48 protein-coding genes (1 of these 48 cut by a window edge) are annotated in these 56,959 nt (G+C 72.9%); 33 read left to right on the top strand and 15 right to left on the bottom strand.

Annotated features, from left to right (window positions below):
- The 3 genes in view from AB0A74_RS09435 to AB0A74_RS09425 are tightly spaced (at most 35 nt apart) and all read left to right on the top strand, a layout consistent with a single transcriptional unit that may run on beyond the window.
- On the top strand, positions 1-1,184 hold the 3' portion of the coding sequence (locus AB0A74_RS09435) for an APC family permease (protein WP_358248357.1). 238 nt of this gene lie to the left of the window's left edge; only the last 1,184 of its 1,422 coding nucleotides appear in the window; the start codon falls outside the window, past its left edge; it ends in the stop codon at positions 1,182-1,184.
- A 35-nt stretch (positions 1,185-1,219) separates the two neighbouring features.
- A complete protein-coding gene (locus AB0A74_RS09430) occupies positions 1,220-2,023 on the top strand; it encodes an SAM-dependent methyltransferase (protein WP_358248356.1) in 804 nt (267 codons plus the stop codon).
- Positions 2,020-3,411: a serine/threonine-protein kinase gene (locus AB0A74_RS09425; RefSeq protein WP_358248355.1), complete on the top strand. Its 1,392-nt coding sequence runs from the start codon at positions 2,020-2,022 to the stop codon at positions 3,409-3,411. Before AB0A74_RS09430 ends, AB0A74_RS09425 begins: the two co-directional genes overlap by 4 nt.
- Positions 3,412-3,414: 3 nt before the next feature.
- On the opposite strand, the gene AB0A74_RS09420 is transcribed toward AB0A74_RS09425, so the two are convergent.
- Positions 3,415-4,644, bottom strand: a complete 1,230-nt coding sequence (locus tag AB0A74_RS09420) for a cyclase family protein (RefSeq protein ID WP_358248354.1) — start codon at positions 4,642-4,644, stop codon at positions 3,415-3,417.
- Between the two features lie 42 nt (positions 4,645-4,686).
- Positions 4,687-5,535: a LysR family transcriptional regulator gene (locus AB0A74_RS09415; RefSeq protein WP_358248353.1), complete on the bottom strand. Its 849-nt coding sequence runs from the start codon at positions 5,533-5,535 to the stop codon at positions 4,687-4,689.
- Positions 5,536-5,604: 69 nt separating this feature from the next.
- On the opposite strand from AB0A74_RS09415, the gene AB0A74_RS09410 reads away from it, so the two are divergent.
- A complete protein-coding gene (locus AB0A74_RS09410) occupies positions 5,605-6,195 on the top strand; it encodes a short chain dehydrogenase (RefSeq protein ID WP_358248352.1) in 591 nt (196 codons plus the stop codon).
- On the opposite strand, the gene AB0A74_RS09405 is transcribed toward AB0A74_RS09410, so the two are convergent.
- On the bottom strand, positions 6,192-6,326 hold the full coding sequence (locus tag AB0A74_RS09405; protein ID WP_358248351.1) for a hypothetical protein: 135 nt from the start codon (positions 6,324-6,326) through the stop codon (positions 6,192-6,194). The genes AB0A74_RS09410 and AB0A74_RS09405 overlap by 4 nt on opposite strands.
- Before the next feature lie 124 nt (positions 6,327-6,450).
- On the opposite strand from AB0A74_RS09405, the gene AB0A74_RS09400 reads away from it, so the two are divergent.
- From AB0A74_RS09400 to AB0A74_RS09380, 5 genes are all read left to right on the top strand, one after another.
- Entirely contained in the window at positions 6,451-7,470 is a 1,020-nt protein-coding gene (locus AB0A74_RS09400) for an iron ABC transporter substrate-binding protein (protein ID WP_358248350.1), read from the top strand.
- Positions 7,471-7,595: 125 nt separating this feature from the next.
- Complete coding sequence (locus tag AB0A74_RS09395; RefSeq protein WP_358248349.1) at positions 7,596-8,972, top strand: iron ABC transporter permease; 1,377 nt, start codon at positions 7,596-7,598, stop codon at positions 8,970-8,972.
- The gene (locus tag AB0A74_RS09390) at positions 8,969-9,982 is read left to right on the top strand and encodes an ABC transporter ATP-binding protein (protein WP_358248348.1); all 1,014 of its coding nucleotides are present in this window, start codon (positions 8,969-8,971) and stop codon (positions 9,980-9,982) included. The genes AB0A74_RS09395 and AB0A74_RS09390 overlap by 4 nt, the downstream gene beginning before the upstream one ends.
- Positions 9,979-12,498, top strand: coding sequence for a non-ribosomal peptide synthetase (locus AB0A74_RS09385; protein WP_358248347.1), 2,520 nt, complete (start codon positions 9,979-9,981; stop codon positions 12,496-12,498). Before AB0A74_RS09390 ends, AB0A74_RS09385 begins: the two co-directional genes overlap by 4 nt.
- A gap of 14 nt (positions 12,499-12,512) precedes the next feature.
- Positions 12,513-12,824 (top strand): metalloregulator ArsR/SmtB family transcription factor, encoded by a 312-nt coding sequence (locus AB0A74_RS09380; RefSeq protein WP_358248346.1) that lies wholly within the window; start codon positions 12,513-12,515, stop codon positions 12,822-12,824.
- Positions 12,825-12,834: 10 nt separating this feature from the next.
- On the opposite strand, the gene AB0A74_RS09375 is transcribed toward AB0A74_RS09380, so the two are convergent.
- The 3 genes from AB0A74_RS09375 to AB0A74_RS09365 form a co-directional block, all read right to left on the bottom strand.
- Positions 12,835-13,926, bottom strand: a complete 1,092-nt coding sequence (locus AB0A74_RS09375; protein WP_358248345.1) for a substrate-binding domain-containing protein — start codon at positions 13,924-13,926, stop codon at positions 12,835-12,837.
- Between the two features lie 61 nt (positions 13,927-13,987).
- A complete protein-coding gene (locus tag AB0A74_RS09370; protein WP_358248344.1) occupies positions 13,988-16,813 on the bottom strand; it encodes a polysaccharide lyase family 8 super-sandwich domain-containing protein in 2,826 nt (941 codons plus the stop codon).
- Positions 16,810-18,573, bottom strand: a complete 1,764-nt coding sequence (locus tag AB0A74_RS09365; RefSeq protein ID WP_358248343.1) for a DUF2264 domain-containing protein — start codon at positions 18,571-18,573, stop codon at positions 16,810-16,812. Before AB0A74_RS09365 ends, AB0A74_RS09370 begins: the two co-directional genes overlap by 4 nt.
- 230 nt (positions 18,574-18,803) lie before the next feature.
- Between AB0A74_RS09365 and AB0A74_RS09360 the strand changes: the two genes are divergently transcribed.
- From AB0A74_RS09360 to AB0A74_RS09340, 5 genes are all read left to right on the top strand, one after another.
- Positions 18,804-20,111: a sugar ABC transporter substrate-binding protein gene (locus AB0A74_RS09360; protein WP_358248342.1), complete on the top strand. Its 1,308-nt coding sequence runs from the start codon at positions 18,804-18,806 to the stop codon at positions 20,109-20,111.
- A 61-nt stretch (positions 20,112-20,172) separates the two neighbouring features.
- Positions 20,173-21,063, top strand: a complete 891-nt coding sequence (locus AB0A74_RS09355; protein ID WP_343934696.1) for a sugar ABC transporter permease — start codon at positions 20,173-20,175, stop codon at positions 21,061-21,063.
- On the top strand, positions 21,060-21,962 hold the full coding sequence (locus AB0A74_RS09350; RefSeq protein ID WP_358248341.1) for a carbohydrate ABC transporter permease: 903 nt from the start codon (positions 21,060-21,062) through the stop codon (positions 21,960-21,962). The genes AB0A74_RS09355 and AB0A74_RS09350 overlap by 4 nt, the downstream gene beginning before the upstream one ends.
- Positions 21,963-21,970: 8 nt before the next feature.
- Positions 21,971-22,984, top strand: coding sequence for a hydroxyacid dehydrogenase (locus tag AB0A74_RS09345; protein ID WP_358248340.1), 1,014 nt, complete (start codon positions 21,971-21,973; stop codon positions 22,982-22,984).
- A gap of 58 nt (positions 22,985-23,042) precedes the next feature.
- A complete protein-coding gene (locus tag AB0A74_RS09340) occupies positions 23,043-25,145 on the top strand; it encodes a right-handed parallel beta-helix repeat-containing protein (RefSeq protein WP_358248339.1) in 2,103 nt (700 codons plus the stop codon).
- Positions 25,146-25,224: 79 nt separating this feature from the next.
- On the opposite strand, the gene AB0A74_RS09335 is transcribed toward AB0A74_RS09340, so the two are convergent.
- Positions 25,225-26,031, bottom strand: coding sequence for an SDR family oxidoreductase (locus tag AB0A74_RS09335; protein ID WP_358248338.1), 807 nt, complete (start codon positions 26,029-26,031; stop codon positions 25,225-25,227).
- A gap of 154 nt (positions 26,032-26,185) precedes the next feature.
- On the opposite strand from AB0A74_RS09335, the gene AB0A74_RS09330 reads away from it, so the two are divergent.
- From AB0A74_RS09330 to AB0A74_RS09320, 3 genes are read left to right on the top strand one after another with little or no spacing between them, the layout of a single operon-like run.
- Entirely contained in the window at positions 26,186-27,184 is a 999-nt protein-coding gene (locus AB0A74_RS09330; protein ID WP_358248337.1) for an ABC transporter permease, read from the top strand.
- A 19-nt stretch (positions 27,185-27,203) separates the two neighbouring features.
- On the top strand, positions 27,204-28,244 hold the full coding sequence (locus AB0A74_RS09325) for a sugar ABC transporter substrate-binding protein (RefSeq protein WP_358248336.1): 1,041 nt from the start codon (positions 27,204-27,206) through the stop codon (positions 28,242-28,244).
- The gene (locus AB0A74_RS09320; RefSeq protein WP_358248335.1) at positions 28,244-29,719 is read left to right on the top strand and encodes a sugar ABC transporter ATP-binding protein; all 1,476 of its coding nucleotides are present in this window, start codon (positions 28,244-28,246) and stop codon (positions 29,717-29,719) included. The genes AB0A74_RS09325 and AB0A74_RS09320 overlap by 1 nt, the downstream gene beginning before the upstream one ends.
- Here the strand turns inward: AB0A74_RS09320 and AB0A74_RS09315 are convergent.
- The 3 genes from AB0A74_RS09315 to AB0A74_RS09305 form a co-directional block, all read right to left on the bottom strand.
- On the bottom strand, positions 29,697-30,656 hold the full coding sequence (locus AB0A74_RS09315) for a hypothetical protein (RefSeq protein ID WP_358248334.1): 960 nt from the start codon (positions 30,654-30,656) through the stop codon (positions 29,697-29,699). The two genes, AB0A74_RS09320 and AB0A74_RS09315, sit on opposite strands and share 23 nt — an antisense overlap.
- Positions 30,653-31,216, bottom strand: a complete 564-nt coding sequence (locus AB0A74_RS09310) for a helix-turn-helix transcriptional regulator (RefSeq protein WP_358248333.1) — start codon at positions 31,214-31,216, stop codon at positions 30,653-30,655. Before AB0A74_RS09310 ends, AB0A74_RS09315 begins: the two co-directional genes overlap by 4 nt.
- Positions 31,217-31,387: 171 nt before the next feature.
- Positions 31,388-32,818 carry a GMC family oxidoreductase N-terminal domain-containing protein gene (locus AB0A74_RS09305; protein ID WP_358248332.1) on the bottom strand — a complete coding sequence of 477 codons (1,431 nt, stop codon included), beginning with the start codon at positions 32,816-32,818 and terminating at the stop codon, positions 31,388-31,390.
- Positions 32,819-33,035: 217 nt separating this feature from the next.
- On the opposite strand from AB0A74_RS09305, the gene AB0A74_RS09300 reads away from it, so the two are divergent.
- The 9 genes from AB0A74_RS09300 to AB0A74_RS09260 all read left to right on the top strand — a co-directional run bounded on the left by AB0A74_RS09300 (position 33,036) and on the right by AB0A74_RS09260 (position 42,853).
- Entirely contained in the window at positions 33,036-33,863 is an 828-nt protein-coding gene (locus tag AB0A74_RS09300; RefSeq protein ID WP_358248331.1) for a hypothetical protein, read from the top strand.
- A complete protein-coding gene (locus AB0A74_RS09295) occupies positions 33,860-34,804 on the top strand; it encodes a polysaccharide deacetylase family protein (protein ID WP_358248330.1) in 945 nt (314 codons plus the stop codon). Before AB0A74_RS09300 ends, AB0A74_RS09295 begins: the two co-directional genes overlap by 4 nt.
- Entirely contained in the window at positions 34,801-35,961 is a 1,161-nt protein-coding gene (locus AB0A74_RS09290; RefSeq protein ID WP_358248329.1) for an O-antigen ligase family protein, read from the top strand. Before AB0A74_RS09295 ends, AB0A74_RS09290 begins: the two co-directional genes overlap by 4 nt.
- The gene (locus AB0A74_RS09285) at positions 35,936-36,985 is read left to right on the top strand and encodes a glycosyltransferase (protein WP_358248328.1); all 1,050 of its coding nucleotides are present in this window, start codon (positions 35,936-35,938) and stop codon (positions 36,983-36,985) included. Before AB0A74_RS09290 ends, AB0A74_RS09285 begins: the two co-directional genes overlap by 26 nt.
- Positions 36,982-37,806 carry a hypothetical protein gene (locus AB0A74_RS09280; RefSeq protein ID WP_358248327.1) on the top strand — a complete coding sequence of 275 codons (825 nt, stop codon included), beginning with the start codon at positions 36,982-36,984 and terminating at the stop codon, positions 37,804-37,806. The genes AB0A74_RS09285 and AB0A74_RS09280 overlap by 4 nt, the downstream gene beginning before the upstream one ends.
- Positions 37,807-38,161: 355 nt before the next feature.
- The gene (locus tag AB0A74_RS09275) at positions 38,162-39,289 is read left to right on the top strand and encodes a glycosyltransferase 87 family protein (protein ID WP_358248326.1); all 1,128 of its coding nucleotides are present in this window, start codon (positions 38,162-38,164) and stop codon (positions 39,287-39,289) included.
- Entirely contained in the window at positions 39,286-40,692 is a 1,407-nt protein-coding gene (locus AB0A74_RS09270) for an oligosaccharide flippase family protein (RefSeq protein ID WP_358248325.1), read from the top strand. The genes AB0A74_RS09275 and AB0A74_RS09270 overlap by 4 nt, the downstream gene beginning before the upstream one ends.
- Positions 40,689-41,777, top strand: a complete 1,089-nt coding sequence (locus AB0A74_RS09265) for a glycosyltransferase (protein ID WP_358248324.1) — start codon at positions 40,689-40,691, stop codon at positions 41,775-41,777. Before AB0A74_RS09270 ends, AB0A74_RS09265 begins: the two co-directional genes overlap by 4 nt.
- The gene (locus tag AB0A74_RS09260; protein ID WP_358248323.1) at positions 41,774-42,853 is read left to right on the top strand and encodes a glycosyltransferase family 4 protein; all 1,080 of its coding nucleotides are present in this window, start codon (positions 41,774-41,776) and stop codon (positions 42,851-42,853) included. The genes AB0A74_RS09265 and AB0A74_RS09260 overlap by 4 nt, the downstream gene beginning before the upstream one ends.
- 175 nt (positions 42,854-43,028) lie before the next feature.
- Here AB0A74_RS09260 and AB0A74_RS09255 read toward each other — a convergent pair whose 3' ends face one another.
- Together AB0A74_RS09255 and AB0A74_RS09250 are read right to left on the bottom strand one after the other, a co-directional pair.
- Positions 43,029-44,519, bottom strand: coding sequence for a putative glycoside hydrolase family 15 protein (locus AB0A74_RS09255; protein WP_358248322.1), 1,491 nt, complete (start codon positions 44,517-44,519; stop codon positions 43,029-43,031).
- The gene (locus tag AB0A74_RS09250) at positions 44,501-45,898 is read right to left on the bottom strand and encodes a sugar transferase (RefSeq protein ID WP_358248321.1); all 1,398 of its coding nucleotides are present in this window, start codon (positions 45,896-45,898) and stop codon (positions 44,501-44,503) included. Before AB0A74_RS09250 ends, AB0A74_RS09255 begins: the two co-directional genes overlap by 19 nt.
- Before the next feature lie 331 nt (positions 45,899-46,229).
- Here AB0A74_RS09250 and AB0A74_RS09245 point away from each other — a divergent pair, with 331 nt between their 5' ends.
- Both AB0A74_RS09245 and AB0A74_RS09240 read left to right on the top strand, forming a co-directional pair.
- On the top strand, positions 46,230-47,030 hold the full coding sequence (locus tag AB0A74_RS09245) for a glycosyltransferase (RefSeq protein WP_358248320.1): 801 nt from the start codon (positions 46,230-46,232) through the stop codon (positions 47,028-47,030).
- On the top strand, positions 47,030-48,379 hold the full coding sequence (locus AB0A74_RS09240; RefSeq protein ID WP_358248319.1) for an FAD-dependent oxidoreductase: 1,350 nt from the start codon (positions 47,030-47,032) through the stop codon (positions 48,377-48,379). Before AB0A74_RS09245 ends, AB0A74_RS09240 begins: the two co-directional genes overlap by 1 nt.
- On the opposite strand, the gene wecB is transcribed toward AB0A74_RS09240, so the two are convergent.
- The gene (wecB, locus tag AB0A74_RS09235; RefSeq protein WP_358248318.1) at positions 48,305-49,414 is read right to left on the bottom strand and encodes a UDP-N-acetylglucosamine 2-epimerase (non-hydrolyzing); all 1,110 of its coding nucleotides are present in this window, start codon (positions 49,412-49,414) and stop codon (positions 48,305-48,307) included. The two genes, AB0A74_RS09240 and wecB, sit on opposite strands and share 75 nt — an antisense overlap.
- A gap of 131 nt (positions 49,415-49,545) precedes the next feature.
- On the opposite strand from wecB, the gene AB0A74_RS09230 reads away from it, so the two are divergent.
- Complete coding sequence (locus AB0A74_RS09230) at positions 49,546-50,484, top strand: lysyl oxidase family protein (RefSeq protein ID WP_358248317.1); 939 nt, start codon at positions 49,546-49,548, stop codon at positions 50,482-50,484.
- Between the two features lie 680 nt (positions 50,485-51,164).
- Entirely contained in the window at positions 51,165-51,959 is a 795-nt protein-coding gene (locus AB0A74_RS09225) for an alpha/beta hydrolase (protein WP_358248427.1), read from the top strand.
- On the opposite strand, the gene AB0A74_RS09220 is transcribed toward AB0A74_RS09225, so the two are convergent.
- Together AB0A74_RS09220 and AB0A74_RS09215 are read right to left on the bottom strand one after the other, a co-directional pair.
- The gene (locus AB0A74_RS09220) at positions 51,899-52,747 is read right to left on the bottom strand and encodes an SDR family NAD(P)-dependent oxidoreductase (protein ID WP_358248316.1); all 849 of its coding nucleotides are present in this window, start codon (positions 52,745-52,747) and stop codon (positions 51,899-51,901) included. The two genes, AB0A74_RS09225 and AB0A74_RS09220, sit on opposite strands and share 61 nt — an antisense overlap.
- Before the next feature lie 59 nt (positions 52,748-52,806).
- Complete coding sequence (locus tag AB0A74_RS09215) at positions 52,807-53,820, bottom strand: AraC family transcriptional regulator (protein ID WP_358248315.1); 1,014 nt, start codon at positions 53,818-53,820, stop codon at positions 52,807-52,809.
- Positions 53,821-53,891: 71 nt separating this feature from the next.
- Here AB0A74_RS09215 and AB0A74_RS09210 point away from each other — a divergent pair, with 71 nt between their 5' ends.
- From AB0A74_RS09210 to AB0A74_RS09200, 3 genes are read left to right on the top strand one after another with little or no spacing between them, the layout of a single operon-like run.
- Positions 53,892-55,358, top strand: a complete 1,467-nt coding sequence (locus tag AB0A74_RS09210) for an NAD(P)/FAD-dependent oxidoreductase (RefSeq protein WP_358248314.1) — start codon at positions 53,892-53,894, stop codon at positions 55,356-55,358.
- Entirely contained in the window at positions 55,355-56,236 is an 882-nt protein-coding gene (locus AB0A74_RS09205) for an alpha/beta fold hydrolase (RefSeq protein WP_358248313.1), read from the top strand. The genes AB0A74_RS09210 and AB0A74_RS09205 overlap by 4 nt, the downstream gene beginning before the upstream one ends.
- Positions 56,233-56,826, top strand: coding sequence for a DUF4232 domain-containing protein (locus tag AB0A74_RS09200; RefSeq protein WP_358248312.1), 594 nt, complete (start codon positions 56,233-56,235; stop codon positions 56,824-56,826). Before AB0A74_RS09205 ends, AB0A74_RS09200 begins: the two co-directional genes overlap by 4 nt.
- The last annotated feature ends 133 nt before the right edge of the window (positions 56,827-56,959 follow it).

The following is a 56,959-nucleotide window of genomic DNA, read 5'->3' as shown; positions in this document are numbered from 1 at the left end:
CCTCGGCCTACCCGCTCAGCGGCGGCGAGTACGCCATCGTCGCGCGCACCCTGGGCCGGCTGCCCGGGTTCGTCACCCTCGGCCTGCTGCTGGTGACCCAGCTGCTGATCATCGCCGTCATCGCGCTGGGCGTCGGCACCTACCTGGAAGTGCTGCTCCCCGGCCTGAACGGGCCGGTCGTCGCGGCCGTGGCGACGGCGGGGGCGACGGTGCTCGCGGTGTTCGACGTCAAGCTCAACGCGTGGATCACCGGGATCTTCCTGGTGATCGAGCTGGCCGCGCTGGCGGTGGTCAGCGCGCTGGGCCTGCTCGACCCGGCCCGGCCGCTGGGCGAGCTGCTGACCGAACCGGTCGGCGCCGCCGGGCCGGTGTCCTTCGGCGTGATCACGGCCGCGGCGGCGGTCGCGATCTTCTCCTACAACGGCTACGGCTCCGCGGTCTACTTCGGCGAGGAGACCACCGACGCCCACCACGGCATCGCGCGGGCGATCCTGTGGGCGCTGGCGATCACGGTGTGCGCCGAACTGGTCCCGGTGACCGCGGTGCTGCTGGGCGCGCCGTCGCTGCCGGAGCTGTTCGCGGCCGACAACATGATGTCCCACTTCGTCGCCGGGCAGGCCGGGTCGGCGGTCAACACGGTGGTGAGCCTGGCCGTGGCGCTGGCGATCCTCAACGCGGTGCTGGCGATCATCCTGATCACCTCGCGGATGGTGTTCAGCACCGGCCGGGACACCGCGTGGCCGGGCACGGTCAGCCGGGCGCTGGCGACGATCCACCCCGGCACCGGGACGCCGTGGGTCGCGACCGTCGCGACCGGAGCGTTCGCGACCGCGTTGTGCTTCGCGGACAAGGACTTCCTGCTCGTCGTCACGGCCACGTCCATCGTCGCGGTGTACGCGGCGCTGTGCCTGGCGGTGCTCGCGGGCCGCCGCAACGGCACCACCGCGCACGCCGCGTACCGGATGCCGTGGTTCCCGGTCGCGCCGGTGCTGGCGCTGGGCGCGCTGGCGTACGTGGTGTGGACGAACTTCCTCGACCCGGTGGTGGGGCGGCCCAGCCTGGCGATCACCGCGGGCATCGGCGTGGTGGCGGCGCTGTACTACGCGCTGGTCGTGCGGCGGCGCGGGACGTGGGTGCTCAAGGGGCCGGAGGACCCCGTGCCGGCGGACACCGCGCCGCGATAGCGTGTCGCGCGTTCCGTGCGAGGGAAGGACTGGGGATGCGACGACCGGCGTGGGTGGGCCCCGAGATCGACCTGCAGAAGCCGAGTCCGGCCCGGGTGTACGACGTGCACCTGGGCGGGTCGCACAACTTCCAGGTGGACCGGGACGCCGCCGCGGCGATCACGAACGCCATGCCGGGGCTGCCCGCGATCCTGCGCGCCAACCGCGCCTACCTGCGCCGCGCGGTGTCCCACCTGGCCGGGCAGGGCATCACCCAGTTCCTCGACCTCGGGTCGGGCATCCCGACCGTGGGCAACGTCCACGAGGTCGCGTGGCGCACCGACCCGTCCGCGCGGGTCGTCTACGTCGACTGCGACGCGGTGGCCGTCGCGCACAGCCGCGCGATCCTGCGCGACGAGCCCAACGCCGACGCGGTGCTGGCCGACCTGCGCCGCCCCGAGGACGTGCTGGAGGCGGCGGAGACCCGGCGGTTGATCGACTTCTCGCAGCCGGTCGCGGTGCTGATGTTCGCGGTGCTGCACTTCGTGGACGACGCCGACGACCCGGCGGGACTGGTCCGCCGCTACCTGGAGCCGGCCGCGCCGGGCAGCCACCTGGCCCTGTCGCACGCCAGCTTCGAGGGCGACGCCGACCGGGCGGAGGAGGGGACGCGGCAGTTCCGCCGCCGCGTCGGCGACTTCACCATGCGCGACCGCCGCGAGGTCACCGCGCTGTTCGGCGACCTGGAGATCGTCGAGCCGGGCGTGGTGTACCTGCCGCAGTGGCGGCCCGACCCGGGCGACGACGTGTCGGACGCGAGCACGACGTCCACCTTCGCGGGCGTGGGCCGCAAGGCGTGAGCGAGGTCGTCGCCGGGCGCTACCGGCTGGTGGAACGGCTCGGCGCGGGCGCGATGGGCGTCGTGTGGCGCGCCTTCGACGAGCGGCTGCACCGCGAGGTGGCGGTGAAGCTGCTCGTCGTGCCGCCGGGCGCGGACGCCGGGGAGGCCGTGGCCCGCGCCGCCCGCGAGGCCCGCATCGCCGCCCGCCTGCACCACCCGAACGCGGTGACCGTGCACGACGTGGTGACCGACGGCGGCGTGCCCGTGCTGGTGATGGAGCACGTGGCGGGGCGGTCGCTGTCGGGTGTGGTGCTGCCGGTGGCCGACGCGGCCCGGGTCGGCGCGCAGGTGGCGTCGGCGCTGGCCGCCGCGCACGCGGCCGGGGTCGTGCACCGGGACGTCAAGCCGGGCAACGTCCTGCTGACCGGGGACGGGACGGCGAAGATCACGGACTTCGGGATCGCGCGGGCGTTCGGGGACGTGACCGTGACGCGGACCGGCGTGCTGGCCGGCACGCCCGCGTTCCTGGCCCCGGAGGTGGCGCGCGGCGGGTCCCCGGGCCCGGCCTCGGACGTCTTCGCGCTCGGGGCGACGCTGTACGCGCTGGTGGAGGGCCGCCCGCCGTTCGGGGACGGCGACAACGCCATCGCCCTGCTGCACGCGGTCGCGGCGGGCCACTTCCCACCGCCGACCCGGGCGGGAGCGCTGACCCCGGTGCTGCTGGACCTGATGCGCACCGACCCCGCCACCCGCCCGACGATGGCCGAAGCCGCCGACCACCTCCGCGCGGCAGCCGGCCTGCCCCAAGCCGGCCTTCCGCAGGGCGGGCCGACGCCGGCCGGGCAAGCGCAGGCGGCGGGCGCGACGCCGGCCGGGCAGCCGAGCGCCCGCCCAGCCACTCCCCCGCCGACCCGGGTGGACCTCGGCGCGTCCCCGGCCGGCACCCGCCTCGAACCGCACCCCGCCGCCCCGCCGCGCACCAACCGCACGTTGCCGCTCGCCGGCGCGGCACTGGCCGTCGCGGTGGTCGTCGTGGTGGCCGTGCTGGCGAGCCGGGGCGACGAGTCCCCGACCGCCACCCCCACCACCACGACGACCTCCGCCAAGCCCAAGCCCACGACCACAACCCCGACCGTGGACAGCCGCGCGCTCGAACGCACCGTCGCCGAGTACTACAAGGACCTGCCGAAGAACAAAAGGTCCTGGCGGGACGCGACCAAGGTCCAGATCACCACCCCGCCCAAGGCCGACAGCCCGACGACCGTCGTCATCGGCATCGAGTACGAGCGCAAGGGCAGGCACCGCGACACCCACCGCGCCACCGTGGCCGACGGCAAGGTCACCGCCATCGAAGTCCTGTCCTCCGAACGGATCGGCGGCGGCAAGAAGGACGACGAAGACGAGTGACCCTCAGCGCCGCCGGGGCTGGCCCAGCGCCGCCGGCGGGGTGTTGCCGGCCGTCGCGCCCTCCGCGTACTGCGGCGTCACGATGAACACGAACTCGTGCACCCGGTCCGCCGCCAGCTCGTCCACCACGTACGACTCGCCGATGCGGATGCCGTGCCGCATCAGGAACTCCTGGTGCACCGGGAACGCCGTGCCGTCCTCGTTGACCGGGTTGCCCAGCACCTCCAGCGCCCACGTGTCGCCGCCGACGATCGCCGGCCGCGACCGGGCCAGCCAGCGCGCCTCGCGCAGGTAGATGCCGGGCAGCCCGCGCGCGCCCTCCCAGCGGGCGATGTCGGCCGGGTCGCGGCGCGCCAGCAACTGGTTCCAGCCGGTGTGGAACAGGACCACGTCGCCGGGTTCGATGCGGTCGATCCCGCCGAACTCCATCGCGTCCTTGATGTCCTCCACGGTGATGCGGTAGTTCTCGCGCAGCAACGGCTTCCCGTTGCTCGCGGGCTCCGCCAGGTCCGCCACGCGGTCGCGGGCGAGCTTCACGCCCAGCACGTCCAGCAGCACGCCGCGGGTCACGACCGGGCCCATGTTCTCCGCGCCCAGCGCCGTGGTGCCGTGCGGGCGGGCGATGTCCGGGCCGCGCCTGCCGTTGTAGAAGAACTCCGCCGCGCCGACGTGGTTGAGGTTGTCGGTCTGCGAGCCGATCTGGTAGGTCGCGGCCAGCGGCTTGGCGTGCTTGGGCGAGAACTCCGCCTCGAACCGCTCCTCGTGCACGCTGATCTTGTTGACGCCCAGCGGTTCCAGCGCGACCAGGATGCCGCCCTGCTCCAGGAACCCCGGCGGCGGCGGGTAGCCCCAGATGGTCAGCCGCTGCTCGTAGGTGCGGCGCGGGTCGGTGCGGAAGGCGGGGAAGCCGTTCCACATCAGCTCGCCGAGGTTGTAGGTCTTGACCTCGCGGCGCGGCTTGAGCACGGCCAGCGCGGCGGCGGTCTTGGCGGGCGTCACCTCGTTGAGCGCGCCGCGCTGGTCGTCCGGGCCGTAGCGGCTGGGCGCCCAGTCGGCCAGGTTGGCCGGGTCGGCATAGTCGAACGGCGTGTCGTCGAGCCTGCCCGCGGTCGGGGTGTCCGGAGCGGCGGTGGCGGAGGCGGTCGGGACGACGGTGGCGGCGAGGCCGGCGGCGCCGGCCAGCTTCAGCAGGTCACGGCGGGCCAGGTGGTTGCGCAGCAGGTCGGGGTTCACGCATGAGCAGTACCGGTCGGGTCGCGGTCAGCGCAACGGACGTCACCTCAACGCGGTAACGGCGTGCTCCCGGAACGCCGCCGCCGCGCCGTGGGTCGGCCGGCGCGGCCACACCAGGCGCACGGTCACGGTGGTGGCGTCGGCCAGCGGCAGGTAGCGGATGTCGGGGTGCGGGTGGCTGTGCCCGGTCGCCTCCGTGGTCACGCCGACGGCCTCGCCGAGCGCGATGGTGGTGAGCCACTCGTCCACGCCGGGCACCTCGAACGTGTCCGGTCGCAGGCCCTCCGGCCACAGGTCCGCGCTCGTGGTCGCGGCCGTCGAGCACAGCGCCACCGGTTCGTCGGCGAGGTCGGCCAGGTGTAGCACTTCCTTGTCCGCCAACGGGTTGCCGTGCGGGACGGCGGCGATCCGGCGTTCCCGGTACAGCACCCTGGAGGCCAGGCCGGTGTCGGACGGCGCCGTGCGCATGAACGCGATGTCCACCTCGCCCTTGCGCAGCGCCTGCTCGGGGTCGTCGCACCGCCGCACCCGCACGGGCGTGTCCGGACGGGCCGCGCGCCAGCCGCGCAGCAGCGGCAGGGTGTGCCGGCCCAGCGCCGCCCACCCGAAGCCGACGCGCAGCGGGCGCGGTCCGGCGGCGGCCTCGGCGAGGGCGTCGTCGAGCTGGGCGAGGAGGCGGTGGGCGTGCTCCCACAGGCGCCGCCCGGCGTCGGTGAGGGCGAGGCTGCGGGTGGTGCGCTCGACCAGGCGGGTGCCCAGGCGCTGTTCGAGCTGGTCGAGCGTGCGCGACAGCGCGGGCTGGCTGACGTGCAGCGCGGCGGCGGCGTCGGTGATGGTGCCCTCGTCACCGATCGCGGCGAGCGCCCGCAGGTGCCTCAGCTCGACATTCATGACCGTGGAGCATAAATGCGCGGCGGGAAGCATTTCACACCGAAGCTCGGCGTCCCTAGCGTTCCCGGTATGAAGATCCTCCTGATCGGCGCTGCCGGCCTGATCGGCTCGGCCGTGCACAAGACCTTCGCCGACCGCGGGCACGACGTGCTGACCGTCGGCCGCTCGTCGGGCGAGTTGCGGTTCGACCTGACCGACCCGGAGCGGGTCGGCGCGCTGTACGCGGCGGCGGGCCCGGTGGACGCGGTCGTCAGCGCGGCGGGCGACGTGCCGTTCAAGCCGCTGGCCGACCTGACCGCCGACGACTTCCGCGCCGGGTTCGCGGGCAAGGTGCTCAGCCAGGTCGAGCTGGTGCGGCAGGGGTTGGCGCACGTGAGCGGCTCGTTCACGCTGATCACGGGCGTGCTGGCGCGCGAGCCGATCGTCTCGGGCTCGGTGGCGTCGCTGGCCAACGGCGCGGTGGAGGCGTTCGTGCGGGCGGCGGCGGTGGAGATCGCGCCGCTGCGGGTCAACGCCGTGAGCCCGACGGTGGTCACCGAGGCGCTGGACGCCTACGGCGACTTCTTCCCCGGCATGCCGCCGGTGGACCTGGCCGCGGTGGCGCAGGCGTACGTCCGCTCCGTCGAGGGCCCGTTGACCGGGCAGGTGTTCATCCCCTAGCGCACGACCCGGTCGCTCTGGTGGTCGAGCATCGCGCGGTCTACCTGGCCGCCCCGGTTACCGGCGTGGCCCTCGCCGGCCGGGGTCACGCCCGCGCCGAGGCGTGCGGCCGGCGTGAGTAGCGCGGGCACTGCGAACGGGTGATGTGGCGGACGCCGCATCACGTAACGGCCACGGGTTATTGCCTCCTGCTTAGGCTAGCTTTACCTTTGCTGCGCTCCGACCGCCTGGGGGTGAGTCCGAGGAGGACGTGCAGTGATCCGTCGCGCACGCACCGCAGCCGTGGTGCTCGCCATGATGATCGCCCCCGTTGCCGGGTGTGGCGCCGAAGGGGGTGGCGAGGACGCCCTCGTCATCTACTCCGGCCGCAACAAGGAGCTGGTCGGCGGGGTGCTCGACCAGCTCCGGCAGGCCACCGGCCTCAAGGTAGAGGTCCGGTACGGCAGCAGCGGCGAGATGGCCGCCCAGCTGCTCGAAGAGGGTGAGCGGACGCAGGCGGACGTGTTCTTCTCGCAGGACGCCGGCGCGTTGGGGGCCGTCGCCGAGCAGGGGCGGCTCGCCGAGCTGCCCGCCGACGTCCTCGACCTCGTGCCCGCCGGGTACCGGGCCGACGACAAGCGGTGGGTCGGGACGTCGGCGCGGGCGCGCGTGGTGGCGTTCGACCCGCGGGTGGTGGCCGAGGCGGACGTGCCGAACAGCCTCGACCAGGTCGTGGACCCGAAGTGGAAGGGCAAGGTCGGCTACGCGCCCACCAACGCGTCCTGGCAGGCCTTCGTGACCTCCGTGCGCGTGCTCAAGGGCGAGGAGTACGCCAAGGACTGGCTGAAGAAGTTCGCCGCCAACGACCCGAAGCGCTACGACAACAACATCGCCATCCTCAACGCCCTCAACGACGGCCAGCTCCCCATCGGCCTGATCAACCACTACTACTGGTACGCCAAGGTCGCCGAGAACGGCGCGGACGCGGTGAAGGTCAAGCTGCACCACGTCTCCGGCGGCGACCCGCTGGGCCTGGTCAACGTGGCCGGCGCGGGCGTGATCGCCGGATCGGACAAGGCGGACGCCGCCCAGAAGGCGGTCCGGTTCCTGCTGTCCGAGCAGGCGCAGCGGTACTTCGCCGACGAGACCGCCGAGTACCCCGCCAACCCGGCCGTGAAGTCCGGCAAGCACCAGCTCCCGCCGCTGACCGACCTGCACGGCCCGGACATCGACCTCTCCAAGCTCTCGTCCCTCCAGCAGACGCTCGCGTTGCTGCAGGAAGCGGGGCTGTCCTGAACGGCCCCCTGCGGGCCGCACCGACGAACACCGCACTCGCCCTGGTCGTCGCCGGGGCCGCCCTGACCCCCCTCGGCTACCTCGCCGTCCGCTCGTTCGACCACGGCGCGGGGGTGGTGTGGCGCGTGCTGTGGCGGACCCGCACCCTCGACCTCGCGGTGCGCAGCCTCGCCCTCGCGGGCGCGGTGACGGCCGCGTGCCTGGTGCTGGGCGTGCTGGGCGCGTGGCTGGTGGTGCGGTCGGACCTGCCCGGACGCCGCGTGTTCGGCGTGCTGCTGGTGCTGCCGCTGGCCGTGCCGTCCTACGTCGCCGGGTTCACGTGGATCGCGTTGCTCCCCGGGCTCACCGGGTTCGCGGGCGCGTTCCTGGTGCTGACGCTGGTGTCCTACCCGTACGTGTTCCTGCCGGTGGCGGCGGCGTTGCGGACGGCCGACCCGGGCGTGGAGGAGGTCGCGCGGTCGTTGGGGCGCGGCCGGCTGTGGACCTTCCTGTCGGTGACGCTGCGCCAGGTCCGGCCCGCCGCGACGGCCGGCGGGCTGCTGGTGGCGCTGTACGTGCTCAGCGACTTCGGAGCGGTGTCGCTGATGCGGTACGAGGCGTTCACGCTGGGCATCTACACCAGCTACCGCGCCACGTTCGACCGCACGCCGGCCGCCGTGCTGGGGTGCGTGCTGGTGGTGCTGGCGATCGCGTTGACCATCGGCGAACGCCGGGCGCGGGGCGCGGTGGCCACGCGTGAGCACCGCGCGGCGATCATGGTCCCGTTGGGGCGCATCAAGGTTCCGGCGTTCGTGGGCCTGCTGGGGCTGGTCGCGGTGTCGTTGGGGACGCCGGTGTTCAGCCTCGGGTGGTGGCTCGCGGCGGGGCGGTCGGTGTTCAGCGGCGACCTGGCCGCCACGACGGTGAACACGATCTCGGTGTCCGCGCTGGGCGCGCTGCTGACGATCGTCCTGGCGCTGCCGGTGGGGGTGCTGGCGGCGCGGCACCGGGGGCCGCTGGTGCGCGGGGTGGAGCTGGCGAGCTTCGCCGGGCACGCGTTGCCGGGCATCACGGTCGGGTTGGCGCTGGTGTTCTTCGGCATCCGGTTCGCGCCCGGCCTCTACCAGACGACGCCGATGCTCGCGTTCGCGTACGCGGTGCTGTTCCTGCCGCTGGCGGTGGGCGCGGTGCGCACGGCCGTCGCCCACGCGCCGCCGGTGCTGGAGGACGTGGCGCGGTCGCTGGGCAAGGGCCGCGCGGAGACCCGGTTGCGGGTGACCGTGCCGCTGGCCGCGCCGGGCATACTCGCCGGCGCCGCGCTGGTGTTCCTGACCTGTGCCAAGGAGTTGCCCGCCACGCTGCTGCTGCGGCCGACCGGCGTGGACACCCTGGCCACCGAGCTGTGGACGAAGACCGAGGTCGCCGCCTACGCCGCCGCCGCGCCCTACGCGGCGGTGCTGCTGGTGGTGGCGGCGATCCCGGCGGTGGTGCTGGACCGGTTCCTGCGCGGAGGTGCCCGATGAGCGGGTTGCGGATCACCGGGCTGGTCGCCGGGTACGGCCCGGAACCGGTGCTGCGCGGCGTGGACCTCGACGTGCCCGACGGCGGCCTGCTGGCCGTGCTGGGGCCCTCGGGCTGCGGCAAGACCACGTTGCTGCGCGTGCTGGCCGGGTTCCACCCGGTGCGCTCGGGCACGATCTCGTTGGGTGACCGGGTCCTCGCGGACGGCGCGGTGGACGTGCCGCCGGAGCGCCGGGGCATCGGGATCGTGCCGCAGGAGGGCGCGTTGTTCCCGCACCTGACCGTCGCGGGCAACGTCGGCTTCGGCCTGGCGCGCGGGCGGCGGCGCGAGCGGGTCGCGGAACTGCTCGACCTGGTCGGGCTGTCCGGGTTCGAGGCGCGGATGCCGGCGCAGCTGTCGGGCGGGCAGCGACAGCGGGTGGCGTTGGCGCGCGCCCTCGCGCCCAGGCCCGGTGTGGTGCTGATGGACGAGCCGTTCTCGTCGTTGGACGCGGCGTTGCGCGACGAGCTGCGGGTCGACGTGCGGGCGGCGCTGCGGGCGTTCGGCGCGACGGCGCTGCTGGTGACGCACGACCAGGAGGAGGCGCTGGGCGTCGCCGACCGGGTGGCCGTGCTGCGCGGCGGTGTGGTCGCGCAACTCGGTGCGCCGCACCAGGTCTACACGTCGCCCGCGGACCTCGGGGTGGCGTTGTTCGTGGGCGAGGCGGTGACGTTCGCCGGCGAGGCGCGCGACGGGGTGGCCGAGACGCCGCTGGGTCGGCTGGCGGTCGGGGGCGAGGGGCCCGGGACCGTGCTGGTGCGGCCCGAACAACTGCACCTGGGCGGCGAGGGCGTGCCCGCGACCGTGGCGGACGTGCTGTTCCACGGCCACGACGCGACCGTGCTGCTGCGCTTGGCCGACGGCACCGTGGTGCGGTCGCGCGTGCAGGGACCGTTGCCGGTGCGGCCGGGTGACGAGTGCGCGGTGGCCGTGACCGGTCCGGCGCTGTTCTTCGCGGGCGGTGCCGGGTGACCGCCACCGCCGACCTCGGGTTCGCTGCCGGCCTGGCCGCCCACGGCTCGCGAGTGGCCGTCATCAGCGGTCGCGACGAGCTCTCCTACGCCGACCTGGACCGGCGGGTGGCCGACGTCGCCGACCGGCTCGGGACCACGCGGCGGCTGGTGCTGCTGGCCACCCGCAACGACGTGGACTCGCTCGTGGCGTACCTGGCGGCGTTGCGCGGCGGGCACCCGGTGCTGCTGTGCGCGCCGGGCCAGGTGGAGGCGTTGGCGCAGGCGTACGACCCGGACGTCGTGGTCGACGGCGACCTGGTCGAACGCCGCGCCGGCACCGCCCACGACCTGCACCCCGAACTGGCGCTGCTGCTGTCCACCTCCGGCACCACGGGCTCGCCCAAGCTGGTGCGGCTGTCGGCGGAGGGCCTGCGCGCCAACGCCGAGGCGATCGCGGAGTACCTGGACATCCGGCCCACCGACCGGGCGATCACCTCGTTGCCGATGCACTACTGCTACGGGCTCTCGGTGGTCAACAGCAACCTGTCGCGCGGCGCGGGACTCGTGCTGACCGACCGGTCCGTGGTGGACCCGGAGTTCTGGGACCTGGTGTCGCGCGACGACGTCACCAGCCTGCACGGGGTGCCGCACACGTTCGACCTGTTGGACGGCACCGGTTTCGCCGACCGGGACCTGCCGTCGCTGCGCTACGTCACCCAGGCCGGCGGCCGGCTCGCGCCCGAGCGGGTGGCGGCGTACGCGGCGCTGGGCGAGGCGCGCGGCTGGCGGTTCTTCGTCATGTACGGGCAGACCGAGGCGACCGCGCGGATGGCCTACCTGCCGCCGGAGCTGGCGCGCACGCACCCGTCGGCGATCGGCGTGCCGGTGCCGGGCGGGTCGTTCGACGTGGTGGACGGCGAACTGGTCTACCGCGGGCCGAACGTCATGCTCGGGTACGCGTGCGGCCCGGCGGACCTGGCGCTGGGCCGCACCACGTGGGAGTTGCGCACGGGCGACCTGGGACGGCGCACCGCGGACGGCCTGTACGAGGTCGTGGGTCGGCGGAGCCGGTTCGTCAAGCCGTTCGGGCTGCGGGTGGACCTGGACCGGGTGGAGCGGGTGCTCGCCGAGTCCGGAGTGGCGGCGGTGTGCGCCGGAGACGACGACGTGCTGGTCGTCGCCGTGCGTGCCCGGGGGCTGGCGAACGGCGCGCGGCGGGCCGGGGCGTTGGTGCGGTCGCGGTTCGGGCTGCCGGGTGCGGCCGTGCGGGTGGTGCGGGTGGACGAGTTCCCCTTGCTGGACAACGGGAAGGTGGACTACCGGGCGGTCACGCGACTCGGTGCGGGTGCTGGCGGCGGTGCGGGTGGCGGCGGCGCGGGCGGCGGTGCGGGCGCGGGCGGCGGCGGTGCGGGTGCGGCCGGGTCGGTGCGGGAGTTGTTCGCGTCGGCGTTGGGCGAGGAGGTCCGCGACGACTCGACGTTCGTCTCGTTGGGCGGTGACTCGCTGACCTACGTGCGCGTGTCGGTCGAACTGGAACGGCTGCTGGGCCGGTTGCCGGCGGACTGGCAGACGCTGCCGGTGTCCGTGCTGGAGCGGCGGCGGGTCGCGCCGCGCCGGGTGCCGCGGGTGGAGACGGACATCGTGTTGCGGGCGTTGGCGATCGTGCTGGTCGTCGGCTCGCACGTGAAGGTGTTCGACGTGACCGGCGGCGCGCACCTGCTGCTGGTGATCGCCGGCTGGAACTTCGCCCGGTTCCTGCTGCCCGCCGCGCCCCGGCGGATCCTGCGCGGCGCGGCGCTGGTGGCCGTGCCGACGTCGTTGTGGCTGACCTACCGGGTGTTCACCACCGACGACGTGACGTGGGTGAACGTGGTGCTGGTCAACAACTTCGTGCGCACCGGGGCGGTCGGGTACTGGTTCGTCGAGGTGCTGGTGCACGTGCTGGTGCTGCTGGCCCTGGTGTTCGCGGTGCCCCGCGTGCGGGAGTGGGAACGGGCGCGGGGGTTCGCGTTCGCCTTCGCCGCTCTGGTGCTGTTGTCGTTGCCGCGGTCGCTGTTCGGGGCGGACGCCTCCTTCGCGGACCGGAACATGACGACCTTGGGCGCGGTGTGGTTCTTCGCCCTGGGGTGGCTGGCGTTCCGGGCGGACTCGGTCGTGCGCCGGTGCGCGGTGCTGTCGGTGGCGATGGTCCTGGTGCCGGGGTCGTTCGACGACCCGGCGCGGGAGGGTGTCGTGCTGGCCGGGCTGGCGCTGCTGCTGGCGTCGAGCCGGGTGCCGCTGCCCAGGCCGTTGGTCGGTGTGGTGAGCCTGGTGGCGAGCGCGTCGCTCTACATCTACCTGACGCACTACGCGCTGTTCCCGCCGTTGCTGGAGTTCTTCCCGCCCGCCGTCGTGGTCGTGTTGAGCCTGGTGGGCGGGATCGCGGCGTGGCGGGTCACCCGGTTCGCGTCGCGGTGGCGCAGCGTCGTCTTCTCCAGACCCCTCGAACGGTCCGCGGCAGGAGTACGGTCTTCGGTAGGTGTCGAAAAGACCTGAGAGGGCGCTGGAGCATGCCGGGCCGCTGGACTCCGCTGACCCACCCGGACATCGCCGAGGTGACGGTGGACGACGTGCTGCGGGCCCTGGCCGACCCGACGCGGCGCCGGATCGTCCGGTTGCTGGTCAGCGAGGGCGATCGGGCGTGCGGGACGTTCGGCCTGCCGATGGCCGCGTCCACCCTGAGCCACCACTTCCGCACGCTGCGGGAAGCGGGCCTGATCCGCCAGTGGGACGACGGCCGCAGGCGCATGAACACCCTGCGCCTGGCCGAACTCGACGCCCGCTTCCCGAACCTGGTCACCACCGTCCTCGCCGCGGACTGACCGCGCGGCGTCAGCCGTCGGCCGGTGTCGCGCGGGGGGCGGCGGTCGAGGCGCGGACCACCACGTGCGGCAGGAGGTGGATGTGCAGTTCGGCTCGGTCCGACCGGCCGCTGTGCAGCTTCCTGAGCAGGAACTCGACCGCGAGCCGGCCCACGTTCTCGCGGGGCGGGGCCACCGCCGTCAACGGGATGTCCGCCAGGCCCGCGAACTCGTCGTCGTAGGCGATCACCGACAGGTCGTCCGGCACGACCAGGCCCCGCTGCCGCGCCCGTTGCAGCACCTGGATGGCGATGCTGTCCGGGTGCGCGAGCACCGCCGTGACGCCCGAGCGCTCGAAGCCGTCGAGGATGTCGTCCAGGCCCTGGGTGATCTCCTCGTGCGTGTGGTTCTCGTGGCGGGGCATGTCGGGGGCCAGGCCCATCGCCTCCACCGCCGCGTCGTAGCCGCGGGTGATCCAGCCGCTGGTCGGGGACTGGCAGGTCACCAGGGCGATGTTCCGGTGGCCCAGCTCGACCAGGTGGCGCACTGCCTGGATCGCGCCGTGCTGGTGGTCGCTGGACACGTACTCCACCGGGTGCAGGTGCGCGGTCGGCTCGTGGGAGCGTTCCACGAACAGCACCGGGATCGGCAGGTCGGCGATCCAGTCCAGGGCCGGCGCCAGGCGGGAGAACGGCTCGCTGGGGGTCAGCAGCAGGCCGTCCACCTTCGCCTCCAGCAGGCGCTGCACGTGGGACCGGTCGTCGTCGAGGTTGTAGTCCGACACCGCCAGCACCAGCTTGATGTCCCGCGCCTGCGCCGCCCGCCGCGCCCCCTCCACGATCTCGCGGAAGTACTGGCTCGCGGCCGGTATCACCATGCCGATCGTCGGCCGCCGGCCCGCGACCCTGGGCACCGACGGGGTGACCAGGGTGTCGCGGATGGCGCTGGGCAGCACCGCGCCGCCGTGCACCCGGCTGACGTCGCCCCGCGCCTCCAGCTCCGCCAGGTCGCGGCGCACGGTGATGGCGGAGACGCCCAGCTGGGCGGCCAGTTCGGCGGCGCGGACGCTGCCGTCCCTGCGCACGGCCATGAGGATCGCGTGGTGCCTGCGGCTCGCGTCCATGCGCACCTCCGGTGAGCGAACGATCAAAGCGATCGTCCCGGGATCCTATCCGTAGAAACGTTCAATCCGTGAGTACTTCCAGGAACGGGCGGTGGGCGGAGTTCTCGCGGCTGTTCAGGACGACGGCGAGCGCGCTGCCGCTCAGGCCCAGCGACACGTTCCGGTCCACGGCGAACCGCGACCGGACGAACGCCGTGACGTCCAACGGGATCCAGTCGGCTGTCGTGCTGACCTGGCCGGTCGCGACGACGGAACCCAGCGCGGGGCGGGTGTCCCAGGTGACCGACTCCGACCACGCGGCCGTGACCCCGTTGGCGGACAACGTGGTGTGCGTGCCGTCCGCGTCCGATACCTTGCCGTGCACCCACAACACGGCCCGGGTCGGCGCGGTCGGCAGGGACGACAGGTCGAACTTCAGGTACGAGTTGCGCGTGTAGCCGGTGCCGGACGCCGACTTCACCACCAGCGTCGGGTCGGTGCCGTAGCTCGTGCCCGCGTACGAACCGTCCCGGACGTAGGCGTCGGCGGACGGGGTGACCGTGCGCGCGGTCCGCGGGCTCAGGGCCGTGCCGGCGCCCAGGGTGACGGTGTGGCTGCGGCCCAGCGAGCCGCCCACCTCGACCAGGAGCCTGGTGGTGCCCGATGTGCCGAGCACGGTCACCGTGGGGTCGCCGGTGGCGGTGGTGAAGCCGTTGTCGGTCAGGGTGACCAGCACGGTGGTGGCCTTGCGGGTCGGGTCGGCGACCGTCACCGACACCTGCCCGCCGGTGCGGCGCACCAGCACCGAGCACGGGGCGTCCACCGTGATCGGGCCGCACGTGCCGGCCGCGAAGAAGTTGGCCGCGTGGGTGTTCGGCGCGGAGACGCCCTGGACGTCGGCGGTGTTCTTCAGGACCACGGCGGTCGGGTTCGCGGCGCGGGCGGCCGTGGCGGTCGCGGTCGCGCCGGGCAGCAGGACGTAGCTGTAGCTCGCGCCGGTCGGGTCCGTGCCGTGGTCGAACCACAGGGTCAGGTAGCGGCGCGTGATCGGGTCCGCGCCACCGCCCCGGTTGACGTCGCGCCACGCGCCGGTCCGCGCGGTCCGCGCCGCGTCCACGGTCGCCCCGCCGGGGAACACGTACCCGCCGAACCCGCCGATCGCCATCCACTGGGCCCCGGTGAACCGCTGCGACCAGCCCAGCGCCGCCGACTGCGTCGTGCCGTCCACCACCAGCGGGTGGGTGCCGGTCGCGCCGAGGTTGCGGTTGTCCACCACGGAGTCCACGGCCACGCCGTCGGTCGCCGTGATGCCCGCGCCCAGGCACACCACCTGGTCGTCCAGGCAGAACCACGACTTGCGCCCGGTCAGCGTGCTCTGCAGGCCCCGCACGTCCTGGCCCAGCGCGGCGTACGTGCCGTCGCTCGCGCCGCCCGCCCACGTGTTGTTCGGCCGGGTCGCGTTCCAGTCACCGCCCGCGCCGTCGGCCAGCGCCTTGCGCGACACCGTGGTGCCGGGCAGCCGGTACGGGTCCACGGTCGGCCAGAACGCGTCGGAGTACTGGCCGTTGCCATAGGTGTCGCCCCACCAGTAGGTCATGCCGCTGCCGGTGTGCCAGCCACGCAGGTTCTCGCCGTTGCCGACCTCGTAGTACGTGGTGCGCGCCGACGACATGCTCACCGAGAACGTCCACTGCGGACGACGGTGCACGGCCCGGTCCATGGCGGCGAACAGGTTGTGCCCCACCGGGTGCGCAAGTGCCGCCACCGACGAGTCGACCACGGCCTTGGCCCGCGCCAGCTCGGGCACCGCCACCGTGGTGTCGGCGAAGTACGGGCTGTACTTGCCGCGCTCGATCCACCCCTTCACCAGCCCGCGCCACCGCGCGACCTCCGCCGCGGACCCCAGGCCGGAGGACGCCACGACCAGGATGCTGCCCATGATCGCGTGCCCGCGCGTGTGGTCGTTCTGGTCGCCCCGGCTGATCGCCCGACCGGACACGCCGTCCATGACCAGGCCGTTCATGATCCACGGGGCGAAGGTGGTGGTGACGGCGTCCAGCAGGAGCTGCCGGTTCGGGTCGGTCACCTCCCACGTCGAGCCGGACAGCAGCGTCAGCACCCGCCCGAGCCCGCCGAGCAGCACCGCGCCGTAGCTGCCCGCGTACGGGACGTGGGTGTGCTGCACGAACGAGCCGTCGGCGTACATGCCGTCACCGGTCAGGACGTGCGGGAACACCGGCGACAACCCGTCGCGCGCGGTGGTCAGCTTCGCGTCGGACGCGCCGAGCACGCCGCGCAGCGCCAGGACGTGGCACAGGTCAACCCGGTTCGCGCCGGTGCTGGTGCCGCTGTACTTGGCGACCCGCGAACTGGGCACGTAGTGGTCCACGGCGGCCAGGTGGTCGGCCAACAGCGGGGCGTCCACGAGCACGCAGATGTCCAGCAGCCGCTGCGGGGTGCCGATCTGCCAGTCCCACCAGTTGCCGTAGGTCGCGCGGCCGGCGGTGTAGGCGTTGTCCCGCAACCACTTCAGGCCGGTGGTGATGGCGGTGAGCAGCGTGCCCGACCCGGTGTGGCCGGTGCCGGGTTGGACGAAGGCCAGCGCCATCGTGCGCAGCCGGGCGTGCGAGGTGGTCACGTTGGCCGACACCGTCCCGATGGGCAGGTCCGGCCACAGCGAGGACGTGCCGGGGCTCATCGCCGCCAGGTACTCCCCCGCCTGCTGCCCGGTCCGGTGCAGGGCGGACGCGAACGGTTCGGCGGCCGGGTCGTAGCCGACGCCGGTCAGCAGGTCGCGCCAGCGGGCGCGCAGGGACGAGTAGGCGTCCTCGGCGAGGGCCGGGGCGCCGGAGAGGGTCAGGGCCGTGACGGTGCTCGCGAGCAGGAAGTGCCTGCGGGACAGGGTCATGCGTCACTCCTCACGGAGAGGTCGTCGAGGTCGACGTGGTGGGTGGTGCCGTCCGACCACGCGATCCGCACGCCCCGGTCGGTGCGCTCGGCGGTGGCGGTGGGTGGCGTGGTCGCGCTCAGGGCGACCCGGCAGACGAACAGGTCGCCGGTCCCGTGCAGGGCGGGGACCACGGCGGGGCGGCCGAACGCGGTGCCCTCGGGCGCGTCGAGGGCTTCGGCGGAGTCGTAGCCGAACAGGCCGACGAGGTCCGCCGTCATCCCGCCCGCCGTCGTGCGGACCGCGAGGTCGTCGGTGGTGGCGGCGGCGCCGGCCAGCGGCCAGCCGGTGTGCCGCACGACCGACCCCGGCGGGGTCCGGTGCACGCGGACCTCGCTCGCCCCGCGCACCACGCTGACCGCCTCGACCGCCACGCCGGGCGCGGCGACGTGCCGCGACGCCGCCCAGTCCGGCCCGGCGCCCGCCGGTTCCAGCGCCGGCCGCCCGCACCACACCCCGTCCACCAGCACGGCGAACGTGTTGTCCGCGGGCTCGACGGTCGGCCCGGTGCGCGAGGAGTAGGCGATCCGGTCGTACAGGGGGTCGCCGGGGTGGTCGGTGCTGCCGTGGTTGACCAGCCGCGCGGTGCCGTCGCCGGGGGCCCGGTGCAGCAGGAACCCGGGTTCGGGCAGGGCGGCCACGGGGGCGTGCTCGGTCCGCGTCTCCGGTTCGGTCCACACCGGGTGCGAAGGCGGCAGCACCAGCCCGAGGAACCCCTTGGCCGCCCAGTACGGCGAGGCCGACCCGGAGTAGGCCTGGAGGGTCGGCTCGTGCGGCCCGTACCAGCCGGCCGTCCACACGCCGTCGCGGATCGCGCCCCGGTCGACGAAGTGCTTGAGGGTCGCGCTGGCGATGCCCCGGGTCTCCCCCGGCGGCAGCGGCGAGACGTCCAGCAGCGCGCCCAGCCACAGCGGGGCCACCGACGCCACGCGGTAGGTCAGCGACCGCCCGAAGTGGACCATGCCGCCGTCGTGGTCGAAGAAGTGCACGTGGTCGCGCAGGAACGACACCAGCCGGGACGGGTCGAACGCGTGCCCGAACAGGTGGGACCGCAGGCCGAGGTAGAAGTGGATGGCCCAGCCGTTGTAGTAGTCGAACGACCGGTTCGGGCCGTCGGAGTACCAGCCGCGCCCCACGTGGAACGACTCGATCCGCGCCAGCCCGCGCTCCCGGACCCCCACGCCGTCGGCCACGCCCACCGACTCCAGGAAGTCGGCCACGAGCACGGAGAACAGCCACCAGTTGTTGTCCACCGGCTCGACCCGCGCCCCGACCGCCAGCCAGTCCACGACCCGCTGCCGCACGGGGTCGGCCAACCGGTCCCACAGCCACTCACGGGTCAACCGCAGGCCGATGACCAGCGACGCCGCCTCGACCAGCGGCTGAGCGCGGTCCGCGATCGCGGGCCACGGCTCGCCGGACGTGCCGGCGGCGAACCCCTCCGCGTACCGCTCCAGCCACCCGTGCGGGTCCGCGCCGCCCGCCCCGGCCAGCCGGAACGACGCGAGCAGGAAGCTGCGCGCGAACCCCTCCAGCCCGTCGCTGTCCGGCCCGGACCAGCTCGTCCGCCCCGGTGGCCGCAGGAACGCGCCGCCCGGCGACCGGTGGCGCAGGATGCCCGCCACGAGGTGGTCGGCGACCGCCTCCCAGTGCGCCCGGCCCCACCCGGTGCGCGGGTTGAGCGGTGCGTCGGGCGCCGGCAGCGACAGTGCTGGGTGCATTCGCGGGAAAGTAGGCGGCGGCACAGGGCGGGGCAAGCCCGATCGGCCAAGTCGGTCAAATCCGAACACCGGCACGCCGACACCACCGGATGGTGATCACTCACAACAGCGTGAACAGGTGAAACGGTGAGTGACGATCACTTGTGTTCGTTTGATCGGACTCACCTTGACTTGCCTGGGGGTGCCACGAAAACTTGCCGCCACTGCGAGACGACCCCCTGGAGCGTGAGATGCGGCACAAGATTCGAACCAGACTGGGCGCGATCGGGGCACTGGCCGCCCTGGGTCTGGTGGCGGCCTGCGGAGGCGGTGGCGCGTCGGGGGGCGCCGCCCAGAGCAGCGGTCCGACCGAGATCACCTTCTGGACGTGGACCAAGGGTTCCGCCGAGGTGGTCGACGCGTTCAACGCGCTGCACACCGACGTCAAGGTGAAGTTCGAGCAGATCCCGTCGGGCGCGGCGGGCGGCTACACCAAGATGACCAACGCCATCAAGGCGGGCAACGCGCCGGACGTGCTCAACATCGAGTACCCGGTGCTGCCCGACTACGTCAGCCAGGGCAGCCTGGCCGACCTCACGCCGCACGTCGGCGAGCTCAAGTCGAAGTTCCCCGACCAGATCCGGGCCCTGACCGAGCTGGGCGGCAAGACGTGGGCGGTGCCGCTGGACGCCTCCCCGATGGTCCTGTACTACCGCAAGGACTTCTTCGACGCCAACGGCATCACCCCGCCGAAGACGTGGGACGAGTACAAGGCCGCCGCCGCGAAGGTCAAGCAGGCCGACCCGAAGGCCCGCATCGGCACGTTCTTCCCCGACGACCCCGGCCACTTCGCCTCGCTGGCCTGGCAGGCCGGCGGCAAGTGGTTCGGCACCAGCGGCGACTCGTGGAACGTCTCCATCGACGACCCGAAGTCCAAGGAGGTCGCCGAGTACTGGCAGGGGCTGGTCTCCGACGACCTGGTGCGCGTGCAGTCCGCGTTCTCCCAGGAGTGGAACGCCAGTGTCAAGGCCGGTGAGACCGTCTCCTACGTCGGCGCGTCGTGGGGCGCGGGCAGCGCGCTGCGCGCCAACCAGCCCGACCAGGCCGGCAAGTGGGCCGTCGCGCCGATCCCGCACTGGGGCACCCCGGCCAGCGGCATGTACGGCGGCAGCACGTTCGCGGTGACCAAGGACAGCAAGAAGGTCGGGGCCGCGGTGAAGTTCATCGGCTGGATGACCACCAACGAGCAGGCCATCACCACCCGCATCGGCATCGCCAAGTCCACGATGTACCCGGCGGCGGCGGACATGGTGCCGGTGGCGGCCAAGAGCTTCGACAACGGCTTCTTCGGCGGCCAGGACGCCTACAGCGTCTACAAGGACGCGGCCGGCACGATCAAGAACGGCTGGACGTGGGGCCCGAGCATGTTCGCCACGAACGGCACGCTCAAGGACAACTTCGGCACCGTCACCAGCGGCGGCACGCTCACCGACGCCCTGGGCAAGGCGCAGAAGTCCACCGTGGACGAGCTGAAGAAGCGCGGCCTGAACGTCTCCTGACCACCGCGGCGCCCCGGCCGGCCACCGGCCGGGGCGCACCCCTGACACGAGCGAGAAGGCGATGTCAGCCAAGAAGTCCCACCGCGGCGCGGCGACGCTGCTGATGGCCCCGTTCTTCGCCCTGTTCCTGGGCACCCTGGTGGTGCCGATCGGGTACGCGGCCTACCTCAGCCTGTTCACCGAGCGGTCCTCCGGGCTCGGGTTCGGCGGCACCGAGACGCTGTTCACCGGCCTGGGCAACTACCTGCACGCGCTGGGCGACCCGGCCTTCCGCGACGGCTTCGCCGTGATCGCGGGCTACGTCCTGGGCTACATCCCGGTCATGGTCGGCGGCGCGCTGCTGCTGGCGCTGCTGCTGGACTCCACGTTGGCCCGCGCCAAGCGGTTCTTCCAGCTCACCCTGTACCTGCCGCACGCGGTGCCGGGCATCATCGCCGCGATCATCTGGCTCTACCTCTACACCCCGGGCCTGTCCCCCGTCGTCGAGGCGATGCGCGAGGGCGGGCTGACCTGGAACTTCCTGTCCAGCGACCACGCCCTGAGTTCGGTCATCAACATCTCGCTGTGGGAGTGGGTCGGCTACAACGTGGTCATCTTCTACGCCGCCCTGCAAGCGATCCCGCGCGAGGTCGTCGAGGCCGCCTCGGTCGACGGCGCGGGCGAGCTGCGCACCGCGTTGAGCATCAAGCTGCCGATGATCCGGGCCGCGGTCGTGATGACCGTGCTGTTCACCGTCATCGGGGCGCTGCAACTGTTCACCGAGCCGATGATCCTCAACGGGGCCAACCCCGCGGTCAACACCACCTGGACGCCCAACATGTACGCCTACGACGCCGCGTTCCGCCGCGGCGACTACGGGGTGGCCGCCGCCGCCTCGATCCTGCTGGCCGCGGTGGCGGCGCTGCTGTCGTTCGTCGTGACACGCGTCGGCAACCGCAAGGGGGCCGCGTGACCACGACCATGACCAAGCCCCCCGTGACCCGACCGGCCCCGGTCGTCCCCCGCGCTCCGCGCCGCAAGCCGATGTGGGCCTCCAAGATCGCGGTCAACACGGCGTTGCTGCTGGCCACCGCGTACACCGTGCTGCCGCTGACGTGGCTGCTGGTGGCCTCGACCAAGAGCCTGGGCGACCTGTCCGGCAACGCCTTCACCCTCACCGAGTTCCACTTCTTCGACAACCTCGGCGACCTGGCGTCGGCGGACGGCGGTGTGTACCTGCGCTGGTACCTCAACAGCCTGTTGTACGCGGTCGGCGGCGCGGGGCTGGGCGCGTTCTGCTCCGTGGCCTGCGGGTACGCGTTCGACAAGTTCTCCTTCAGGGGCAAGGAGAAGCTGTTCGGGGTGGTGCTGCTGGGCGTGCTGGTGCCGACGACGGCGTTGGCGCTGCCGCTGTACCTGCTGGCCTCCGAGCTGGGCGTGGTGAACACGTTCTGGGCGGTGTTCGTGCCGGTGCTGGTCAACCCGTTCGGCGTGTACCTGGCGCGGATCTTCAGCGCGGGCTACGTGCCCGGCGAGGTGCTGGAGGCCGCGCGGGTGGACGGCGCGGGCGAGCTGACCACGTTCTGGTCGATCTCGCTGCGGATGCTCATGCCCGGGTTCGTGACGATCTTCCTGTTCCAGTTCACCGGCATCTGGAACAACTTCTTCCTGCCCCTGGTGATGCTGTCCGACCGCGAGCTGTACCCGTTGAGCCTCGGCCTGTACTCGTGGCACACCGTCGTGACCGCCGAGCCGGAGTACTACCCGCTGACCATCACCGGCGCGCTGCTGGCGGTCGTGCCGGTGGTGATCGCCTTCCTGTCCCTGCAACGCCACTGGAAAGCCGGGATGACCTCCGGCGCCGTGAAGTAGGAGAGCACGTGACACACGTTCGTCCCCGGACGCTGGTGGCCATGCACCGCCACGTGGCGCGGTGGCTGCTGGACGAGGACGCCCGCGCGCGCCTGGTCTCCGTCGCCGACACCGATCCCGATCTCGTCGTGGAGGACTTCACGACCGCCTCGGCCCGTGCGGCGCTGGCGGAGGTGGAGGTGCTGTTCACGGGCTGGGGCTGCCCGCCGGTGGACGAGCAGGTCCTGCGCGACGCGCCCCGGTTGAGGGCCGTGGTGCACGCGGCGGGCTCGGTCAAGCACCACGTCACCGACGCGTGCTGGCGGCGCGGCATCGCGGTGTCCTCGGCGGCGGCGGCGAACGCGCTGCCGGTCGCCGAGTACACCCTCGCCGCGATCCTGATGAGCAACAAGCGGGTGCCGGCCATCGCGGCCCGCTACCGGGAGGCGCGCGAGCCGCAGGACTGGCAGGCCCAGTTCCCCTGGCTGGGCAACTACCGGCGCCGGGTGGGCGTGGTCGGCGCGTCCAAGATCGGTCGCCGGGTGGTGGAGCTGCTGCGGCCGTTCGACCTGGACGTGGTGGTGGCCGACCCGTACCTGACCGCGGCCGAGGCGGCGTCCCTGGGGGTGGCGCTGGTCGGCCTGGACGACCTGGTCCGCACGTCGCACGTGGTGAGCCTGCACGCGCCGGAGCTGCCGGAGACCCGGCACCTGATGGACGCGCGGCGGCTGGCGCTGATGCCGACCGGCGCGACGCTGATCAACACCTCGCGCGGGTCGCTGGTGGACACGGCCGCGCTGCTGCGGGAGCTGTTCGCCGAGCGGCTGCACGCGGTGCTGGACGTGACCGACCCGGACGTGCCGCCCGCCGACTCGCCCCTGTTCACCGCGCCGAACCTGGTGCTCACGCCGCACATCGCGGGCTCGCTGGGCAACGAGCTGACCCGCATGACCGCCCAGGCCCTGGACGAGCTGGACCGGCTCGGCCGCGGCCTGCCCCTGTCCCACCGGGTCCTCCCGGAGGTGCTCGACCGCTCCGCCTGACCGCTCCCCGCACGACCGCTCCCCCGCACGACCGCTTCCCGCATGACAGGAGACCAACGTGAGTTCTCGTCTGCGCCGCGCCCTGCAAGCCGGTCTGACCTCGATAGTCGTGGCGGGAGGGGCGGTCGCCGTCGCCCCCGCCGCGTCGGCCGCCACCGCGTACTACGTCGACTGCTCGTTCACCGGGTCGCCGCTGGGCACCCAGGCCGCGCCGTTCAACGCGCTGTCGCAGGTGAACGCGCGGACGTTCGGCGCGGGCGACTCGGTGCTGCTCAAGCGCGGCACGTCGTGCACCGGCCAGTTCGTGGCGTCGGGGTCGGGCGCGGCCGGGTCCCCGATCACGCTGGGCGCGTACGGGACGGGAGCCCGCCCGGTGGTCAACGGTGGCGGCGCGGTGATGGACGCCGTGCTGCTCAAGGACGTCAGCCACTGGACCGTGCGCGACCTCCGGGTCACCAACCCGGGGTCGCGCGCGGAGCGGACCGGCGTGCGCGTGCAGACCACGACCGCCGCCGCGAAGGCCGGCATCACCATCACCGGGCTGGAGGTGGACAACGTCGCCGGGTGGGGTGACAAGACCGGGACCAACGCGGGCTGGTTCGCCCGGTCCGCGGGCATCTCGGTGCTCGGCACGCCGACGGCCGGCGCGATCGCCGGGATCTCCATCACCGACAACCACGTCCACGACACCGGTGGCGGCGGGATCAAGCTGTCGATCAAGCCCGCGCAGTACCACACCAACGTGCACATCGCGCGCAACCAGATCATCAGCGTCGGCGGCGACGGCATCGTGGTCCACGGCTCCGACGCCCCGCTGGTCGAGCACAACCGTGCGGACAACCTCGGTGGCGGCGCGTACCCGTTCGTCGCGGGGAACTTCGCGGGCATGTGGCCGATCAACTCCCGCGACCCGGTGTTCCAGTTCAACGAGGTGACGCGCAGCTACCCGTCGATCTACGACTCGACGGCGTGGGACTGCGACGGCGGCATCGTCGGGACGTGCACGTACCAGTACAACTTCTCCAGCAACAACGCCGGCGGCTTCTTCCTGGGGTGCCAGCACTGCACGGAGTACCCGAACTACAAGGCCAAGCAGGTGATCCGGTACAACGTGTCGCAGGACGACTGCCGGATCGCGGCGGACGGGGACAAGTACTCGCACTCGGTGTACTACAACAACACGTTCTACTGCATGGCGCGGCCGTTCGACGTGAAGGTGCCGATCGGCGCTACCGCGACTTCGTTGTTCGCCAACAACATCTTCGTGTCGCAGCACGGGTCGTTGCCGGTCGGGACCGGGGTCGGCTACCGCTCGAACCTCTACTGGGGCGGGTTCACCGCGCCGTCGGGTGACCCGGGGGCGGTGGCGGCCGATCCGAAGTTGAACCACGCCGGTGGGAGTGGGGCCGGGTTCAACAGCGTGGCCGGCTACAAGCTGACCACGGGTTCGCCCGCGCTGGGGGCTGGTGTCGTGGCCGCCGAGGCCGGTGGCCGGGACTACTTCGGGGCGGTGGTGCCCCGGGCCGACGGCAAGGTGAACATCGGGGCGGACAACGGGTCCGGGGTCGCCGCGAAGGTGTACGGGTCGCTGCGGGAGGCGTTCAACAACGTGGGGATCAGCAACGACCTCAACCCGAAGGCCGGCGGCATCTCGAAGAGCGGCCGGAGCTTCTCCGGGCAGGCGTTGGAGGCGGCGGGGATCAAGTACCCGAGTGCGACCGTCGGCGGCGTGGTCTTCGACTGGCCGCAGCGGTACTACGGGTTCCCGGACAACGTGAAGGCCGCCGGGCAGAAGATCGCCGTGTCGGGGTCCGGGACGAAGCTGGCCTTCCTGGGGGCGGCGACGTTCGGGACCCAGAGCGGGGCCGGGGTGGTGAACTACACGGACGGGACTTCGTCCGGTTTCACGTTGTCGTTCGGTGACTTCTGGGCGGCCACGGCGATCCCGGGGAACACCCAGGCCGCGTTCATGGCGTACCACAACAAGCCGCCGACCACTTACAACAACGCCGCCACGGGGCGGGATGAGCAGGACGTGCGGTTGTGGTCCACGTCGGTGGCGTTGGACCCGGGCAAGACCGTGGCGTCGGTGACGTTGCCTGACGTGGGTGGGCCGTTGGCCACGGCCGGTATCCACGTGTTCGCGATGGAAATCGCCTGAGGTGGGGAAGGGCCCCGTGCCGGTGGTGCGGGGCCCTTCCTCCAGGGTTTTGTCGCCTTGAGCTACCGCGCCTCGTCCGCTAGCTGATCAGTGAGCCGCCGTTCGGGCTCAACGTCTGCCCCGTCAGGTAGGCCCCGTCCGGCCCCACCAGGAACGCCACCGTCGAAGCGATCTCCGCCGGCAGCCCGAACCGCCCCAACGCGATCTGCCGCTCCAGATCCCGCCGCAACACCGGGGCGATCACGTCCCCCAACGGCGTCTCCACGTACCCCGGCGCCACGCAGTTCACCCGGATCCCCAGCGGCGCGACATCGCGGGCCACCGCCTTCGTCAACCCCTCGATCCCGCCCTTCGCCGCCGAGTAGTGCGGCAAGTGCGCACACCCGGCCAACCCGCACACCGACGAGATGTTCACGATCGAGGACCCACGCCCCATGTGCCGCAGCGCGGCACGCGTGCAGTAGAACGTCCCGTCCAAGTGCACCCCGAGCATCCGGTGCCACGCCTCGTCGTTGATGTTCACCGTGGCGTCCAGCACCGTGGTGGCCTCGCCGGTCGTCGACTCCTCCACCCGCGCGGTCAGCCGCGCGAACGCCTCGTCCGCCTCCACACCACCCCGGATCCCGGCGTTGTTGACCAGGATGTCCAACCGCCCGTAGGTCTCCACGACCGCCTGCACGGCGTCGTCCACCTGGCCCGAGTCGGAGACGTCCGCGACCACCGCCATGCCCCGCGTCAGCAGGCCCGCGGTGATCTCCGCGCCGGTCGAGTCGACGTCCAGCACCGCGACCCGCGCGCCCTCCGCGTCGAGGCGGCGCGCGACCGCCTCGCCGATGCCCGAACCCGCGCCGGTCACCAGCGCCACCATGCCCTCGATGTTGCCCATGTCCGCAGACGGTAGGCGGACCGCGCCGCCGCGCTGTGGCCCCGGACACAGCCGGTGCGCCGGCAGTCAACCGGTGTTCACCTCGGGGCAAGCGGCCCCCACCGCCCGGAAAGCACCCTGGTGCGCACAGCGGGACCGGCGGACGGAGGCGGGCATGACCGAGGTGGACCGGAGGGTGGTGCCCAGGGGCGCCAGGGTGCTGCGGGCGGAGTCGAGCAGCGTGCTGGTGGCGACGATCGTGCTGGTGTTGCTGATCGGCGTGCTGCGGCCCGCGTTCCTGACCGTCGGCCAGCTCAAGGACGTGCTGAACAACTCCGTCTACGTGGCGCTGCTCGCCGCCGGCATGGCGTTCCTGCTCGCGATGCGCGAGATCGACCTGTCGGTGGGCGCGATGTTCGGCCTGTCGCTGATCACCTCGGCGCTGCTCATGCGCGACGGGTTCGACCCGTGGCTGGCGTGCCTGGCGGGCATCGCGCTCGGGGCGGTACTCGGGCTGGCGAACGCGTTGGTGGTGCAGCACATCGCGATCCCCGCGTTCGTCGCGACCCTGGCCACCATGCAGCTCTACCGCGGGTTGGCGGTCGCCCTGGGCGACGGGCAGCAGGTGACCGGGTTGCCGCTGGAGCACTCGTTCTTCTCGGTGCTGGGCGGGGACCTGCTCGGGCTGCCGGTCAGCGTGTGGATCCTGGTCGTGGTCACGGTCGGCTTGACCGTGGTGCTGCGGTGGACGCCGTTCGGGTACCGGGTTCGCTCGATCGGGTCGAACCCGGACGCCGCCGCGTTCTCCGGCATCTCGATCCCGCGCACCCGCCTGTACGTGCTGGTGCTGGTCGGGGCGGTCGCGGGGCTGGCGGGCGTGCTGGGGCTGGCGTTCTTCACCTCCGGCGACCCGAACATCGGCATCGGGTTCGAGCTGCAGGCCATCGCGGCGGCGGTGATCGGCGGGACCCCGTTGCGGGGCGGGGTGGCCACCGTGGTGGGGGCGGTGTTCGGCGCGATCCTCCTGGGCGTGGTGTCCAGCGGGCTCGTGTACTTCAGCATCCCCGCGAACTGGAGTTCCTTCGCCACCGGACTCGTCGTCCTGCTGGCGGTCGGGGTGGACAGCGCGCTGCGCTCCAGGCAGCGGGCGCGCGAATCGATGCTCGGGCTGTAGTGAGGAGATGAGGTCCAAGATGCGTGCCCATCGGTACGTCGCGGCGCTGGCCGCCGCCGGTCTGCTGGCCGGCTGCGGCGCGGCGTCGTCCCCCAACGCGCCGCTGAAGATGGCGTTCGTCTACGCCACGTCGACGCAGAACCCGTTCCAGGAGATGGCGTACGGCGCGAAGGCCGCCGCGGGCGACGCCGGCGGCGTGGACCTGGCGCTCAGCGCGCCGTCCGGAGTGGACGGTCCGCAGGAGGTGGCGCTGTTCCAGTCGGCCATCCGCAACTCCAAGGACGGCGTCGCGCTGGAGACGCTGACCCCGGACCTGTTCGTGCGCCCGCTCAACCAGGCGGCCGACCTGGGCGTTCCGGTGGTCGCGGTGGACACCGTGCCGCCCGCGGGCACCAAGGTCGAGCTCTACATCGGCAACAGCAACACCGAGCTGGGCAAGGCGCTGGGCGAGGAATTCGTCAAGCAGGTCCCCGAGAACGCGACCGGTGACGTCGTGCTGGGCAACGCCATCCCGGGCCTGACCCTGCTCCAGCAGCGCCTGGACGGCATGAAGTCGGTCATCCAGGCCAAGCGGCCGGGGTTGAAGGTGCTCGGCCCGTTCGACTCCGGCTCGGAGCCGACGTCGAACTTCACCAAGTGGAACGACCTGGTCAAGGCCAACCCGAACGCGATCGCCTACCTCGGCGTCGGCGCGCAGGACGCGGTGTCGCTGGCGTTGATCCAGAAGAACACCGGCCGCCGGTTCCTGGCGGGCTCGTGCGACCCGGACGCCGCCGCGCTGCAGGCGGTGAAGGACGGGTACGTGTTCGCGCTGGCCTCGCCGGAGCACTGGCTCAAGGGGTACGTGGCGCTGCGGTTGCTGATCGACCACAAGCGCGGCAAGCCGATGCCCAAGGGCTGGTGGAACACCGGGTCGCTGGTGGTCAACCCGGCCAACATCGACCAGATCATGACGCGGCAGAAGGACGAGGACAGCCGCAAGGCCGCGTTCAAGGCCGAGACGGAGAAGCAGCTCGCCGACCCGACCGCCCACCTGCGCCCCCTCGGGGAGGCCAACTGATGCACGCGTTGACCGCTCGCGGGATCACCAAGGCCTACGGCGGCGTCACGGCGCTGGCCGGGGCGGACCTGACCCTGCGCCCCGGCTCGGTGCACGCCCTGCTCGGCGAGAACGGCGCGGGCAAGTCCACGCTGATCAAGGTGATCACCGGGGCGGTCGCGCCGGACTCGGGCAGCCTGCGGCTGGCGGACGCCGAGGTGGCGTTCGCCAGCACCGCCCACGCCGCCGCGCACGGCGTGGCCGTGGTGTCGCAGGAGCTGAACCTGTTCCCGGACCTGGACGTGCTGGCCAACCTGTACCCGATGCGGGAGCCGACGCGGGGTCCCCTGCTGGACCGGCGGGCGATGCTCGCGAAGGCCGAGCCGGTGCTGCGCCAACTGGGGCTGGACGTGGACCCGCGGGCGCGGCTGGGCAGCCTGTCGCTGGCGCAGCGGCAGCTGGTGGAGATCGCCAAGGCGCTGGTCGTCGAGCCGAAGGTGCTGATCCTGGACGAGCCGACGTCCGCGCTGGACGCGGGCAGCTCCGAGCGGCTGCTGGACATCCTGCGCGTGCTGCGGGACCGGCAGGTGGCCGTGGTGTTCGTGTCGCACATCCTGGAAGAGGTCATGAACCTGTGCGACGAGATCACCGTGCTGCGCGAGGGCCGGACGGTGCTCGACGCCCAGCCGCGGTCCTCTTTGGACATCGGTGACATCGTGCACGCCATGCTGGGCCAGGACTTGCCGGTCGTGTCGCGTGGCGTGAGCAGGCGCGTGGGGCCGCGGTTGGAGCTGCGCGGGGTGAGCGTGCCCGACCGGTTGGCGGATGTCTCGTTGACGTGTTCCGGTGGGGAGATCGTCGGGTTGGCCGGGTTGGCGGGGTCGGGGCACACGGCCGTGCTGGAGGTGGTCGCGGGGCTGCGGCGACCTTCGGCGGGGACGGTGGAGTTGCCCGGGGGCGGGTCGGCGTCGTCGTTCCGGTCGGCCATCGCCGCGGGCGTGGCGCTGGTGTCCGGCGACCGGCGGCGGGTCGGGCTCATGCTGGACAAGCCGGTGTGGGAGAACGTCGCCCAGGTGCGGCCGGTGGCGTTGGCGGGTCGCGGGGTGTTGAGCACGCGGGCGTTGCGGGCGTCGGCGGCGGAGCTGGCCGAGCGGGTGCGGGTGCGGCCGGCGAACGTCGAGTTGAGGGCCGGTCTGTTGTCCGGGGGGAACCAGCAGAAGGTGGTGCTGGCGAAGTGGCTGGCCGCGGACCCGTCGGTGCTGTTGCTGGACGACCCGACGCGCGGGGTCGATCTGGGGGCCAGGGCGGAGATCCACGCGTTGCTGCGAGCGGTGGCGGACGAGGGCAAGGTCGTCGTGCTGTGTTCGACGGACTTGGACGAGCTGGTGGCGGCGTGTGACCGGGTCGTCGTGTTCCACAAGGGGCGGGTGTGCGCTGAGCTGACCGATTTCGACCAGCACACGGTCCTGCGGACTATGAACACCGGGTCGCTATGACGTTCTTGTAGGCGGCGAAGGCGGGCTTGGGCTCGTACGTATCGGTGACGAGCCCGAGCGTGCCCACGGGTTCCGGGGACGCGCTGTCCGCGTCGCGCAGGCTGAACTGCTCGTAGAGGGTGATGTTCAGGCCTTCGGCGTTGTCCAGGACCGTGTGCAGCATGGTGGTCAACGAATCCGCTTGTCGTTGCGGCGACGAGGTGCTCGGGGTGCTCGGAGTGCCGTTCTCGGCGATGTGGATGGGTACGTGCTGGAGGCCGGCGCGGGGCAGGGACTTGTGGCGCAGGTGGTGCAAAGCGTGTTCGGTGAGCGGGGCGACGGCTTCCAGCGGCACCGGGGAGAACGCGTCGGGGTAGAGGCGACCGACGTAGTCGACGTGCTCGGCGAAGTCCCGTTGTCGGGACAGGTGCTCCCAGAACGCGTCGTCGCCGCCGAGCCACTCGGCTGGTTCGGCCACGGAGAAACCGACTCGGGTGTGGGTGAGGCCGCGTTCGTCCAGGGCTTCGCGGGCGTGCGGGACGCCTCGGGTGAGGGCGTCGAGGACGCCCGGTGAGCTGCCGTCGATCAGCGGGATGGGGAAGTTCGGTTCGAGGGTGACCTGGAGGTAGCGGGTCAGGTGGCCGTAGCGGTCGATCACGGCGGTCAGGAAGTCCAGCCAGCCGCGCGGGTCGGCTTCGGCCGGGAGGTAGCTGACGACCAGGTCGAGTTCGTGCTCGCGATACCAGTCGTCGGGCATGGTGAGGTGGTCGAGGTCCTCCTGGGCGCCCAGGGCGGCGACTTCCGGCCGTCCCGGGTCGCCGAGGAAGTGCACGTACTCGCGGACCACGAACGGCCGGCCCTGGGCGAGTTCCGCGACCAGGCGGCCGATGGCGTCACGATCCGGCGGGCGCGAGCACACCACACCCGCCCGGCCGCCGGGGTAGATGCCGAACTTCACGGGGTCGTCCCTCCGGTCCAGTCGAGGTCGCCGGAGCGCATGCGCAGGGCCAAGGCCGTGAGCCAGTCGCGTTCGGCGGTGACGATGGTCCGCCAGTAGGCGGCCTCCAGCATGTGCACTTCGGCGACGCCGTCCGGGTGGGCGTCGAGCGCGGCCAGGTCCGCGTCCAGCCTGGTGATCCGCTCGTCCACGATGGACAGCGCTTGCCGGAGGTGCACGATCCCGGCGTAGGCGATGGCCAGGGTGAAGTCGGTCGAGGCGGTCCGGGCGTTGCGCAGACCCTCGGTCACCTTGGCCCGGAAGTCGTCGAGCCCGGTCTCGGTCACGTCGTACACCGTGCGTGGCGGACGGTTGCCGACGCGCTCGGGCGCTTCGGAGGTGACGAGTCCGTTGCGCTCCAGGGTTTTGAGGAGGGAGGTGACGGTGCTGCGGGTGGCTCCGAGGTCGGGTCCGTAGCGGTCGCGGAGGCGGGAGGTGACGTCGTAGGCGTGAGCGGGCTGTTCGAGGAGGAGGCCGAGGATCGGGAGGACGAGGGGGTTGCGGGAGGCGTCCAGGGGCACGCTCGGACCTTATAGACGAATACGTCTATCAGCAACCCGGTTCTCGGTGGTCGGTGTCGAGCGGCGGCGGGCAGCGGCGGCGGGCTACGACGGCGGGCAGCGGCGGCCGGTGTTGTCGGGTTGGGGTAGGTGGTGGCGATGGGGTCTGCCGGATGACTGTCCCGGGGGCGGTCAGGTGGGTTGGGTGGTGATCAGGTCTACCGCCTTTTCGGCAATCATCACCGTCGGCGTGTTGGTGTTGCCGGAGACCACCTCGGGCATCACCGACGCGTCCGCCACCCGCAGCCCCGTCACGCCGCGGACCCGCAGGTCCGGGCCGACGACCGTGCCCATCGCGCACGTCCCGGCCTGGTGGTGGTACGTCACCACCGAGCGCCGCACGTAGTCGCGCAGCTCGACCCGCCCGGGGTACCGCTCGACCGCGCCCCACTCCCCCGCGCCGCCCCCGGCCAACCCGTGACCGATCTCGCGGCACAGCTCTACGGCCTCCACCAACGCATCGACGTCGGACGGTTCGGATAGCACCCGCGGGTCGATCGACGTCCCACCGTCGGGAGCCAGGGTCACCCGGCCGGTGCTGCGGGGACGGATCAGGCCCGCCATCAGGGAGAAGCCGTTGGGTGGGCCGCTCATCCACGGCTCGTACAGCGGCACGCTGAAGTGCAGCGGCTGGAGGTCTGGGGTCGGCAGGCCCGGGCGGCTGTGCCAGAACAGGTGTGTTTGCGCGTGCGGTAGGCCCGGGGTGTGGGTGATCTCGTGGTCGGTGGTGAAGACCGTGGGGACCAGCCAGTGGTCCTGGAGGTTGTCGCCCACGTCCGGGACGTCTGCGATCACGGGGCCGGCCAGGTCCCGCGCGGGGCCTATGCCGGAGCGGAGCAGGAGGTGTGGGGAGCCGATCGCGCCGGCGCTGAGGATGACTTCCGTGGCCTCGGCGCGGTGCACGGTGGAGCCGGTGGTCCATTCGACGCCTGTGCAGCGGGTGCCGGAGAAGAGCAGGCGTCGCACGTGTGCGCCTGTCACAACGGTCAGGCGCGGGTGGGTGAGCACGGGGCCAAGGTAGGCGCGGGACGTGGTCAGGCGTTTGTTGTCGGCGATGGTGAACTGCATGTGCGACACGCCGGTTTGAACACCGGAGTTGTAGTCCTGGTTGTACGGAATCCCCGCCCGCCGCGCCGATTCCACGATGGCGTCCTGGACCGGATCGGCGGTGTACTCGCGGAGGATTCGCAGCGGACCGGACTCGATGCGGCGGAACAGGGGTTCCACGTCGGCCCACGACCAGCCGGGTTGGCCCCAGCCGTCGTAGTCGGCGGGGTTGCCGCGCACGTGGATCATCGCGTTCAAAGCGTGTGAACCGCCCAGCACGCGACCGCGCGGCAGGTGCAGGACGCGGTTGCCGGCATCGCGCTGGGGAACGGTCCGCAGGCCCCAGTCCTGGGGGCTGTCCCACAGTTCGTGCATGCGCAACGGGTCGTGGATGGCCGGGTTCGTGTCGTGGTCGCCCGCCTCCAGCAGCAGCACGGTGCCGTCGGTCCGGTCCAGCAACCCCCGCGCCACCACGCACCCCGCCGTGCCGCCGCCCACCACCACGAAGTCCGCCATGCGACCCAGTCCAGCGGACCGTCCTGTCACCCGGATTGCACCGCAGCGCACGATCGTTGACCAGAAGCGCATCCCCAGGATCACAGGCCGCTAAACAAAGCGAACACTCTTTCACCTGATCGAGTAATTGCCATATCGCCCGATCAGGCAACGGAATATGACGCCGTACGCTGCCGCCGGTTGAAATGTCGCAGGGACAGTCGCAGGGAGTTGTTGCGTGCCCGGTTATCTCGCCCTCGCGGCGGCCACGGCGATGTACGCGCTGGGCATCGTGGCGCAGACCGTCGCCGCCCGGCGCGCCCGCCCGGGCCACGGCTTCGGCCTGCTCGCCCGCCTCGCCGGCGACCGCCTCTACCTGCTCGGCTTCGCGGGCCAGGTCGGCGGGTTCGCGCTCGCCTTCTTCGCGCGCGCCGAACTGCCGCTGTACCTGGTTCAGGCCGGGTCGTCGTGCGCGGTCGGCGTGGCCACCGTGTTCGGGGTGCTGGCCCTGGGGTGGCGGGTGCGGCCGGTCGAGGTCGTCGTGCTGGTCGTGATGGCCGTCGGGCTGGTGCTGCTGGCCGGCGCGTCCGCGCCCTCGGTCGCCGACGACATCCCCGTGGACACCGGGTTCCTGCTGCTGGGCTTGCCGCTCGTGGCGATCTTCGTCGTGTCCCGGCGCGCGAAGGGCGTGCTGCCGATCGCGGTCGCCGCCGGCGTCGGGTACGCCATCGTCGCCATCGCGAGCCGGTCGCTGGCCGACGAACCGCTGCTGTCGCTGCCCTACTACCCGTTGGTGTGGCTGATGATCGCGGCGGCGCTGGTCGGCCAGGCCTGCATGGCCGCCGCGCTGCAACGGGGGTCGGCCACGTCCACGGTCGCGACGATGGACTCGGTGACGGTCGTGCTCACCTCCGTCGTGGGCATCGCCGCGATGGGCGACCGGATCGCCCCCGGTCGCGAGTGGTGGGTGGCGGTGGGCGTCGCGCTGGTCGTCGCCGGCGTGCTGGCGCTGGGCTACGCGGCCCGGTTGGCGCCCCAGCCCGTCCCGGCGGAGGAACCGGCGTGACCGTCGCCAGCGTCTCCCTCGACCTCGACAACCTCTGGGCCTACCTGAAGACCCACGGCGACCCGGCGTGGGAACGCCGGCCGAGCTTCCTCCCGGTCGCGACGCCCCGCCTGCTGGAGGTCTTCGGCGAGCACGGCCTGACCACGACGGTGTTCGTGGTCGGCGCGGACGCGGTGCGCGACGACGGCGCGGCGGCGGTCGCGGCCATCGCCGCCGCCGGGCACGAGGTCGCCAACCACTCGTTCGGCCACGAACCCTGGCTGCACCGGTACTCCCGCACCGAACTGGAGGCCGAGGTCGCGCGGACCGAGGACGCCATCGTGGCCGCCGGCGCGCCACGCCCGGTCGGGTTCCGCGGACCGGGGTACAGCGTGACGCCGGAACTGCTGGACGTGCTGGCCACGCGCGGTTACGCGTACGACGCCAGCACGCTGCCCACGTGGATCGGCCCGCTGGCCCGCTTCTACCACAACAGGAACGCACCCTCCACAGAGGACAGCAACGAACTGTTCGGCGGGTTCGGAAAGGTCCGCGCGCCCAACCGGCCGTACCGGTGGCACAACGGGGTCGTGGAGCTGCCGGTCACCACGATGCCGTTGCTCCGCGTGCCGATCCACGGTTCGTACTTGCTGCAACTGCATGAAATCTCGCCGTCGTTGGCGCGCGGATATTTCAAGACGGCGTTGCGTTTGTGCAGGCTCACCGGCGTCGCGCCGTCACTGCTGTTGCACCCGACCGACGTGCTGGGCGCGGCCGAGGCCCCCGGGATGGAGTTCTTCCCCGGCATGGCGGTGCCGTCGGCGCGCAAGGTCGAACTGCTCGGGTGGGTGCTGGGCGTGCTGCGGCGGCACTTCGACGTCGTCGGGACCGGCGCGCACGTGGCCTCCCTCGACCCCGGACTGCCGGTGCGGGACGTCGGACGGCTGGAACGGTCGGGATGACGGTGCTGCTGCGGGTCCTGGCGTGCGCCACGGTGGCGCTGGCCCCGCTGGAGGGGTACCTGCTGGAGGCGCACGGCCACCTGGCCAAGGTCGCGCCCGCGTCGCTGGCCCTGGCCTGGGTGGTCACGCGGGTGCGCGAGCGGCGGTTCGTCACGCCGCACCCCTTGCACGGCGTGCTGGCGGCTTTCGCGGTCGTGTTGCTGGCTTCCACGGCCTTGCACGCGGGCGGACCGTACGCCGTCGATTATCTGCAACGGTGGCTGCCGTTCCTGCTGCTGACCGTCATCCTGGTGGACGTCGTGGCGCGCGAGGTCCCGGTGCGGGCGCTGCTGGGCGCGGCGGTGGCCGGAGCGACCGTCGCGGCGGTGGGAGCGCTCTACAGCCTGTTGGCGCAGGGCGAGGCACGGGCGAGCGGGCCGTTGGAGGACCCCAACGACCTCGCGTACTTCCTGGTCGCCGCCCTGCCGCTGCTGGTCGCGATCAAGTCGCCGCACTGGGTGAGCGCCGTCCTGGCGCTGGTGTTGGCGGCGGGGGCGGCGGCGACGTTCTCGCGCGGTGGCGCGTTGGCGTTGACGGCGGCGGGTGTCTGGCTGGTGGCACGGCGGGTGGTACCGGTCAAAGTGGTGCTCGGCGGGGTCGTGGCGCTGGTGGTCGTGGCGGGCGGGGCGTTGGCGTTCGCCGGACCGGCGCTGGACCGCGCTCTGCAAGAGAAGAGCTACATCGCCGGGACCAATGTGGACACCCGCGGGCTGCGGTGGCAGGCCGCGGCGCGCATGGTGTCCGCGCACCCGGCGCTCGGGGTGGGGCCGGGCGGGTTCCGGGACCACTACCCCGCGTTCTCGCGCAACGCCGAGGTCGACGAGCAGACCCCGGTGGCGCACAACATGTACCTGGAGGTCGCGGCCGAGCTGGGGGTGGCGGGGTTCGCGCTGTTCGCCGGGTTGCTGGCGGTGGCGGCGCTGTCGTCGGAACGCGTGCTGCGCGCGGGTGGGCGGCGGGAGATGGCGGCCGTGCAGGCGTCGCTGATCGCCGTGGTCGTGGCGTCGACGTTCCTGTCCCAGCAGTACTACCTGCCGCTGTGGTCGCTGGTCGCGGTGGTCGCCGCGGCCGATCTGCGTGTGAGGAGAGCCGATGCGTGTGCTGCACGTGATCGCTGAGATGGGCACGGGCGGGGCCGAGGCGCTGGTGGCCGGCATGGCCCGGTCGGGACCCGAGTTCGGCTGGCACAGCGCCGTGGCCAGCGGCGGCGGGCACCGCGCGGAGGTGCTGCGCGGGCAGGGCGTGCCGACGTTCCCGGTGCCGGTGGCGCGGCGTCGCCCGGTGGGCGTGCTGCGGGCCACGGCGGCGGCGCGGGCGGCCGTGCGCGGGTTCGACCCCGAGGTCGTGTTGGCGCACAACGTGTCCGCGAGCATGGTGGCGCGGCTGGCGTTGGTGCCGAAGAAGGTTCCGCTGGTGACGGTGTTCCACGGGGTGGCCGAGCGGGACTACGCGGGTGCGGCGCGGATCCTGCGGCGGACGTCCGGCGCGGTGGTGACGGTGGCCGCGGCGACGGCGACGCGGTTGCGGGCGGCCGGGTTGGAGTCCGTGGTGATCCCGAACGCGGTGTTCCCGCAGGAGCCGCGGGTGGACCGGGCGACCGTGCGGGCGGCGCTGGGCGTCGGCCCGGACGTGCCGGTGGCGCTGTGCCTGGCGCGGATGGAGCCGCAGAAGCGGCACGACGTGCTGCTGGACGCGTGGGAGCGGATCGAGGGCGCGCAGCTGTGGCTGGCCGGGGACGGGTCGCTGCGGCCGGCGTTGGAGCGGCGGGGTGTGCGCGGGGTGCGGTTCCTGGGCAACCGGCCGGACGCGGCGGACCTGCTGGCGGCGTGCGACGTGACCGTGCTGACCAGCGACTGGGAGGGCATGCCGGTGGCGGTCCTGGAGTCGCTGGCGGCCGGGCGGCCGGTGGTGGCCACGGACGTGGACGGGGTCGGCGAGGCGCTGGCCGGCGGTGGCGGGGTGGTGGTGCCGCCGCGGGACCCGGCGGCGACGGCGGAGGCCCTCGGGTCGTTGCTGTTCGACGCCGACCGGCGGGCGGCGATGGGCGCGGCCGGGCGCGCGGCGGTGCTGGCGGCCCACGACCCGCGCGCGCTGATGCGGTCCTACGACGAGTTGTTGCGGAGCTGGGGAGGTCGGCGGTGAAGCTGCGGGCGCTGGTGGAAAGCGCTTCCATCGGGGTGCTGGTGGGCGCGGTGGTCGTGGTGGCGACCGCGTTCTCCGGGGAGGAGTACCAGGCGCGGGTGAGCCTGCTCGCCGGGCCGCAGGGGCCGCAGTACGGCGAGGTCGTGGCGTTGTCGTTGCCCGCGTTGGTGGAGGTGGCGCGCAGCCCGGCGGTGGTGGGCAAGGCGGGCACGTCGGCCGAGCGGGTGTCGGTGGAGCTGGTGCCGGCGTCGGGGTTGGCGCGGTTGTCGGTGCGGGCGCCGGCGGCGGGGCAGGCGAGCAACGAGGCGGCGGCCGTGGCGGCGGCGGTGGTCGAGGCGGACCTGTTGGCGCCGGCCGGGAAGTTGCGGGTGCTGGACGCGCCGGCGGTGGCGCGGATCGCGCCGGACTGGCCGTTGGCGATCGGGTTGGCGCTGGTGGCGGCGGTGGTCGCCGGGGCGGCGGTGGCCGTGGTGCGGCACCTGCGCGGGACGCGGGCGGTCGACGGGGTGCGGGCGGCGTTGGCGTCGGCGGGGGTGCGGCACCCGGTGGCGGTCGTGCCGGACGACGACCCGGCGCTGGTCGAGCGGTTGACGGTGCTGTGCGCGACGGCTCGGCGTCCGGTGCGGGTGGTGCCGGTGGTGCCGGAGTTGGCCGGGCGGGCGGACGAGCTGGCGGAGGCGTTGCCGGACAAGGCCGCCGAGCCCGCGGACGGGGTGGCGCTGGTCGCGGTGGTGCCGCGGGACGGCGGGCGGGAGGAGCTGGCGAGCGTCGTGGGGGCGCGGCCGGCGGACACGACGGTGGTGGCGGTGGTGCTGGCGTGAGCGCGGCGGGTGTGGGCGCGGCGGGTTGGGGTGAGGGCATGGGCGCGGTGGGTTCGGGCTTGGTGAGCGTGGAGGTGGCGGCGGTATGAGCGGTGATGGGCGCGGCCTCCGGCCCCCGGTTCCATTGTCCCACGGGGCACCGACAATTCCGGCTGAACCAGCGGAGGCGGCGGGGGCGGCGGGGGCCGCCGGCTCGGCGGGAGCGGCCGGCGCGGCGGGAGCGGTTCCGGCGGCTGGGCGCGGCGCGGCGGCTGGGCGGGGTGGGGTGGGGGCGCGGGTTCGGGTTGTTGGGGGGCTTGTTGCCGGGGTGGTCGGGGGCTTTGGGGCTTGGCGGGCTTTGCGGCCGGCTGTCGAGGTGCCCTTGCCCGGGACCGGGAACCTCGCCGAAGAGCGGATGCAGGACTTTCGGGACGCTCTGTACTTCCCCATCCGCGAGTTCCTCGCCGGCGGCAACCCCTACGACCCCGCCGTGATGTTCGCGCACTGGCCTGTTCGGCAGAACTTCAACCTCTACCAGCCCTACCACCTGTTGCTGCACATGCCCTTCGCGCTGCCCGGCTATCGGGTCGGCGCTGTGTCGTTCGCGCTCGCCTCGCTGGTGTTGCTGGTCGTCCTCGCGGTGATGGCCGCAGGGCGGGTTCGGGTTCCCTGGGTGCTCGGCACGGTCGTGGTGGCCGCGCTGTTGGTCACCAGTCAGGTCGGCAAGGCCCAGTTGTACGTGGGTCAGGTCAATCCGTTGTTGGCGGTCGGGGCGGCCGGGGCGTTGTTGGCTCGGACCGGGCATCCCCGGTGGGCCGCGCTCGCCTTGGCGTTGGCCTGGCTCAAGCCGCAGTTCGGGTTGCCGTTGGCGGTTCTGCTGTGTGCTCGGGGGTCCTGGCGGGTCGCGTTGGGGGGCACCGGGATCGCTGCCGGGGCCAGTCTGGTGGCATTGGTGCCGTTGGTGGCTCGGGACGGCATCGGCGGCTTCCTCGATGTGATCTCGCGGAACCTCGAACATGCGTCCCAGACCGCCTATGGGGCCGTTGACTCGATGACGGCTCAGCGGGTGGACGTCGCGGCGGTCGTCTTCCGGGTCACCGGGTGGTTGCCGCCTGCCGCCGAAGTGGTGGCGTTGGTCGCGGTGTTGGCGGTCAGCGCGGTCCTGGTTCGGCGGCTTGACCGCATCCAGGACGACACCGGGGCGGCCGACCTGTTGACCTGTGTGGCTGTTGTCGTCGCTGTGGTTCACCAGCCCGGGGACGTGTTGATCGCGGTGCCGGCGATGGCGGCCGCCGCGGTGGTGTGGTGGCGACGGCGTCGTGAGATGCGGTGGCTCGGGGTCGCCGTCGTCGCGTTGGTGGTCCCCTTCGCGCATCTGTACTTCGTGGACACCGTGATCCGCGAGTTCGGTGGCGTGAGGGCCAGCGTGACCGTGGACGGGGTGGCGGTCGTGCTCGCCTGGGTGGCGTTGGTGGTCTTCGCGCGTAGCCGACTTCGCGCATGACGGGCGCTGTGCGCGGTTCGTTGTGGCTCTTCCTGGTGAACCTGATCGGCAAAGCCGGCCAGGTCGCGGTCACGCTGGCGCTGGCCGCGTTCCTCACCGAAGAAGGGCTGGGACTGGTCGCGCTCACCGTCTCGCTGGTCAACATCGGCCACGTCGTCCAATCCATGGGCGTCTACGACGTGATCAGCCGCACCACCCTCGACCCGCACCGGGTCGCGGGCACCCTGCTCGTCCTCAGCGTCGGCACGGGCGTCGTGCTCGCGGTGGCGATTGTCGCCAGTGCGGACGTCCTCGCGCGTGCGCTGGACGCGCCGCAGGCCGCACCGCTGATCACACTGGCCGCGCTGAGCCTTCCGTTCACCGCCGCCGGGGGCGTGCAACTCGGGTTGATGCACCGGGACCTGGACTTCCGGCGTCGGCTGGTGCCCGACGCGGGCAGTGCGTTGCTCGGTGCGGCCGTGACGACAGTCCTCGCGGCTCGTGGGGCCGGGCCGGTCTCGTTGGTGGTGGGGCTGCTGGTCACGGCGGTGGCGTTGCCGGTGCTGGGCATGGCGGTCGGGGTGCGGGTCCGGCCGGGTTGGGACGTGCGGGCCGCCGGCGAGGCGTCGCGGTGGATCGCCGTGGTGGGGCCGGGGGCGCTGGTCGCGGTGTTGCTGGTCAACGTCGACTACCTGGCGATCGGGCACGTCCTCGGCCCGGAGGCGGTGGGCGTGTACTCGTTGGCCTACCGGATCGCGTGGGTGCCCTACATCGTGGTCGCCGTCGTGCTGGGCGGCGTGGTGTTCCCGTTGTGCACGCGGCTGATCCGCGCCGGGGAAGCGCATGAGGTGCCGGTCGCGGTGGGACGGTTCACCCAGGCGGTGTTGGTGGTCACCGGCGGGTTGTACGCCGTCACGGCGACCATGGCCGAGCGGGTGGACGTGTTCGGCGCGCGCTGGTCGCCGGCGGCCGTCCCGCTGGTGGCGTTGTCCGTCTACGGGCTCGGGCTCGGCCTTCTGCACCTGTGGTACCAGGTGCTGCGGGCCGCCGGGCACGCCCGCCGCTACCTCGCGCTGGAGCTGACCCACCTGGTTTCCCTGGTGGTGGCGCTCGCCGTGGTGACCCGGCACGGCGTGGTGGCCGTCGCGGTGACGCAGGCGGCGGTGGTGTGCGTGCTCGTCCCGGTCACGTGGTCGGTGTTGCGGCGCAACGGTCTCGCGCCGCCGCGGCTGGGTCGGGCGGTGCTGACGACGGCGCTGGGCGCCGCGTGTTGTCTCGCGATCGGAGGGCCGGTGGGCGCGCTGTTCGGGCCGTCGCCGACCGGGGTGGTCGCCGGGGGTCTGGTCCTGGTGCTCGGCTACACGGCGGTGGTCCTGCTGGTGGACCGCCGCACCGTGCGTGAACTGCGTGAGGTGCGTCGATGAGGGTCGTGCACGTGTCCCAGCCGGTCGAGGCCGGGGTGGCGGCGGTGGTGCGGGAACTGGCCGCGGCACAGCGGGAGCGGGGCTGGCGGGTGGACGTGGTGTGCCCGCCGGGGTGGCTCGCGGACCGCGTGCGCGACGCCGGCGTGCCGGTGCACCCGTGGGCGGCCACCCGGAGCCCCGGGCCCGCCACGGTCGCGGAAACCCGGAGCCTGAGGGGCATCCTCGACCGGCTGGACCCCGACCTGGTCCACCTGCACAGCTCCAAAGCGGGCCTGGCGGGACGGCTGGCCGTGCGCGGGCGGCGGCCGACGATCTTCCAGCCGCACATGTGGTCCTTCCAAAGCGCCGGCGGGGCACTCAAGCAGGCGACGGCCGCGTGGGAGCGGTTCGCCGCGCGGTGGACCGACCAGCTCGTGTGCGTCAGCGACGACGAACTGGCCGCCGGCCGCGCGGTGGGCGTGACGACGCCGGCCGAGGTGGTGTGCAACGGGGTGGACACCCGGCTGCTCAAGCCGCGCAGCCGGGTCGCCGCGCGCAAGCGGCTGGGGCTGCCGGACGTGCCGACGGCGGTGTGCGTGGGGCGGATGGCTCCGCTGAAGGGCCAGGACCAGCTGCTGCGGGCGTGGCCTTCGGTGCTGGAACGGGTGCCCGACGCGCACCTGGTGCTGGTCGGTGACGGGCCGATGCGCGAGCGGTGGCGGGCGGAGGGCGACCACCGGTCGGTGCGCTGGTGGGGCCACGACACCGCGGTCGCCGACTTCTACACCGCCGCCGACGTGGTGGTGCTGCCGTCGCGGGCGGAGGGCATGGCGTTGGTGCCGTTGGAGGCCATGGCCAGCGGCCGGTCCGTGGTGGCGTTCGACGTCGGCGGGGTGCGGCAGAGCGTCGGCGACGCCGGGGCCGTCGTGCCCGCCGGGGACGTGCCCGCGCTGGCGGCGGCGCTCGCCACCCGGCTCGCCGATCCCGTGCTGGCGGCGGGCGAGGGGCTCGCCGGGCGGCGGCGCGCCGAAGTCCTGTTCGACTCGACCAGGGTGTGCGACCAGGTCGCGACCCTGGTGGACAAGCTCGTGGGAGGGGCGCGGTGAAGGTCGCCTACCTGGTGACGCAGGACCGGGGTGGTCCGGTGGACGTGACCGTGCGGCTGGCGGCGACGCTGCTGGAGTTCGGCCACGACGTGCGGGTGTTCGGGCCGGCGCCGGCGCGCGGCGCGGAGCTGATCAAGGGCCACCACACCGAGGTGTCGGTGGCCACCAAGGGCGACCTGAAGGCCGGTCGGCAGGCGCGGGACGCGCTGCGGGCGTGGGAGCCGGACGTCGTGCACGCCCAGGACCGGCGGGCCGGGCTGGTCAGCGCCGGGCTCCGGTTGCGGCACAAGGTCGTCCAGACCTACCACGGGGTGCCCGACGACGTGGCCGAACCGTGGTTCCGGGGCCGGGCCGGGGCGTCCGGGCCGTCGAAGTACACCCGGACGGTGCTCGCGGCGGACGCCGGGGTGGCGCGGTTCGTGCACCGGACGATCGTGCCCGCGCCCGCGATGGGCGAGTTCCTGGTGCGGCGGCTGCGGGTGCCGGCGCGGCGGGTCACGCACATCGACAACTGCGTGGACCTGCCGCCGTCGTGCCCGCCGACCGGACCGGTGCGGCGGCTGGTGTTCGTCGGGCTCCTGGTGGAGCGCAAAGGCCTGCTCACCCTCCTGGAGGCGTTGGCGCGGCCCGGGACCATGCCCGCGGACGCGTCGCTGACCGTCGTCGGGGACGGGCCGGTGCGCGTGGAGGCCGAGCGGCGGGCGCGGCGCGACCTGCCCGGCCGGGTGCGGTTCCTGGGCTTCCGGTCGGACGTGCCGGCGCAGCTGGCCTGCCACGACGCCCTGGTGCTGCCGTCGCGGATGGAACAGCAACCGCTGGTGGTCGCCGAGGCGATGGCGGCCGGGAAACCCGTGGTGGCCACGGACACCGGCGGCGTGGCCGACATGCTGTCCGACCACGGCGGCCTCGCCGAGCCGGGCGACGTGGACGGGCTGGCGGCCAGGCTGCGGGCGCTGTTCGCCGACCCCGACCCCGGCGCGCGCGGCGCGGTCCTGGCCGACCGCGCCCGGGCCCGGTTCGCGCCGGACGTGTGCGCCGCCCGCCACCTCGCGCTCTACCGGGAACTGCTGTCCTGACCCGACAGCCGGGCGTCCTCCGGCGCGCGCAGGCGCTTCGAGGTCGTCCTGGTGGCGGGCGGACTCCTCGGGCCGGACTTCCCCGCCACCCCGCTGGTCGTTCGCCGCCTCGCCACTCCGCCCAGTGTCACGACCCGGCCCGCCCGCGGACCACCCGCCCCGCCGGACCTCGACGTCACCCGGTCGGCGCGGGTGGCGGTGGTGGCGGGGTCGCGGTGGACGTCGTCGTGGTGGTCCCGGTCGTCGTGGTCGTCGTCGGGGCGGTCGTGGTCGTGGTCGTGGTCGGGCTCGGCGTGGTGGTGGAGGTCGTGGTGGACGTGGTCGGCTGGGCCGGCGTGGTGGTGGTCTGCGCCGGGGTGGTGGCGGGGGCGGGGGCCTTCACCAGGACCGCCGCGTCCGCGCCGGGCAGCTCCACCGCGCCGGACACCGGCGTCCCCTCGATCGTCGTCATCCCCGGCGGCGGGGTGACCTTCACGGTCCTGGCGGTCGGGTTGACCGCCACCCACCCGTTGGTGAACGTCCGCGTCCACACCCCGTTGGCCAGCTGGCTCGCCGCCTCGACCGCCTCCCCCAGCCCCGAGTCCTGGTAGGCCGACCAGTCCGGGTCCCGGTAGGTCTGGGTGGACGCCCCGTGCCAGCAGGTGTACGGCCCGGCCAGCAGCGCCGCCGTCGCGTAGCCGACCCGCTCCTCGCGCAGGCTGTGCGTGCGCGTCACCAGCAGCAGCCACGACTCGCCCAGCGCCGCCTGCGCCCGCAGCTCCTTGAACTCGTTGCCGCGGAAGGTCAGCAGCTCGCCGCCGCCGGTGTTCTCGCGCAGCCCGAAGTTCTCCTCCATCGCCCCGCTGTAGCGGGAGTGCGCCGACCACCGCCCCGGCGTCAGGTGCGACTCGGAGACGTTCGGGATCAGCATCTTCCCGGCCTGGGCCAGCGAGTCGCCCGCGATCTGCAGGAACCGGTCGAGGCCCTCGCGGATCTGCCGGTCGGTGTCGGCGGCGTCGGCGGTGCCCTTGAGCACCGCCGACGAGTAGTACCGCAGCGAGCTGAAGTCGTTGTCGGCCAGCACGCCGTCCCAGCCCTCGCGCACCACCTCGGCGGTGACCGCCTCCGCCCACGCCTTCTGGTAGGACTCCGCCCACACCGTCATCTGCCAGTGCAGCGGGTAGCCCTTCCACTCGATGTGGCGGTCGGCGGTGTCCACGGCGAACCACTCCGGGTGGTTCTTCTGCGCGGCGATGTAGCCCACGCCGCTGGGCAGGTAGGCGGCGTCCTTGCCGCCGTCCACCGCGCCCGGGTAGTTGCGGGTGCTGGAGAAGTCCTTGTAGACCAGGACCTTGATCTTGGGGTTGAGCTTGCGCAGCCGCCGCATGGCCGCGGTCTCGGTCGCGTTGAGCACCACGAGGTCGTAGTGCTGCGACGCGAACTTGAGGTCCGCGTAGGTGGGCGGCTCGCCGATGCCGTACCACCAGGCGCACGGCGCGAGCGGCTTCGGCGGCGGCGCCAGCGGCTGCGGGTCGGCGGGCAGCGGCGCGGACTCCCCCTCGGGCTCGGCGAGCCACTGCCCGGCGTAACCGGGCAGCCACACCGAGCCCGCGAGCACGACCGCGGCGAGCCCCGCCCGCACGGCCACGCGCCACCGACGACCGGAGATCAGCGGTTCCTTCGGCACAACAGCTCACCCACCGTCAGCAACAGGATTCGAACGTCCAGCCACAACGACCAATTCGCGATGTAGTAGTTGTCGTAGCGCGACCGGTCGACAATGGAGGTGTCCCCTCTCAACCCGTGCACCTGCGCGAGTCCGGTCAATCCGGTCGGCACCCGGTGCCGCGCCCAGTATAGGTCGTGGACGGCCGAGAATTCGCGCACGAAACCCGGTCGTTCGGGACGGGGTCCGACAATCGACATGTCGCCGCGCAGGATGTTCCACAACTGCGGCAGCTCGTCCAGCGACGTCCGCCGCAGGAATCGCCCGACCGGGCCCACGCGGCGGTCGCCGACCACCGACCAGCGGATCTGGGAATCGTCCTCGCCGGTCATCCGGACGCTGCGCAGCTTGTAGAGGACGAAGGTGCGGTCGTCCATGCCGACCCGGACCTGGCGGAAGATCACCGGCCGACCGCTCTCCACCAGCACGGCCAGCGCGCAGACGGCGATGACCGGGGCGAGCGCCACCAGCGACAGGCCCGCGAGCAGCACGTCCACGCCGCGCTTGACCCACCAGCTGGGCCGGGTGGTCGGCGCGGTGCTCAGCCGGACCAGCGGGAAGCTGCGCAGCCGCTCGACGTCGGGCCCGTCCTGGTGCAGCTCGTACATCCGGGGGACCACGAAGATCGAGCAGCCCAGCCGGTGGGCGGTGATGGCGGCGTTGACCAGCGGCGAGTCGGTCGCGCGGGAGAAGGCGAGCACGACCGAGCCCGCGCGGTGGCGGGTGATGGCGTCGGCGAGGTTGTCCGCCAGCAGCGGCAGCGGCAGCTCGTCGGGGTCCAGCGCGGGCGACGGGTCGACGAACCCGACCGGGCGCAGGCCGTACTCGGGGTGCTGGAGCATGGCGGCGGTCAGCGTCGCGCCGACCTTGCCCGCGCCGACCACGATCGTGCGGTCGCAGCGGTGGAACCGCCGGCGGGCCCAGCGGCCGAAGGCGAACACGAACAGGCGAGCAGGTTCACTCCACAAGGTGAAGTTCACGATCGCCCACTGGACCTCGGCGGTCGTGCCCGGCTGTGTCCCGGCGACCAGGGTCACGCCGGTGACCAGCGCGAACGCCGTGGCGGTCGCGACGGCCGAGCGCGGCACGTCGTGCAGCCAGGACAGCCACAGCCGCCGCCGGTAGAGCCGGCAGGACGCCCGCACGCCGAGCAGCGCGCCCGCCGCGACCGCGGCCCACGCCCAGGGCAGGCCCCGCGCGACCACCGCCAGGGCCGCCACGTCCACCACGACCAGCAGCACCGCGACCGCGTTCACCCGGCCGAGCAGGTCGCGCGGCGCCTCCGGCCCGACCCGGCCCGATCGCGGCGGCGCGGGGGCCGTCGTGCCCACCTGGTTCACCACTGGCCACCCTCCCGGGTGACGAGTGCCCGCCCCCACAGCGCCAACACCACGCCACAGCACATTCCGACGACGTCCTTTCGTAATCCGACCGAGTTCACTCGAAAGAGAATTCCGACTACTTACCGCTGGGAAGAACGAATTGCAGACCTCCCGTTCACTCTTTGGTGAGATCACATCCTCCTGTTCAGCGACAAAAGCAGTCGTGTCGTACGGGTTCCCGTCACCGATCGAGCCACCGGGAAGACGGGGGTGGGTGGAACCCGGTTCGAGTTCCCAGGCGAATAATTCTGGCCCGGTCATCCGGAACAACGGAAATGGGGTCGGCAGAGTGGCAGTCGACGAACGGGAGGCGCCCGGCGCGCCCGCCACGATTCGCACACGGGGACGTGCGCACGTCGTGTTGCCCGCCTACAACGAGGCGGAGTCGCTGCCGCCGCTGCTGCGCCGGCTCGCCGACGTGGCGCGCACCGAGGAGGTCACCGCCTGGGTGGTGGACGACGGCTCCTCCGACGGCACCGCCGACTGCGTCCACGACGTGGCGGGCCTGGACGTCAAGGTCGTCCGGCACCCGGTCAACCTGGGCCTGGGGCAGGCGGTGCAGTCCGGCCTGCGCGCCGTGCTGGAGGTCGCCGCCCCCGACGACCTGGTGGTCGTGATGGACGCCGACGACACCCACGACCCGGCCCTGATCACCGCGCTGCGCCGGGAGATCGAGGCCGGCGCGGACGTGGTGATCTGCTCCCGGTTCGTCGACGGCGGCGACGACGCCACCGCGCCCGCGTTCCGCCGGCTGCTCTCGCGCGGCGCGGCGGTGCTGTTCCGGCGCGTGCTGGACGTGGCCGGGGTGCGCGACTTCACCAGCGGGTTCCGCGCCTACCGGGTGTCGCTGCTGGCCCGCGCGGCCGAGCACTGGGGCGAGCGGCTGGTCGAGGAGCGCGGGTTCGCCTGCATGGTCGAGCTGCTGCTCAAGCTGCGGCACTGCCGGCCGGTGATCGCCGAGGTGCCGCTGACCCTGCGCTACGACCGCAAGCAGGGGCCGAGCAAGCTGAAGCTGCGGCGGACCATCGCGCAGTACCTCAAGCTGCTCATGCGCGACCGCCTGGCGCCGGCCCCGTACCGGCCGCTCTGATGGGCACCCGGGTCACCGTCCTGGGTGGCGGTATCTGCGGGCTGGCCGCCGCGCACCGGCTCGCCCGGTCGGGGGCGGAGGTCACCCTGCTGGAGGGCGGCGACCAGCTCGGCGGGCTCGGGACGTTCACCCCGTGGCGGGACGGCTGGGTCGAGCGGTTCTACCACTGCGTGATGCCCACCGACGACGACCTGCTGGGGCTGCTGGGCGAGGTGGGGCTGCGCGAGTCGGTGGCGTGGCGGCGCACCAGCATGGGCATGGTCGTGGGCGGGCGGCACCACCCGTTCAACTCCGCGCTGGACCTGCTGCGGTTCACGCCGCTGCGGCTGCGCGACCGGGTCCGGTTCGGCGCGGTGTCGTTGCTGCTGCGGCGGTTGGGCCGCGGGCGGGACCTGGACCGGCTGCGCACCGAGGACTGGTTGCGCGGCCTGTACGGCGACCGGGTGTGGGACTCGCTGCTCGCGCCGATGTTCGGGTCGAAGTTCGGGGCGGCCTTCGGGGACGTGCCGGCGCTGTACCTGTGGCAGCGGCTGGGCCGGGAGTCCAACGTGTCGGTGCGCGGCTACCCCGCCGGCGGGTACCGGACGGTCATCGACGCGCTGCGCCGGTCCATCGAGGACGCCGGCGGCGTGGTGCGGACGTCGTCGCCGGTCACCCGCGTGCGCGGGGACGGGTCGGTGCTCGTCTCGGACGAGGTGGTCGAGGCCGACCGGGTGGTCTCGACGTTGCCGCTGCCGGTGCTGCGGTCGGTCGCCGACCCCGCGCTGGCCCCGCTGCTGCCGGACGTGCGGCTGGCGTACCAGGGCGTGGTGAACGCGCTGTTCTTCCTGCGGCGGCCGCTGTCCGGGCACTACTGGGCGCCGGTCGTGCGGTCGGGGACGGACTTCGACGGCGTGATCGAGATGTCCGCGCTGGCCGGGCCGTTGGACGGGCGGCACCTGGTGTACGTCATGAAGTACACCGACCGGGAGTCCGCGCTGTACCGGGAGGACGACGCGCGGGTCGCGGCGCGGTGGACCAAGCAGCTCGTCGGGCTGTACCCGGACCTGACCTCGGCGGACGTCGAGGAGGTGCGGCTGTTCAAGGCGCCGTTCGTGGAACCGGTGTACCCGTTGGGGTACCTGGAGCGCCGGCCGCCGCTGGAGGTCGCCGGCACCCCGCTGCTGCTGGCCACCACGGCGCACGTCTACCCGTCGGTGACGAGCTGGAACTCCAGCGTGGGCCTGGCGAACCGCGTCGTCGCGCTGCTGGACGACGCGGTTCGCGGCCCGGGGTCACACCAGGGCGGGCAGGCCGAGGGGCCGGCCGACCAGGTCCTCCAGGGCGGCGGCGATCCGCACCGAGGGTGAGCCGGTGCCGTAGGGCGACGGGATCCCGGCCAACCGGGCGCGGTGGCCGGGCACGTCGTCCAGCCAGCGGCGCACCTCGCGGCCGATGCGGGGTCCCGGCGGGACGAGCGTGCCGAACGTCCCCTCGATCTCGGGGCGTTCGGTGCTGCGCCGCACCACCACGACGGGTCGCTTGAGGACGCTGACCTCTTCCTGGATGCCGCCGGAGTCCGACACCAGGACGGCGGCGGCGCGGGCCAGGGCCAGGAAGTCCGGGTAGGCCTGCGGTTCGATGACGACGAGCGCGCGGAGCAGCGCGGTGAGGCCGTGCTCCTCGGCGCGCTTGGCCGTGCGGGGGTGCAGCGGGAGGACGACCGGGATCGGCAGGTCGGCCAGGTGGCGCAGGATCGTTTCGAGGTTGCCCGGGTCGTCCACGTTCTCCGGGCGGTGGATGGTGGCCAGGGCGTAGGTGTCCTGGCGCAGACCGTGGGCGTGCAGGACCGCGCGTTCGGCGTCGGGGCCGGGCAGGGCGGTCTCCAGGGCCTCGACGACGGTGTTGCCGGTGACGGCGATCCGGTCGGCGGGGATGCGTTCGGCGCGCAGGTTCTGCTCGTTGAGCGGGGTGGGGGCGCAGCACAGGTCGGCGAGGTGGTCGATGAGCACCCGGTTGTGCTCCTCGGGCATGGCCCGGTCGAAGCTGCGCAGGCCCGCCTCGACGTGCACCAGCGGGGTGTTGTTGGCGTTGGCGGCCAACGCGCCCGCGAGCGCGGAGGTCGTGTCGCCCTGCACGACGACGGACGTGGTGGGGTGGGCCTTGAGCACGTCGTCCACCGCTTTGGTGGCCAGGCCGAGCTGAGCGCCGCGCCGGGCGCCGCCGAGGGCGAATTCGTGGAAGCTGCCGGGTTCGGCGACGTCCCGGCGGATGAGGTCGTACATGGCGCGGTCGTAGTGCTGTCCGGTGTAGACGAGCGTGGCGCGCGGGCCGAACAGGCGGATCAGCGGCGCGAGCTTGATCAGCTCGGGGCGGGTGCCGCACACCAGCGTGACGGTGTCCACCGTGGGGTTCTCCTTCGTAGGGTGGCCGGAATGCGGGGGAAGGTAAGTCTTGCCGCGGAGCTTTCCCTTGCACCTCAGTCGATCGAGTGAACGTGGGTGTCGTTTTTGGTTGGTGGCACTAAGTTGTTCCGGTGATCAGGAAATTCCAGGCCGCCGCGACGGCCGCGATGACCGTGGCCGCGCTCGGCGCACCGGCCGAATCCGGTCCCCTGCTGCCGGACCTGAGACAGGCGCCCGTGGGGTGCCCCGGCGGCACGGCGCGCGACCCGGGCCAGTGCCGGGACTGGGACGTGTGCCTGGTGGAGGACCCGTTGTCGGCCAACGGCGCCTGTCTCGCGAGCGGTCCGGCCGGTGCGGTGCGGCTGCGGTTCACGACGTCGGCGGACAACGTGGGCGACGGTCCGTTGGTGATCTACGCGCGGCGGTCGTCGCCGGAGGAGCCGACGATGCGCGCGCGGCAGGCGTTCCAGTCCGGTGTGGACCGTTCGATCCCGGGGTCGTTCGAGGAGGCGCAGCACGACCTGCCCGCGACGGTGTACTACGAGCCGGCGGCGACGCACGAGCACTGGCACCTGCTGGACTTCGAGCACTTCATGCTGCGCACGCCGGACGGCGTGACGTTGACGAACGACCGCAAGAACGGCTTCTGCCTGGGCGACCGCTACGCGACCCGCGACGCGCGCGAACTGCCGGCGAGGCCGCAGGACCTGTCCAGTCCGGAGGGTGAGCTGGCGGTGTTCCTGCGGGAGAACATGTGCAAGCGGCGCGACCCGCTGGCGGTGGACGTGAAGCAGGGCATCTCGGTCGGGTCGGGGGACGATTACGACTACGAGGTGGACTTCCAGTGGCTGGACGTGACGCACGTGCCGTCGGGGGTGTACGACGTGGTGAACGTGGTGAACGCGGACCGGAGCCTGGTGGAGAAGGACTACGGCAACAACGTGTCGTCGATGGCCATCTCCCTGCAGTGGCCCGGCGGGGCGGTGAACCCACCCGCAGCCATCACGGCCGCGCCCAAGGTGAAGCTTGTTCGGAGCTGTCCGGGTGAGGAGCGGTGTGCACAGCGCTGAGCTGTGTTGATGGGGGCGGGTTGGGCGGGCTGGAAGAAACCCCCAATCGAGTGACATACAGGATCCGCGACCAAACCCGCCTTCGCGCGTCCCGTAAACAAGGAGCGCGGTCAACGGCCCCCAGTCCCTCCCCGGCCCACCAGCCTCGCCCCTCCCCACCTCACCTCTCACCCGCCACCACAGCCACCCGCCACAGCCACCCGCCCGCAGCCGCCACAGCCGCCAGCCACAGCAGCCACCCGCCGCCGCGGCCCACCGCCCGCTGCCGCGCACCGCCGCAGCCGGGAAGCCGCCGCACTCGCATGCCCACAGGCCGCCACACGCCGCGCCCGCCGCCGCACACCTCGGCCGCCCGCCGCACGCACCGCCCCGCCCGCCGCTCGCCTCGCAGGTGAAATGGGCAAGGTGGGTCGCGGCGGGGCGGGCGGGCGGAGGGATGGCCTGGTCGTGGTCGCGCTCTCATTGCGCGTGTCACGACCGCCGTGGTGCCGGTTGACGGGGTCGGTGGGCCGCTTGGCGAATTGTTTCCCCCTTGCGCGTGACATGGCCGGTCGCGTGGGTACCCCGACCACACTTGCCGCCGGTGGGAGGGGTGCGACGTGTGGACGTTCAGCGGTCATGCGGGGCGCGCGACTCGGGCTTTTCGCGCTTTCGCGGGTGAGCAGGTCGTCTTGGTGGCGATGTTGGAACTGCCGCGGCTGTTGCGGCACCCCGCTTGGCGGCGGGTCGATCCGCGGCAGGGGCGTGGGGTCGGCGTGGTCTTGGTGCCCGGGTTCGGGTTCGGGGACCGGAGCCTCGCCGTCGCCTCACGGTGGTTGCGGGCTCGGGGGTACCGGCCGGTCGGGGCTCGGATCGGGTTGAACGTCGGGTGCACCACCGAACTGGTGGAGCGGTTGGAGAAACGGGTCGCCGAGCACGTCGAGGCGACCGGTGGCCGGGTCGTCCTGTTCGGGCAGAGCCGGGGCGGGTGGCTGGCCCGGCTGGTGGCTGCTCGACGGCCGGACCTGGTGCGAGGGCTGGTGATGCTGGGCAGTCCGGTGCTCGATCCGTTGGGCGCGCACCCCACCGTCGTCAAGGTCGCGCGGTTCCTCGCGCGGGCGTCCGCCTGGGGCATCCCGGGGCTGCTCAACGAACAGTGCTTCGCCGGCGACTGCTACGACACGAACTTCGCCGCGCTCGCCGCCCCGCTACCGCGCGGAGTCCACGCCCTGGCGCTGTTCTCCGCGCGAGACATCGTCGCGCCGCCGGACCTGTGCCGCGACCCGTCCGCCGAGTGCGTCGAAGTCCGCAGCACCCATACCGGGATGGGCCTGGACCCCGACGTCTACGCGGCCGTCGAACCCCGTCTGGCCCGGTGGGCACGCGAGGCCCAGCCGGACGAACTCCAACCGGACGAACCCCGACTGAAGGAACCTCAACCGGAGGAAGCGTTGCGGGCCGCGGCCGGGCGCAGGAAGTTGAGCACCGCCATGTAGCGGGTCGGGAACAGGCGGGCCAGGACGTCCGGCGCCACCGCGGAGAACGCGATCAGCACCCGCCCCTTGCGCTTCTCGACACCGGCGAGGATCCGCTCCGCCGCCTTGTCCGCCGGGTAGCTCAACAGCTTGGCGAACCCGTCCTTCCCCTGCGCCGCCTGGTCCGCGGGCACGCCGGACCCGACCCGCGCCGACTCCGCGATGCGCGTCCGGATGCCACCGGGGTGCACGGTGGTCACGCCGACCCCGCGCGGCGCGAGTTCGTGCCGCAGCGCCTCGGAGAACCCGCGCAGCGCGAACTTGCTCGACGAGTACGCCGCCTGCCCCGGCGGCGCGATGAGCCCGAACAGGCTCGACACGTTCACCACGTGACTGCCCGGCGACGCCAGCAGCCGCGGCAGGAACAGCCGGGTCAACGCGACCGGCGCGCGGAAGTTCACGTCCATCACCCAGTCGAACTCCTCGGCGCTGACCTGGTCGAACTCACCGCCCAACGCCACCCCGGCGTTGTTGACCAGCAGCGTGATCCGCGGGTGGCCGGCCAGGATGCCCGACACCACCTCCGCCAGACCGGACACATCGGACAGATCGGCGACCACGCTGTCCACCGCCACGCCCGGCCACCGCCGACCGATCGCCTCCACCACCGACTTCAGCCGGTCGGCGTCGCGGTCCACCAGCACCAGGTCGCTGCCCCGCGCCGCCAGCCCGTGCGCCAGGTGCTCGCCGATACCGCTCGCCGCCCCGGTGACCACCGCCGTGCCGCCGCTGAACCGGTAGTTGTCCATGCGACCAGCGTGCCGGGTCACCAAGAGCGAAACTTGACCCCGCGCGACAGAGATTTGACTCAAGACGACAACGGGACGCCGTCGCGGCGGACGGCACTGGGCGTCGAGCCCCACCACCGGCGACAACACCGGCTCAGGGCCGACTGCTCCGACAACCCCAACATGCCCGCCACCTGGCTCATCGGCATGTCCGTCGTCGTCAGGTACCGCAACGCGGCCTGCCGCCGGACGTCGTCCAGGATCTCGGCGAACGTCGTCCCCTCCGCCGCCAACCGCCGCTGCAACGTCCGCGGGTGCACGTTCACCAGCCGCGCCACCGCCCCGACCTCCGGCGGCACCGTCCCCAGGGACTGCACGACCACCCCGCGCACCCGCAACGCCAGCGACGCGCCCTCCCCCGCGGTCTGCTCGGCCAGGAACGCCAACGCCAGCCGCCACACCCGCTCGTCCCCGCCCGCCAACGGCTGCGCGGCCAGGCTGCGCGGCACCCGCAACATCGGCGCGGGCCGTCCCGTGTGGACGGTCGTCCCGAAGAACTCCTCGTACACCCCGAGCGACGCCGGCGTGTAAGGCAGCTCCACCGACCGCAGCCCGTAGGACCCGCCCACCAGGAACCGGATCGCCCGGTGCAGGAACCCCAACCCCAGGTCCGTCGCCTGCACCGACACCGGCAACCACGGCGGCTGCCCGTACCGCAGCGCCGCCACTCCCCGCGCCCCGTAGGGGTCGTCCTCCATCGTCAGGCTCAGCGAACGCGCGTGCACGAACAGGTACCGCGACGTGCACTCCAACGCGTCGGCCACGGTCGGCGAGTTGCGGATGGCCAACGCGAGCGGCCCCAACATGCCGAAGTCCTGCCGGGACGCCACGCGCAACCCCAGGTCCGGGCACCGCAACGCCTCGGCCGCGATCTCCAGCACGGCCACCACCGCCCGGTCGGACACCAGCAGGTCGTCCACGTCCAGCGCGGCGATCGGCAGGCCCGCGGCGGCGGCGTAGTCGTCGGCGTGCCCGCCCAGCTCGGCCACCGTGGCGCGGAACCCGCGCAACCCGGCCGACCGGACCACCGACATGTCGTCCAGGGTCAAATAGTTGTCGTGCGAAGTCAAGAAGCGGAACCGACGGGTTCAGCACACTGTGACGCATGGCGACCACGGAACCCACCCACCTCGACGTCGTGATCGTGGGCGCGGGCCTGTCCGGCATCGGCGCGGCGTACCGGTTGAGCACCGAGCACCCCGGCCGCACCTACGCGATCCTGGAGGCGCGGGACGCGATCGGCGGCACGTGGGACCTGTTCCGCTACCCCGGCATCCGCTCCGACTCGGACATGTTCACCCTCGGCTACCCGTTCGCGCCGTGGCGGGACGCCAAGGCCATCGCCGACGGGCCGTCGATCCGCGACTACATCCGCCGCACCGCCGCCGAGCACGACATCGAGCGGCACATCCGGTTCCGGACCAGGGTGGTCGCCGCCGACTGGTCCACCGCCGAGCAGCGGTGGACCCTCACCCTGTCCGACGGCGGCACGCTGACCTGCGGCTTCCTCTACGCGTGCGCCGGCTACTACGACTACGACCGCGGCCACGACCCGGAGTTCCCCGGCCGGGAGTCCTTCGCGGGCCGGGTCGTCCACCCGCAGTTCTGGCCCGAGGACCTCGACCACGCGGGCAAGCGGGTCGTCATCATCGGCAGCGGCGCGACCGCCGTGACGCTCGTGCCCGCCATGGCCGACACCGCCGCGCACGTGACGATGCTCCAGCGCTCGCCCACGTGGATCAGCCCCGTCCCGGGCCGCGACAAGATCGCCGACGCCCTGCGCTCCGCCCTGCCCGCGGACCTCGCCCACCGGCTCGCGCGGGCCAAGAACATCGCGTTCGGCACCGGCTTCTACCAGTTCTGCCGCCGCTTCCCGGGCGCCGCCCGGAACCTGCTGACCAAGCTCTCCACCAAGTCGCTCAAGGACCCGGCGGCCGTCCGGGAGCACTTCACGCCCACGTACGACCCGTGGGACCAGCGGCTGTGCGCGATCCCCGACGGCGACCTGTTCAAGGCGGTCAACCGGGGCAAGGCGTCCGTGGTGACCGACCACATCGACGAGTTCGTGCCCGAGGGCATCCGGCTGAAGTCCGGGGAGGTGCTGCCCGCCGACATCATCGTCACCGCGACCGGGTTGCGGTTGCAGGCGTTCGGCGGGATCGCGCCCAGCGTCGACGGCACGCCGGTGGACCTGTCGAAGCAGTTCGTGTGGCGCGGCGCGATGATCACCGGGCTGCCGAACTTCGCGGTGTGCATCGGGTACACCAACGCGTCGTGGACGCTGCGCGCCGACCTGTCGTCGCGGCTGGTGTGCCGGGTGCTGGACCACCTGGACCGCAACGGGTTCAGCTCGGTGGTGCCGCGACCGGACCGCGTGATGGCCCGGCAACCGCTGCTGGACCTCGCCTCCGGGTACGTCCAGCGGTCCATCGGGGACTTCCCGGGGCAGGGCGACCGCAGCCCGTGGCGGGTGCGGCAGAACTACGTCATCGACGCCGTGCAGACGCTGCGCGGCGAGATCGGCGACCAGCTCGCCGGCACCCGTGCGACCAGGCCGGCGGCCGTCCGGTGACCGCCACCGACACCACGATCGTCCCCGTGGACGGCGTCGCGGTCCGGGTGCGCGTCTGCGGGCCGGAGGACGGCACACCCCTCCTGCTGGTGCACGGCATCGGCCGCAGCCTGGAGGACTGGCGGGACGCGCAGGACCGGCTGGCCGCCGACTTCCGCGTGATCGGCATGGACCTGCCGGGTTTCGGCCTGACCCCGAAGCTGCGCGCCCGGCCCGGCCTGCCGACGTTCGCACGGGCCGTCATCGGCGTCCTGGACGGCCTGGGCGAGCGCCGACCCGTGCACCTCATGGGCAACTCGCTCGGCGGCGCGGTCTCGATGACCGTGGCCACCACGCACCCCGACCGGGTGGCGTCGCTGGTGCTGGTCAACAGCGCCGGCTTCGGCCGCGAGGCCAACCTGCCCCTGCGCCCCATGCTCTACGGGGTCCTCTCGGCGCTCCCGGTGCTCGGCGCACGCTTCCGCCCGCTGGCCCGCGACGCCGGTCTGGCGCTCAACCAGGCCCTGTTCGCCGACCCGGCGTTCGCGACGGCCGAGCTGGTGCGGCACGCGGCGAAGGTCGGCAGGCAGCCGGACTTCCGCGCCACGTTCGTGGGCACCCTGCTGACCCTCGGGGCGCCGGTGGCGGGCAGCTTCCCGGGCTGGCGGCGGGCCCTGCTGGCGGCGGTGGCGAAGGCGGGCAAACCGGTCATGGTCGTGTGGGGCGACCGCGACACCGTCCTCCCGGTCCGCCACTTCCACGCCGCCGTGGCGACCCTGCCGCACGCGCGCAGCCACCTGTTCCCGGACACCGGCCACATGCCGCAGATCGAACGCGTCGAGGAGTTCACCGCGCTGGCCAAGGACTTCGTGACCACCTGTGCCATGATCGAGTCGTGATCAACCCCCGGGTCCTCCTGCCGCTCCTGCTGCTGGTCGGCGCGTGCGGCACACCGCCCGTGGCCGCCCGATCGGGTGACCTGTCCCTGACGCCCACGGCCGAGGCGCCGCGGTGCCCGACGTCGGGCGTGGTGGTGTCGGCGCTGGAGTCGGAGGCCGCGTCGGGCCTGCGGGTGCTGACCCTGAAGATGCTCAACTGCGGGACCGAGCCCTACAGCGTCACCGGCTACCCGGACGTGCGCCTGCTGGACGCCGAGGGCCGGCCGCTGAACGTGCGGGTGCTCAACGGCCCGGCGTCGGCGGAGATCTCGGCGGTCGACTCGTTCGCCGCCCAACCCGCCGAGGTCGTCCTCCAGCCGGGGGCACACGCCACGTCGGCCCTCCTGTGGCGCAACACCTACGACAACACCACCGAACCACCCCAGGTCGGCGCACGACTGGACATCGCCCCCACCCCAGGCACACCCCGCCAGGTCTTCACCCCGCGCCTACCACCCAACGGCGAACCGAGCCGGGTGGACGCCCCAGCGGTGACCATCGACCTGGGCAGCACGGGCCGCATCGGCGTAGCCCCTTGGCGAACCGCGTAGCGGGCAGCCCACCGGAGTAGCGGGCAGCCCACCGGAGGGGACACAACCCAAGCCGGGCTTCTTGCTTGTGTCATCTCCGTATGGCCCGCCCGAAGGGCTACCACATTTTCCCGGGGTTGGGCCAAAAAGTTTT

Source organism: Saccharothrix sp. NPDC042600, from assembly GCF_040647305.1.
GTDB lineage: Bacteria > Actinomycetota > Actinomycetes > Mycobacteriales > Pseudonocardiaceae > Actinosynnema > Actinosynnema mutabilis.
This window is presented reverse-complemented; position numbering and strand designations above follow the sequence as displayed.

Excerpts from the sequence above, each read along its gene's own strand:
- AB0A74_RS09430 (WP_358248356.1), top strand. The coding sequence starts at position 1,220 with ATGCGACGACCGGCGTGGGTGGGCCCCGAGATCGACCTGCAGAAGCCG.
- AB0A74_RS09415 (WP_358248353.1), bottom strand. The coding sequence starts at position 5,535 with ATGAATGTCGAGCTGAGGCACCTGCGGGCGCTCGCCGCGATCGGTGAC.
- AB0A74_RS09410 (WP_358248352.1), top strand. The coding sequence starts at position 5,605 with ATGAAGATCCTCCTGATCGGCGCTGCCGGCCTGATCGGCTCGGCCGTG.
- AB0A74_RS09390 (WP_358248348.1), top strand. The coding sequence starts at position 8,969 with ATGAGCGGGTTGCGGATCACCGGGCTGGTCGCCGGGTACGGCCCGGAA.
- AB0A74_RS09380 (WP_358248346.1), top strand. The coding sequence starts at position 12,513 with ATGCCGGGCCGCTGGACTCCGCTGACCCACCCGGACATCGCCGAGGTG.
- AB0A74_RS09375 (WP_358248345.1), bottom strand. The coding sequence starts at position 13,926 with ATGGACGCGAGCCGCAGGCACCACGCGATCCTCATGGCCGTGCGCAGG.
- AB0A74_RS09370 (WP_358248344.1), bottom strand. The coding sequence starts at position 16,813 with ATGACCCTGTCCCGCAGGCACTTCCTGCTCGCGAGCACCGTCACGGCC.
- AB0A74_RS09365 (WP_358248343.1), bottom strand. The coding sequence starts at position 18,573 with ATGCACCCAGCACTGTCGCTGCCGGCGCCCGACGCACCGCTCAACCCG.
- AB0A74_RS09360 (WP_358248342.1), top strand. The coding sequence starts at position 18,804 with ATGCGGCACAAGATTCGAACCAGACTGGGCGCGATCGGGGCACTGGCC.
- AB0A74_RS09355 (WP_343934696.1), top strand. The coding sequence starts at position 20,173 with ATGTCAGCCAAGAAGTCCCACCGCGGCGCGGCGACGCTGCTGATGGCC.
- AB0A74_RS09335 (WP_358248338.1), bottom strand. The coding sequence starts at position 26,031 with ATGGGCAACATCGAGGGCATGGTGGCGCTGGTGACCGGCGCGGGTTCG.
- AB0A74_RS09330 (WP_358248337.1), top strand. The coding sequence starts at position 26,186 with ATGACCGAGGTGGACCGGAGGGTGGTGCCCAGGGGCGCCAGGGTGCTG.
- AB0A74_RS09325 (WP_358248336.1), top strand. The coding sequence starts at position 27,204 with ATGCGTGCCCATCGGTACGTCGCGGCGCTGGCCGCCGCCGGTCTGCTG.
- AB0A74_RS09320 (WP_358248335.1), top strand. The coding sequence starts at position 28,244 with ATGCACGCGTTGACCGCTCGCGGGATCACCAAGGCCTACGGCGGCGTC.
- AB0A74_RS09305 (WP_358248332.1), bottom strand. The coding sequence starts at position 32,818 with ATGGCGGACTTCGTGGTGGTGGGCGGCGGCACGGCGGGGTGCGTGGTG.
- AB0A74_RS09290 (WP_358248329.1), top strand. The coding sequence starts at position 34,801 with ATGACGGTGCTGCTGCGGGTCCTGGCGTGCGCCACGGTGGCGCTGGCC.
- AB0A74_RS09285 (WP_358248328.1), top strand. The coding sequence starts at position 35,936 with ATGCGTGTGCTGCACGTGATCGCTGAGATGGGCACGGGCGGGGCCGAG.
- AB0A74_RS09270 (WP_358248325.1), top strand. The coding sequence starts at position 39,286 with ATGACGGGCGCTGTGCGCGGTTCGTTGTGGCTCTTCCTGGTGAACCTG.
- AB0A74_RS09265 (WP_358248324.1), top strand. The coding sequence starts at position 40,689 with ATGAGGGTCGTGCACGTGTCCCAGCCGGTCGAGGCCGGGGTGGCGGCG.
- AB0A74_RS09240 (WP_358248319.1), top strand. The coding sequence starts at position 47,030 with ATGGGCACCCGGGTCACCGTCCTGGGTGGCGGTATCTGCGGGCTGGCC.
- AB0A74_RS09225 (WP_358248427.1), top strand. The coding sequence starts at position 51,165 with ATGTTGGAACTGCCGCGGCTGTTGCGGCACCCCGCTTGGCGGCGGGTC.
- AB0A74_RS09220 (WP_358248316.1), bottom strand. The coding sequence starts at position 52,747 with ATGGACAACTACCGGTTCAGCGGCGGCACGGCGGTGGTCACCGGGGCG.
- AB0A74_RS09215 (WP_358248315.1), bottom strand. The coding sequence starts at position 53,820 with ATGTCGGTGGTCCGGTCGGCCGGGTTGCGCGGGTTCCGCGCCACGGTG.
- AB0A74_RS09210 (WP_358248314.1), top strand. The coding sequence starts at position 53,892 with ATGGCGACCACGGAACCCACCCACCTCGACGTCGTGATCGTGGGCGCG.